Source organism: Umezawaea sp., assembly GCF_036375055.1.
Lineage (GTDB): Bacteria > Actinomycetota > Actinomycetes > Mycobacteriales > Pseudonocardiaceae > Umezawaea.
This window is the reverse complement of sequence record NZ_DASUSQ010000076.1, coordinates 1-57,095: the sequence shown is the minus strand read 5'-3', so window position 1 is coordinate 57,095 and position 57,095 is coordinate 1. Positions and strand designations below refer to the sequence as shown.

At 72.9% G+C, this 57,095-nt stretch carries 51 protein-coding genes (1 of these 51 running past the window's edge); 30 read left to right on the top strand and 21 right to left on the bottom strand.

The features are described 5' to 3' along the window. The 9 genes from VFZ92_RS21210 to VFZ92_RS21170 all read left to right on the top strand — a co-directional run. Positions 1–595: the 3' portion of a LacI family DNA-binding transcriptional regulator gene (locus tag VFZ92_RS21210; RefSeq protein ID WP_330877739.1), read on the top strand. 392 nt of this gene lie to the left of the window's left edge; only the last 595 of its 987 coding nucleotides appear in the window; its start codon lies off the left edge, out of view; its stop codon occupies positions 593–595. Positions 596–679: 84 nt separating this feature from the next. Further along, entirely contained in the window at positions 680–2,104 is a 1,425-nt protein-coding gene (locus VFZ92_RS21205; protein ID WP_330877738.1) for an alpha/beta fold hydrolase, read from the top strand. A 223-nt stretch (positions 2,105–2,327) separates the two neighbouring features. Next, positions 2,328–2,615 (top strand): WhiB family transcriptional regulator, encoded by a 288-nt coding sequence (locus VFZ92_RS21200; RefSeq protein ID WP_330877737.1) that lies wholly within the window; start codon positions 2,328–2,330, stop codon positions 2,613–2,615. Continuing rightward, entirely contained in the window at positions 2,612–2,908 is a 297-nt protein-coding gene (locus tag VFZ92_RS21195) for a hypothetical protein (protein WP_330877736.1), read from the top strand. Before VFZ92_RS21200 ends, VFZ92_RS21195 begins: the two co-directional genes overlap by 4 nt. Next, positions 2,905–3,834, top strand: coding sequence for a MerR family transcriptional regulator (locus tag VFZ92_RS21190; protein ID WP_330877735.1), 930 nt, complete (start codon positions 2,905–2,907; stop codon positions 3,832–3,834). The genes VFZ92_RS21195 and VFZ92_RS21190 overlap by 4 nt, the downstream gene beginning before the upstream one ends. Positions 3,835–3,995: 161 nt before the next feature. Then, positions 3,996–4,394, top strand: a complete 399-nt coding sequence (locus VFZ92_RS21185) for an SsgA family sporulation/cell division regulator (RefSeq protein ID WP_330877734.1) — start codon at positions 3,996–3,998, stop codon at positions 4,392–4,394. 181 nt (positions 4,395–4,575) lie between these two features. Continuing rightward, positions 4,576–5,574, top strand: coding sequence for an ArsR/SmtB family transcription factor (locus tag VFZ92_RS21180; RefSeq protein ID WP_330877733.1), 999 nt, complete (start codon positions 4,576–4,578; stop codon positions 5,572–5,574). A gap of 129 nt (positions 5,575–5,703) precedes the next feature. Next, complete coding sequence (locus VFZ92_RS21175) at positions 5,704–6,129, top strand: peptidase inhibitor family I36 protein (protein WP_330877732.1); 426 nt, start codon at positions 5,704–5,706, stop codon at positions 6,127–6,129. Positions 6,130–6,182: 53 nt separating this feature from the next. Further along, positions 6,183–6,584: a hypothetical protein gene (locus tag VFZ92_RS21170; protein ID WP_330877731.1), complete on the top strand. Its 402-nt coding sequence runs from the start codon at positions 6,183–6,185 to the stop codon at positions 6,582–6,584. Between the two features lie 56 nt (positions 6,585–6,640). On the opposite strand, the gene VFZ92_RS21165 is transcribed toward VFZ92_RS21170, so the two are convergent. Both VFZ92_RS21165 and VFZ92_RS21160 read right to left on the bottom strand, forming a co-directional pair. After that, complete coding sequence (locus VFZ92_RS21165; RefSeq protein WP_330877729.1) at positions 6,641–8,335, bottom strand: hypothetical protein; 1,695 nt, start codon at positions 8,333–8,335, stop codon at positions 6,641–6,643. Positions 8,336–8,350: 15 nt separating this feature from the next. Further along, entirely contained in the window at positions 8,351–9,097 is a 747-nt protein-coding gene (locus VFZ92_RS21160; RefSeq protein WP_330877728.1) for a hypothetical protein, read from the bottom strand. 36 nt (positions 9,098–9,133) lie between these two features. Between VFZ92_RS21160 and VFZ92_RS21155 the strand changes: the two genes are divergently transcribed. Then, entirely contained in the window at positions 9,134–9,640 is a 507-nt protein-coding gene (locus VFZ92_RS21155) for a hypothetical protein (protein ID WP_330877727.1), read from the top strand. Positions 9,641–9,980: 340 nt separating this feature from the next. Continuing rightward, the gene (locus VFZ92_RS21150) at positions 9,981–10,292 is read left to right on the top strand and encodes a hypothetical protein (protein ID WP_330877726.1); all 312 of its coding nucleotides are present in this window, start codon (positions 9,981–9,983) and stop codon (positions 10,290–10,292) included. A gap of 34 nt (positions 10,293–10,326) precedes the next feature. Here VFZ92_RS21150 and VFZ92_RS21145 read toward each other — a convergent pair whose 3' ends face one another. From VFZ92_RS21145 to VFZ92_RS21125, 5 genes are read right to left on the bottom strand one after another with little or no spacing between them, the layout of a single operon-like run. Next, entirely contained in the window at positions 10,327–10,845 is a 519-nt protein-coding gene (locus VFZ92_RS21145; protein ID WP_330877725.1) for a hypothetical protein, read from the bottom strand. Positions 10,846–10,869: 24 nt separating this feature from the next. Continuing rightward, positions 10,870–11,481 (bottom strand): hypothetical protein, encoded by a 612-nt coding sequence (locus VFZ92_RS21140; RefSeq protein ID WP_330877724.1) that lies wholly within the window; start codon positions 11,479–11,481, stop codon positions 10,870–10,872. A 7-nt stretch (positions 11,482–11,488) separates the two neighbouring features. Then, on the bottom strand, positions 11,489–12,190 hold the full coding sequence (locus VFZ92_RS21135) for a WXG100 family type VII secretion target (protein ID WP_330877723.1): 702 nt from the start codon (positions 12,188–12,190) through the stop codon (positions 11,489–11,491). Next, complete coding sequence (locus VFZ92_RS21130; RefSeq protein ID WP_330877722.1) at positions 12,187–12,501, bottom strand: type VII secretion target; 315 nt, start codon at positions 12,499–12,501, stop codon at positions 12,187–12,189. Before VFZ92_RS21130 ends, VFZ92_RS21135 begins: the two co-directional genes overlap by 4 nt. Positions 12,502–12,504: 3 nt before the next feature. Next, positions 12,505–12,975, bottom strand: a complete 471-nt coding sequence (locus VFZ92_RS21125; RefSeq protein WP_330877721.1) for a YbaB/EbfC family nucleoid-associated protein — start codon at positions 12,973–12,975, stop codon at positions 12,505–12,507. Between the two features lie 372 nt (positions 12,976–13,347). On the opposite strand from VFZ92_RS21125, the gene VFZ92_RS21120 reads away from it, so the two are divergent. Continuing rightward, complete coding sequence (locus VFZ92_RS21120) at positions 13,348–15,618, top strand: hypothetical protein (protein WP_330877720.1); 2,271 nt, start codon at positions 13,348–13,350, stop codon at positions 15,616–15,618. A 54-nt stretch (positions 15,619–15,672) separates the two neighbouring features. Here VFZ92_RS21120 and VFZ92_RS21115 read toward each other — a convergent pair whose 3' ends face one another. After that, entirely contained in the window at positions 15,673–16,692 is a 1,020-nt protein-coding gene (locus tag VFZ92_RS21115) for an NAD(P)-dependent alcohol dehydrogenase (protein ID WP_330877719.1), read from the bottom strand. A 127-nt stretch (positions 16,693–16,819) separates the two neighbouring features. Here VFZ92_RS21115 and VFZ92_RS21110 point away from each other — a divergent pair, with 127 nt between their 5' ends. Continuing rightward, entirely contained in the window at positions 16,820–17,419 is a 600-nt protein-coding gene (locus VFZ92_RS21110; RefSeq protein ID WP_330877718.1) for a TetR/AcrR family transcriptional regulator, read from the top strand. A gap of 5 nt (positions 17,420–17,424) precedes the next feature. After that, positions 17,425–18,051 (top strand): TetR/AcrR family transcriptional regulator, encoded by a 627-nt coding sequence (locus VFZ92_RS21105; RefSeq protein ID WP_330877717.1) that lies wholly within the window; start codon positions 17,425–17,427, stop codon positions 18,049–18,051. Between the two features lie 33 nt (positions 18,052–18,084). Here VFZ92_RS21105 and VFZ92_RS21100 read toward each other — a convergent pair whose 3' ends face one another. Next, positions 18,085–18,339: a hypothetical protein gene (locus tag VFZ92_RS21100; protein WP_330877716.1), complete on the bottom strand. Its 255-nt coding sequence runs from the start codon at positions 18,337–18,339 to the stop codon at positions 18,085–18,087. Positions 18,340–18,443: 104 nt separating this feature from the next. Next, complete coding sequence (locus tag VFZ92_RS21095; protein ID WP_330877715.1) at positions 18,444–18,620, bottom strand: hypothetical protein; 177 nt, start codon at positions 18,618–18,620, stop codon at positions 18,444–18,446. 33 nt (positions 18,621–18,653) lie between these two features. Here VFZ92_RS21095 and VFZ92_RS21090 point away from each other — a divergent pair, with 33 nt between their 5' ends. From VFZ92_RS21090 to VFZ92_RS21050, 9 genes are all read left to right on the top strand, one after another. After that, positions 18,654–19,172: a tannase/feruloyl esterase family alpha/beta hydrolase gene (locus VFZ92_RS21090; protein ID WP_330877714.1), complete on the top strand. Its 519-nt coding sequence runs from the start codon at positions 18,654–18,656 to the stop codon at positions 19,170–19,172. 436 nt (positions 19,173–19,608) lie between these two features. After that, positions 19,609–21,861: a VWA domain-containing protein gene (locus VFZ92_RS21085; protein WP_330877713.1), complete on the top strand. Its 2,253-nt coding sequence runs from the start codon at positions 19,609–19,611 to the stop codon at positions 21,859–21,861. A gap of 18 nt (positions 21,862–21,879) precedes the next feature. Beyond that, positions 21,880–22,899 (top strand): DUF4407 domain-containing protein, encoded by a 1,020-nt coding sequence (locus tag VFZ92_RS21080; protein ID WP_330877712.1) that lies wholly within the window; start codon positions 21,880–21,882, stop codon positions 22,897–22,899. A gap of 3 nt (positions 22,900–22,902) precedes the next feature. Then, the gene (locus tag VFZ92_RS21075) at positions 22,903–23,937 is read left to right on the top strand and encodes a hypothetical protein (protein ID WP_330877711.1); all 1,035 of its coding nucleotides are present in this window, start codon (positions 22,903–22,905) and stop codon (positions 23,935–23,937) included. A 43-nt stretch (positions 23,938–23,980) separates the two neighbouring features. Beyond that, a complete protein-coding gene (locus VFZ92_RS21070) occupies positions 23,981–27,130 on the top strand; it encodes a tubulin-like doman-containing protein (protein WP_330877710.1) in 3,150 nt (1,049 codons plus the stop codon). Then, the gene (locus VFZ92_RS21065) at positions 27,127–29,334 is read left to right on the top strand and encodes a hypothetical protein (protein WP_330877709.1); all 2,208 of its coding nucleotides are present in this window, start codon (positions 27,127–27,129) and stop codon (positions 29,332–29,334) included. The genes VFZ92_RS21070 and VFZ92_RS21065 overlap by 4 nt, the downstream gene beginning before the upstream one ends. Continuing rightward, positions 29,335–30,318: a hypothetical protein gene (locus VFZ92_RS21060; RefSeq protein ID WP_330877708.1), complete on the top strand. Its 984-nt coding sequence runs from the start codon at positions 29,335–29,337 to the stop codon at positions 30,316–30,318. Continuing rightward, positions 30,315–31,391, top strand: a complete 1,077-nt coding sequence (locus VFZ92_RS21055; protein ID WP_330877707.1) for a hypothetical protein — start codon at positions 30,315–30,317, stop codon at positions 31,389–31,391. The genes VFZ92_RS21060 and VFZ92_RS21055 overlap by 4 nt, the downstream gene beginning before the upstream one ends. Further along, complete coding sequence (locus tag VFZ92_RS21050) at positions 31,388–33,175, top strand: hypothetical protein (protein WP_330877706.1); 1,788 nt, start codon at positions 31,388–31,390, stop codon at positions 33,173–33,175. Before VFZ92_RS21055 ends, VFZ92_RS21050 begins: the two co-directional genes overlap by 4 nt. A gap of 50 nt (positions 33,176–33,225) precedes the next feature. On the opposite strand, the gene katG is transcribed toward VFZ92_RS21050, so the two are convergent. From katG to VFZ92_RS21035, 3 genes are all read right to left on the bottom strand, one after another. Continuing rightward, on the bottom strand, positions 33,226–35,460 hold the full coding sequence (katG, locus tag VFZ92_RS21045; protein WP_330877705.1) for a catalase/peroxidase HPI: 2,235 nt from the start codon (positions 35,458–35,460) through the stop codon (positions 33,226–33,228). A 24-nt stretch (positions 35,461–35,484) separates the two neighbouring features. Then, a complete protein-coding gene (locus VFZ92_RS21040; protein ID WP_330877704.1) occupies positions 35,485–35,913 on the bottom strand; it encodes a Fur family transcriptional regulator in 429 nt (142 codons plus the stop codon). 94 nt (positions 35,914–36,007) lie between these two features. Beyond that, positions 36,008–37,531, bottom strand: a complete 1,524-nt coding sequence (locus tag VFZ92_RS21035) for an alkaline phosphatase D family protein (RefSeq protein WP_330877703.1) — start codon at positions 37,529–37,531, stop codon at positions 36,008–36,010. A 130-nt stretch (positions 37,532–37,661) separates the two neighbouring features. On the opposite strand from VFZ92_RS21035, the gene VFZ92_RS21030 reads away from it, so the two are divergent. Genes VFZ92_RS21030 through VFZ92_RS21005 form a run of 6 tightly spaced genes read left to right on the top strand, consistent with a single transcriptional unit; the run spans position 37,662 to position 41,782 of the window. Then, a complete protein-coding gene (locus tag VFZ92_RS21030) occupies positions 37,662–38,111 on the top strand; it encodes a YbaB/EbfC family nucleoid-associated protein (protein WP_330877702.1) in 450 nt (149 codons plus the stop codon). Positions 38,112–38,121: 10 nt separating this feature from the next. After that, positions 38,122–38,436, top strand: a complete 315-nt coding sequence (locus VFZ92_RS21025; RefSeq protein WP_330877701.1) for a hypothetical protein — start codon at positions 38,122–38,124, stop codon at positions 38,434–38,436. Continuing rightward, positions 38,433–39,572 (top strand): hypothetical protein, encoded by a 1,140-nt coding sequence (locus tag VFZ92_RS21020; RefSeq protein ID WP_330877700.1) that lies wholly within the window; start codon positions 38,433–38,435, stop codon positions 39,570–39,572. The genes VFZ92_RS21025 and VFZ92_RS21020 overlap by 4 nt, the downstream gene beginning before the upstream one ends. Continuing rightward, positions 39,569–40,237, top strand: coding sequence for a hypothetical protein (locus VFZ92_RS21015; protein ID WP_330877699.1), 669 nt, complete (start codon positions 39,569–39,571; stop codon positions 40,235–40,237). Before VFZ92_RS21020 ends, VFZ92_RS21015 begins: the two co-directional genes overlap by 4 nt. A gap of 7 nt (positions 40,238–40,244) precedes the next feature. Then, positions 40,245–40,850, top strand: a complete 606-nt coding sequence (locus VFZ92_RS21010; RefSeq protein ID WP_330877698.1) for a hypothetical protein — start codon at positions 40,245–40,247, stop codon at positions 40,848–40,850. Positions 40,851–40,879: 29 nt separating this feature from the next. After that, positions 40,880–41,782: an aminoglycoside phosphotransferase family protein gene (locus VFZ92_RS21005; RefSeq protein WP_330877697.1), complete on the top strand. Its 903-nt coding sequence runs from the start codon at positions 40,880–40,882 to the stop codon at positions 41,780–41,782. Here VFZ92_RS21005 and VFZ92_RS21000 read toward each other — a convergent pair. From VFZ92_RS21000 to dnaE, 6 genes are all read right to left on the bottom strand, one after another. Then, complete coding sequence (locus tag VFZ92_RS21000; RefSeq protein ID WP_330877696.1) at positions 41,779–42,681, bottom strand: DUF4231 domain-containing protein; 903 nt, start codon at positions 42,679–42,681, stop codon at positions 41,779–41,781. The two genes, VFZ92_RS21005 and VFZ92_RS21000, sit on opposite strands and share 4 nt — an antisense overlap. 46 nt (positions 42,682–42,727) lie before the next feature. Beyond that, on the bottom strand, positions 42,728–43,387 hold the full coding sequence (locus tag VFZ92_RS20995; protein ID WP_330877695.1) for an NUDIX hydrolase: 660 nt from the start codon (positions 43,385–43,387) through the stop codon (positions 42,728–42,730). Positions 43,388–43,406: 19 nt separating this feature from the next. Continuing rightward, the gene (locus tag VFZ92_RS20990; protein ID WP_330877694.1) at positions 43,407–44,669 is read right to left on the bottom strand and encodes an adenylosuccinate synthetase; all 1,263 of its coding nucleotides are present in this window, start codon (positions 44,667–44,669) and stop codon (positions 43,407–43,409) included. 1 nt (position 44,670) lies between these two features. Beyond that, positions 44,671–45,657: a hypothetical protein gene (locus tag VFZ92_RS20985; protein WP_330877692.1), complete on the bottom strand. Its 987-nt coding sequence runs from the start codon at positions 45,655–45,657 to the stop codon at positions 44,671–44,673. Between the two features lie 2 nt (positions 45,658–45,659). Beyond that, positions 45,660–46,670 carry an adenylate cyclase gene (locus VFZ92_RS20980; RefSeq protein WP_330877691.1) on the bottom strand — a complete coding sequence of 337 codons (1,011 nt, stop codon included), beginning with the start codon at positions 46,668–46,670 and terminating at the stop codon, positions 45,660–45,662. A gap of 130 nt (positions 46,671–46,800) precedes the next feature. After that, complete coding sequence (dnaE, locus tag VFZ92_RS20975) at positions 46,801–50,364, bottom strand: DNA polymerase III subunit alpha (protein WP_330877690.1); 3,564 nt, start codon at positions 50,362–50,364, stop codon at positions 46,801–46,803. 308 nt (positions 50,365–50,672) lie between these two features. Here dnaE and VFZ92_RS20970 point away from each other — a divergent pair, with 308 nt between their 5' ends. Beyond that, entirely contained in the window at positions 50,673–51,065 is a 393-nt protein-coding gene (locus VFZ92_RS20970) for a hypothetical protein (protein ID WP_330877689.1), read from the top strand. A gap of 285 nt (positions 51,066–51,350) precedes the next feature. On the opposite strand, the gene VFZ92_RS20965 is transcribed toward VFZ92_RS20970, so the two are convergent. Beyond that, positions 51,351–53,087, bottom strand: a complete 1,737-nt coding sequence (locus VFZ92_RS20965) for a hypothetical protein (RefSeq protein WP_330877688.1) — start codon at positions 53,085–53,087, stop codon at positions 51,351–51,353. Next, positions 53,084–56,533 (bottom strand): vWA domain-containing protein, encoded by a 3,450-nt coding sequence (locus VFZ92_RS20960; RefSeq protein ID WP_330877687.1) that lies wholly within the window; start codon positions 56,531–56,533, stop codon positions 53,084–53,086. The genes VFZ92_RS20965 and VFZ92_RS20960 overlap by 4 nt, the downstream gene beginning before the upstream one ends. Between the last annotated feature and the right edge of the window lie 562 nt (positions 56,534–57,095).

Genomic DNA, 57,095 nt, shown 5'->3' with positions numbered 1-57,095 from the left:
GCTGGCCTCCCGCACCGACACCGTCCCGCTGGTGCTGCTCGGGGAGCACGACGGCACGGCGGGCGTCGACCACGTGGTGATCGACAACGTGGCGGCGGCGCGCGAGGCCACCGAGCACCTGCTGGCGCGCGGCAGGCGGCGGATCGCGGCGGTGGGCGTCCAGCCGGGGTCGCTGAACGCGACCGCGCGCCAGCGGCTCGCCGGGTACCGGAGCGCGCTGGCCGGGGCGGGGCTGCCCGCCGACCCCGACCTGGAGGTGCCCGTGCGGCGCCTGCACCGCGCCGACGGCCACGAGGCGATGCTGCGGCTGCTGGACTCGCCCCGCCCGCCGGACGCGGTCTTCTGCTTCACCGACGAACTGGCGCTGGGCGCGCTGCGGGCGGCGGCTGACCGCGGTGTCGCGGTGCCGGGATCGGTGGCGCTGGTGGGTTTCGACGACGTCGAGGACGGCCGGTTCAGCGTTCCGGCGCTCACGACGGTGTCCCCGGACAAGGACCGGATCGCCGAACTCGCCCTGGACCTCCTGACCTCCGGGTCGACGTCCCCGCGCAGCGTCATCGCCCCGCACCGGCTGGTGGTGCGCGAGACGGGCTGACGGCGTCCCGTCCTCCCGAGGTCGTAGTCGGTCCGCGACCAGGGGAGGACGCACGGGGACGGGATCGCTCGCGATCATCGGGGAATGAGCCGTCGAACACTCGTCACGTCGCTGCTGGTCGCCGTATCGGTGGTACCGCTCGTGGCCGCCCCGGCGTCGGCAGGGGGGACCCGGCTGACCTGGAGGCCGTGCGCCGACGTCGCGAAGGACTGGGACCAGGCCGACCGCCGGTCGGAGTGCACGACGGTCGCGGTGCCCCTGGACCACGCGGATCCCGGTGGTCGGACGATCGACATCGCGGTGAGCCGGATCCGGGCCGTCGGTCGGAGCGAGGGCGTCGTGGTGTTCAACCCCGGAGGGCCGGGGCACCCCGGCACGACGATGCCCGCCGACATCGCCGAGAGCCGGGCGGCCGGGATCGGGGAGCGGCACGACCTGGTCGGCTTCGACCCGCGCGGCGTCGGGTACAGCACCACCGTCGACTGCCCGGACGAGGAGGTCGAGCCCGGACTGCCCGACGAGGAACGCGCCCGGCGCACCGCCGAGCACAACCGGGCGTGCTTCGACCGGGACCCCGCGCTCGCCGCGTCGCTCACGACCACGAACGTCGCCCGCGACCTGGACCGGGTCCGGCAGGCGCTGGGCGTCCGGACGATCGGGTTCTACGGGGTGTCGTGGGGGACGGCGCTGGGCGCCGCGTACCGGACGCTGTTCGACCGCCACGTCGACGGGATGCTGCTCGACTCCGTCCTGACGCCGACGATGAGCACGACCGCGATGGACGACGGGCAGGCCGCCGCGGGCCAGGAGACGTTCCGGCTGTTCTCCGAGTGGATCGCGGCCCGCCACGGGGTGTACGGGCTCGGCGCGTCGACCGACGCGGTGTCCCGGCGGCTGCTGGACCTGCGGGCGGAGCTGACCGAACACCCGAGGACCGCGCCGGACGGCACCGTCGTCGACGGGACGACGGTGAGCATGATGCTGGCCAACCCCCGCCGGGAGTGGGCCGATCTCGCGGCACGCCTGACCGTGCTCGCCGAGGGCGGCACGACCGCCGTGCGGGCCGGTGCGAACGGCGGGTTCGGGTGGGACGTGGACCGGTACCGGTCGTGGGTGTTCGCGCAGACGGCGTTGCTGTGCAACACCTCCGACAGCCCGCGCGACTTCGCCTCGGTGGCGCGGCACCGCGCCGAACGCGTGGCCCGCTACCCCGTGGCGGGCGGGTACCCGGCCTACGAGCGCCGCTGCGTCGGCTGGCCGAGGGACGCGGAGGCGGTGCGGTTCGGTCGCGGCGCGAGTCCGCTGCAACTCGTCGGGCACCGGTACGAGCCGGTGACGCCGTACCCGTGGACGCACGAGGTGCGGGCGCTCGTCGGCGGTGACGTGCTGACCGTCGAGGACGACGCCCACGGGTCGCTGTCCAGCCTGCCGTGCGCCGAGTCGGCGGTCACCTTCTTCGACACCGGCAGGACCGGCACCGGGACGTGCGCCGGAGCGCCGGTCCCGTAGCTCCCCGTCGTCGGCGCGCCTCCACCACCGGGTACGTCGTCGTCGAGCACGCCGAGCGCGGCGCCGAGTCGCTGGACGACGCGGTGCGGGGAACTGTCCGGCACCACGACCGGGGGCCCGCGGGCGGTCGATTCACCCGATGGTGCTGGCTCAAGTTGAAACGGTTCTGAAACGGTTGTAGGGTCTGATCACCGTGACCCCGCAGCCGAGGAACGTGGGACCTATGCCCGAATTGTCGCGTTTGCCCAAGCCGGTCGCCGAGTCGTGGGACTGGCAGCTCTCCGGTCTGTGTCGAGGCGTGGACAGCGCCCTGTTCTTCCACACCCCCAACGAACGGGGTTCGGCTCGGGAGCGGCGCGAGTCGCGGGCCAAGGAGCTGTGCGCCCGGTGCCCGGTCATGGTCGAGTGCCGCGCGCACGCGCTGACGATCGAGGAGACCTACGGGATCTGGGGTGGTCTGGGCGAGAGCGAGCTGCGCGCGATCATCTCGGAGCGGCACAGGCGGACATGACCGGTCTGGAGGACCGGATGATCCGCCTGGTGTGGCACGTCGTGGTGACGTGCGCGCCACGCCGTCGCGCGGAGGCCACGGCGTGGCGCCTCCTGCGGGAGAACTTCGTCCCCGCCGAAGCGGGGGACCTGTACGGTCGTGCCGTGCGTGCCAGGCTGGTGCAGGCCCTTCGGGCGGAGTTCGGGGAACGAGCCGAACTGCCGGTCGCCAGGGCGCGGGTGCGCGACGAACTGGCGATCCGGCGGTCGTGGTCCGGCCACGACGCGGGGCGTTCCCTCGAGCAGCACCGATGACCGCGGAGAGCGTTCCACCCTCCGAGGGGGTCGAGCTCCGGGCGTTGTGGACGCCCGGCGCGGTGGCCGCCATGCTCGGCATCTCCCCGAACACCCTGCGCACCTGGAGCCACCGGTACGACCTGGGGCCGACCGCCCGCACGCCGGGTGGGCACAGCCGCTACACCGACGACGACGTGGACCGCGTGCGGCGGATGCTCGCGCTCACGGCGTCGGGCATCGCGTCCGCCGCCGCGGCGGCGATGGCCAAGAAGGGCACCGCGGTCGTCGAGGACGCCGGGGAGCCCGCGGAGGTGCCGTCGTGGCGGATGGCGCGCGGTGGTCTGCGCCGTGCGGCGAACCGCCTGGACGCGTTCCTGGTCCGGGAGATCGCCGCGCGACTGATCGCCGAGCACGGGGTCGTGCTCGCGTGGGAGCGCGTCTTCACGCCGATGCTCGTCGACCTGGGTGAGTGGATCACCGCCGAGGGCAAGGGGGTGGAGGTCGAGCACGTCGCCAGTTCGGCGATCCTCCAGGCCCTGCGCGAGATCCCGCCTCCGGCCCGGCAGGGGACGCTGGTGGCGCTGCTGGCGTGCGCTCCCGAGGAGCTGCACACGCTGCCGCTGGAGGTGCTCGGCGCCGCGTTGTCCGAGCGCGGCCAGACGTGGCTGAACCTCGGTGCGCGCGTGCCCGCCGAGGCGCTGCGGGAGGCGATCGGCAAGCTCGCGCCCGCGGCCGTCGTGGTGTGGGCGCACCGGGCCGACCTGGCCGAGCGGGTGCCGGTCGCGGAACTGGCCGAGCACCCCGATCTGGTGGTCGTGCTCGCGGGGAGCGGCTGGTCCGAGGTTCGGGTGCCCGAGTCGGCGCGACGCCCGACGTCGCTGCCCGAGGCCGTGCGGCTGGTGCTCGACGCCGTGCACGCGAGCCCGGTGCTGCCGGGTCGGTAACGCCCGATCGGCGGCGGTCGACACGTCTTCCCGTGGTGCGGGTCACCCGTCGCGGCGGGCGTCCCCACGATCTCCCCTTGTGGTTCGGCGCGGCATCGGGGAGTCTGGTGAAACGGTTTTGAATCGAATTTCGGCACCGCCCCCGACCCCCAGGGACTGGTATGGCCTTCAACATCTCGGTGACGTCCACGGTGGCCGCCGGACTGGCGCTGTCCGGCGGCGAGGCGTCCATCGGCTTCGTCACCTTCGCCTACGACACCGAGGACCCGCTGGCCGTGACCGTGTCCACCACGACGGACCTCGGTTCGCGGTCGTGGACCGTGGAACGCGACCGCCTGGACGACGGCCTGCTCGTCGGCTGCGAGACCACCGCCATGAGCATCGCCCGCGGCGACGCCGACCACTTCGCCCTGGGGCTGCGCGCGGGTGGGGAGCCCGAGGTCACCGCGGTGATCGCGACGGCCGAGGTGGTCGACTTCCTGAACCTCAGCTACGACATCGTCGCCCTCGGGCAGGAGATGCGCTGGGTCGACGTCGACCGGGAACTGCTGGAGACCTGAGCGCGTGCCGGTCCTGGTCCCCGCCCGGCGGCTCCTGCGCGCTAGGCCGACCAGGTGCGCCCCCTGGTTGCTCCTATCGGATGGTCCTGCCGGGAACCCGCGCACCGGCAGGTCGGGAATCCGGTAGCCAGGGCGTGCGGTCGGGGGGCGACCGCGCGTTCAGCGGGTCCGGGGGGACGACGTGCCGCAACTGCGCATCCACTTCACCGACGCGGACATCGCGCGGACGCGGTTGAAGCTGGAGGTCGACCTCCTGTGGGAGGTCGTCAGCAGCGTCCAGGCCCTCCAGCACGCGGGTGGCGGGCTGTCCGTCGACTCCTGGCGCCGTCGGGTGCGGGAGAGCGCGAGCCGGAACGGCGAGCTGCGGGCGGCCGTGCGGACCCTGGTGGCGGTGGCGCCGCACGCGAGCTACTTCCCGGACTTCCTCACGCCCACGGCCGACGTGCCCGACTTCGACGGGTGCGTCGACGCGGTTCTGTCGACACCGCCGCGCCGCCTGCGCGCGGAGGTCGGCAGCCTCCACCCGACCGGAGGTCCGACGTCGGGGTGGCTGGCCGACCTCGCCCGCGGGAAGTCGGCGGCGCTGCGACACCTGGGGCGGTCCCTGCACGTGTACTTCGGAGCGCTGGTCGAACCACACCTGCGGGTGGTCGACGACGGGCTGCGCACCGAGTGCGCGGCCGGGATCCAGCGGTACCTGCGGGCGGGCCCGGAGGGGCTGCTGGGCTGGCTCGGGCCGCCCGCGAACTGGCGGCCGCCGGTCCTCGCGGTCGACTACCCGGTCGACCGCGACCTGCACCTCGACGGCCGCGGCCTGCTGCTGATCCCCTCCTACTTCTGCGTCCACCACCCCGTGGCCCTCGCGGACCCGCTGCTGCCCCCGGTCCTGGTGTTCCCGATCCGGCCCGAGTCCCGCCTCCTGGCCGGTGGACACGGCGGCGGCGACCACGTGACCGCGCTGCTGGGCACCACGAGGGCCACGATCCTGCGCTCGGTCGTCACCGGCACGAGCACCACCGGCCTGGCGCGGCGGGTCGGCGTCGCCCCGGCCACCGTCAGCCACCACACGAGCGTCCTGCGCGGTGCCGGGCTCATCACGACCGACCGGCACGACAACGTCGCGACGCACCTCATCACGCCGTTGGGACTGCGGCTCCTCACCTCCGTTCCCGTCGGCTGACCGCGGTCGCGACCGGTCGGACCGCACGGCGTTTAGACCCTGTTCGAAGCACCCGTTCCACCCGGTGCCCGTGTGGGAGGGTCGCCTCCGCGCCGCGCGAACTCGAAGGGTGACACGGAGGAGGGAACCATGCGCAACCCCGTCCCGTTCGTCGGAGCCGTCGCGGCCGTGGTGGCGGCGACCCTGGTCGTGCCGACGTCACAGGCCTGGGCCGGGCCGAACTGCTCCACCGGCTACCACTGCGGCTGGGACATCGGGTTCGGCACCGGCAAGATCAGCTTCTTCACCAGCGACCCCGACTTCCGCGACAACACGTTCAACACCGGCGTGGTGGCGGACAACAACATCAGAACCGTCAGCAATTCCACGAGCACGGACTACGCGAGTTTCTGGTACGCCGACGTGAACTACGGCGGGTTCCTGTTCTGCGTGAACCCGAACAGCTCCGTGCAGAACCTGTCCGATGACGGCCAACCCGGCAACGGCGTGGGGCTGGGCAACGAAGCCAGTTCCGTGTGGCTGATCGCCGGTGGTCCGTGGGACGGCTGCTACTGACCCGACGCGGTCGCGCCGGCTGCCACCAGTACCCGACCGAGGAGGAGAGAACCATGGAGGAGAACGGCCGATCGAAGGACACCGGTGCCGTGCGCCCCGCGCGTGGGTGGCGCTCAGGACGGGTGGGTGGTGGCCTCCTCAAGGGGGCCCTCGTCGCACTGCTGAGCCTCGGCGCGGCGTCGACGGCGTTGACGGGGACGGCGCACGCGGCGTCCTCCACGATTCCCGGATCGAACGCCTCCGTCCACCCGTCCGTCGGGTCGGCGTGCGCCGGGTCGGGGTCGACCACTCGCGTGCACTACGCCTACGCCGTGGTGACCGGCCAGGAGATGGGAGGCAGCTACACCACCCCGCGGGGCGGCTGCGGGACCTTCTACCCGCCGCGGGGCACTTTCCGGCACTTCCACATCTGCAACCTCGCCACCGGGTTCTGCGGCCCGGAGGTCACCGTGTGACGAGCGGCGTGCCCCCGCCGTTCGCGCGGAGACGGCGGGGGCGGCTGGCGTGCTGGTCAGCCGGTGATGTCCACGTCGCCGTTCAGCGATCCCGTCTGGAGGACGGAGCCGGTCACGGTGCCGCCCTCGGCGACGGTGACCGTGTTGACGGTGGTGTTGACGACCGACTGGACCTGCTGGTCGAAGGACGCCGTGTGGTAGCCGGCCGTGCGCAGGATCTCCGAGACGGCGAGGGTGACGCGGGTGCGCAGGAGGTGGGTGTACCGCTCCACGTCGGCCTGCTGGAAGTAGCTGCGGAGCTCCACGTCCGCGGCCATCTCGCGCAGGGTCAGCAGGGAGCCGTAGCGGTCCGGGTTCACCCGGCCGCGGTCCGGGCGGAGCGCGCGCGGGCGGACGACCAGGCGCAGGGCGCGGGACAGCGCGCTCGCGGGCAGCAGCACGAGGTCCTTGACGGCGCGGCCCACCGGCACCCACGCGGACGTGGGCTCGGCGTCGACGGCCATCAGCTCGGCGTTGACGGGGCGCAGGACGCAGGGCGTCCACTCCAGGTAGAGGGTCGACTCGTCCATCGCCACGTGCACGAAGACGGAGACCACGAGGTCGTGCTCCCAGGTCACCAGTGAGAAGCGGCGGTAGAAGCGGGACCACTCGAGCGGACTGTCGCGCAGGTCGTGCGCGTGCGACCGGGGGACGTGGGTGTACGGCTGGACGCCGGGGTCCTTGAGGTAGTGCGCGGACGGAGCCTTGGACAGGTTGTCCACCAGGCCCTGCGCGTCCACCACGACGTAGTCGTCCACGCCGAGGGCGTCCAGCCTGGAGCTGGGGGCGAGCAGCGGCGCGGCGCGCAGGTCGGTGACCTTGCTCGTGATGCCCTCCAGCAGCGTCGCGGTGTCGAGGGGGGTGGTGGTGGCCGGGGCGTCGCTCCGGCGTTCCAGCGGCACGGCGATGGTCCACGGGTCGTGGATGTCGCCCGCGCCCACGAACGGCTTGTAGCCCCGGTGCACCAGGAGCGGGACCAGATCGTCCTTTTCGGACACCCCGGTGCGCAGGCGCCTGCCCGTGCCGTGGTGCTCCTCGACGCGCGCGGCCAGCGTGGGGGACAGGCGGAGCAGGGCGCGGTCGACGGGCCGCGAGGGCCGGTGGTTCAGCGGGCCGAAGCGGTCGGTCACGTGGTGGGCGATGACCAGCCGGTTGGCCAGCAGCACCACCAGGGCCACCGCGAGCAGCACGTAGCCGGTCACGTCCTGGAACGCGGCCTCGGTGAGGTCGTCAGCGCCCGCGCCCGTACCTACCGAGTCGGCCACCGACCCGAGCGAGGCCGTGACGGTGAGGACGATCAGCCCCGTGCGGACGGGCCGCACCGGACCGGCGGTCGCCCGGCGGGCCCGCGCGTCGCGCCACACCCGGATGATCTTCGGCAGGCTCAGCACCAGCGCCACGAGGACCCACAGCACCGCCAACGGGAAGACGAGGTAGAACGCCAGGCCCAGCAGCACCAGCACGAGCACGTCGACGACGTCCGTGCGCAGCCGGGCGGCCAGCGCCTCGGTGAGCACGGCCGCGGAGTCGACGCCCGGCGCGGGCGCGGCGGGCCTGGTCGGCTCCACCAGCAGCTCCCGCAGGGCCGCGTCCGCGAAGTCGCGGCTGAGGTGGGCCGCCGCGCACAGGTGGCGCGTGGCCTCGTGGCGGTCGGGGTCGTGGTGATCGGGCTGCGGGGCGAACCGAGCCCGCCACGTGTCGGCCAGGACCATCGTCGGTGTCGCTCCTCAGGGGGTGTCGCTGTGGTCGGTCATCGTCGCGAGGATCCTCGCGGCCTCGGGGAAGCGGTCCGGCGGCGCCGCGACGAGCAGGACGTACTCGACGCCGCCCACCCGCCAGTAGTGCGCGCGGGTCTGCCGGAGGGCGCCGCTCGCGGTGGGCTTCACGAACTCCCACTCGACGGCGTCGAGGTTCCCGTGGGTGGTGTTCGTCAGCTCCACCCGCGTGTAGCCGGGTTTGCCCGCCTCGGCGTCCGCTGCCGCGGTGATCGTCTCCAGGAGGCCCGCGGGCCCCTGGTCGTCACCGCCGAAGCGCACCTCCACCTCGGGGTCCGCCGGGTCCTTCGCCACCTGGGTCCCCCTGGCCTGGCCGCTGCCCGCCACGAACGAGTTCGGCAGCACGGTGACGAGACCCTGCGGCCCGGTGTGGCGGTAGAAGCCGGCGGGCGGTCCACTCGGGACGGTGGAGGTCGTGGTCGTGGTCGTGGTGGGGTAGTCGTAGCCGGGGTACGGCGACGTGGTCGACGTGCCGGGCGGCGGCGGAGCGGTGCCCGCGGCGGCGGGCCACAGCCTGGGGACGTAGATCGTCCCCAGACCGGAGCCCAGGCTCACCACGAGGCCGACGGCCGCCACCGCGGCGGCGAACCGGAGCGACCCCGGCAGCGCCGACCGGCGGCCCCGCTCGCGGTCCGGTGTGCGCGGGCGGCGGTCGCGGCCGTCGTCGTCCGCTATGTTCGCGTCGGGCGGATCGCTCATGGAACCCTTCTCCTGGAACGGGAATCGGAGGCAGAAGTGCGGAATCGGATCGAGTGGACCCTCGCGGAGACCTGGGCCGAGGTGGCCAGGGCCGAGGCGGAACCCGTGGACCAGGACCGGCTCGCGGCCGCCCTGCTCGCGGTCGCGGACGTCTCCAGGTCGGTCACCCGCGACGGCGATCCGGAGATCGCCAACGGCGCCCAGTTCGTCGAGTGCGCGAAGGTGTCCGACCGCCTGGCCGAGCTGAGCCCCTCGGACCGGGACGTCGTCCGGCGCTCGCGGGAACTGGTCGACCAGGTCGAGCGCGGGCGGGAGTTCCGCTGGGACGAGCCGGTGCGCACGGCGGCGCTGTGCGCGGCGGGCGTGGGCGTCGCCGTCGGCGGAGCGGTGCTGGGCGGTGTCAACGAGAGCGTGCCGCTGGTCGTCGTGACCGCGGTGCTGGGCAACCTGCTGCTGTTCGCCACCGTCCTCACGGCTCGGCGTCCTCTGTGGAGGGTGCGGGCCGAGCTGATGGCCCCGATGATCCGCGAGCACGGGATCTGAGCGCCGCCGGGCAGCCGGGAGCGCGGCCGTCGATCGTCGACCCGCATTCCCGAACCGTCCACTTCCCACGGAGCCCACTGTTCGACGCGAGAGTGGCACGCCGTCCCGGCTACCACTCCGCACAAATTCGGACAACGCTCGGAAAACCGGGTGAACCACGGCCTCCCCGACCGGCTCGGGGGTGGGACCTGCCCCTGCGAGGAGCGTGAGCAGGGGGTTCAACGCGGATCAGGCGCACGGTGAACCCGGCTCCGCGACGGTGGGTGTTCGACGGCGGAGGTCGTGGACCGGCCGCCACCCGAGGATCCACCGCTCGACGTGCCCGAGGAGAAGGAGCGCCATGAGGAACTCGATGACCAGGACCGCCCTGTCGTTCGCCGTCGCGAGCGCGGGCCTGCTCGGATTCGCCGGTGTCGCCGACGCGGCTCCCAGCGCCTGCACCACCTCGAACCAGGGGGCGGGCGGCAGCGCGTACTGCGCGGGCGGCGACGGCCTCTTCCGGGTCACCATCACGTGCAGGCGCCCCAACGGCGCCTACTACTTCCGCGAGGGCGTGTGGCGGGCCCCCGGCCTCCAGTCGCACAGCACCGCGTGGTGCGACGGCGACAACAGCCGCGTCACCTACATCGGCGTGCAGAAGCGGAACCTGTGAGCGGCCACCGCCCCGCGCGGAGCGGGGGAGCCGATCACGGGACGCGGTCGGTCACCGGCTGGTCGCGTTCGAAGCGGGCGATCGAGCGGTAGTCGCCGAACGGGGGCACCGGCTCCCAGTTGGTGTCGACCGGCACGTCGGTGTACTCGACGGTCTCCTGGACGTGCTCCACCTTGTTCCTCACGACCCGCTTGACGTACCCGTCCTCGCGGTAGTGGACGGTCTCGTGCACCGACGCGTCGGAGAGCCGCAGGCCCGCCTGGTCGTTCGGGTAGGTCCACAGGTGGGCGCGGACCAGGAAGAGGCTCTCGTCGGTCTTCTTCATGAACGTGTACTCGGTCGCCTTGCGGCCGGGGTCGTCGAGGAAGGTCACCACGACGACCCCGGTCTTCCACACCGGGGTGACCAGGGTCGGCGACGCCGCGCCCGGCCTGGGCGGCATGACCGCCGTGTACTCCTCGCCCGCACCGTCCTTGACCCGCGCCTCGGCCTCGGTCAGCGGTTCGCCGGGGGCGTTGTCCGCGTGGTTCCACTTGAAGCAGTAGTTGACCATGTCTCCGTGCCTGCGGTCTCGGGATCAGTAGGTGCGACCGTTCTCGTCCCTGATAATGATACCCAGGCGCCGTGCCTCGGCGAGAACAGCAGGGGGAACGCCGTTCTGCTGCACGGGGACCTCCAGGATCATGTCCCCGGACATCGGCAGTCCGATCGCGTCGTCGCCGAGGTCCCTGCGGTTGCTCGGGGTGTCCGCGACCACGGTTCCGGGACCGTAGGTGTTCGCGAGCTCGCGGAGGTAGCCGACCGCGGTGCTCTCCTGCACGTCCGCAAGCTGGGTGTGCTTGCGGCTGACGATCTCCTCGTCCGGCACGTAGGAGTCGACCCGCGGGTACTGGCCCTTCTCCGACCGCGGTTCGACGTGCACCTCGTTCGCGCCGCCCCGCTCCTCGTAGTAGGGCTCGCGCTGCCGGTTGAACTCGTTGCCCGCCTCGATCTGCCGCCGCAGCCACTCGGGCCTGCTCGACTCCTCACGGGAACCGGGTTGCCCCGGCTGGTTCGGCTGGTTCGGCCCGCCGCCCGTCGCGCCGCCGGGCCTGCCCGCCTGCGCGACGCCCTCGGTGTTCCGCTGGGCGCCGGAGATGCTCGACGGCGTGCCGCCGCCGCCCCCGGGACGCCGTGATCGTGGTGTCATGTCCGGCCTACTCGTCCAGCAGCAGGGTGAGGTTGGTGATGCTCTGGATCAGCGAGCTGCTGTAGTTGAGGATCCGCCCCGCCCACTTCACCACCGCGGCGACGATCTGGGCCGCGATCACCGGGATGGTCACGACCAGCAGCGCCTCGGCCGCCCACACGATCACCCTGGCCACCAGGTCGGCGATCAGGTCGCGGACGATCTCGCGGGTCATCTCGACCAGCCCGCCCGCTCCCTCGGTGGCCGCGGCCAGGCCGGTGGAGATCGCGGCCAGCCCGCCGATCGCGTCCACGTTGTTGACCATCAGGGCGCGGTAGGCGTCGGCGGCGCCGCCCGTCCACTCCGACAGGTCGTTCTCCAGGTGCCTGCCGAGGTCCTGGGACATGGCGGTCAGCTCGGTCGCCATCCCGGTCCACGTCGCCGCGTGCGAGCGGACGACGTCGGGCAGGCCGGTCAGCTCGTCCAGCGCCTCCCGCAGCGGCTCGAAGTACTCCATGGCCCAGCCCAGCCCGTTGGCGAGCAGCGTGCTGAACGGGTCCACCGCCACGGCGCCCGCCTCCAGCGCCAGCCCCGCGCCTGCGAGCGCGCCCGCCACCCAGTTCTCGCTCTTGATCGCGGTGACCAGGTCCTCGATGCCGTCGGCGAGGCTGGACCCGGTCCACGGGTCGCGGGTCGACTCCACCGGGGCGATCAGGGAACCGTCCGTCACGGCTGCTCCACCACCCCGACCTTGGTGAGCCGGTCGGCCTCGTCGTTGTCCAGGGTGTCGTAGGCGTCCGCGCTCAGCTCCAGTTCGCGGGACACGATGTCGAGGCTCTCGGCGACGTAGGCGATCAGCTCGTCCTGCTTCTGGTGCCTGCCCTCCAGCACCCCGGCGATCCACCCGCACAGGAACCCGTACGCCTGGTCGTTCCGCGCGATGTGCGCGCTCGCCGCCTGCACGGCGTCGAAGCGCTGCCGGACCGCCTGCACGTTCTGCGCGTGGGTCCGCAACTGCTGGATGTCGACCTTGAACCCCACCGGTCACCGCCCGGTGTCGTAGATCGAGCCGTGGCCGTCGTCGTCGGCCACGTCGGCGCGTGCGCGGCGCACCGGCGGTTCGGCGGGCGCCGCGGCGAAGTCGCGCCGGAGGTGGCGGTCGACGCTGCTCGCTATCGCCCGCGCCGCCGCGGACTCCGTGCCGACGGTCTCGGCGATGACCTCCTTGGACCGGTCGGCCAGGGTGTTCCGCGCCGCGCCGAGCGTCGCCATGATCGTCCGCGCGACGACGTCCGGCGCCACCCGGTTGATCCGGTCGGTGAGCCGCAGGTCGACCAGCGCGCCGGTCGAGTCGACCGACACCTCCGCGAGCCCGTTCGGGTCCTTGGCGGTCACCCGCAGGTCCTCCAGCCTGCTGCGCATCGCCTCGGTGTCCCTGGCCATCCGGTCGATCCGACCCTGCCACGCGGCCAGGTGCTCGCGCGCCCCGTCCGGGTCGAGAATTGTCCCGTCCATGAACCAGCACACTAGGTGAGCGGCCGTGGTCCGCGGTGCGGAAGGCGAGGACCGGCGGCTGGTGGCCGGGAAAATTCCCCCGGATGCCGGACAGGGCGGCGGGACACCGCGAACCCGTGCGAAAAGCCCCGGTCGGCCCTGGGCGCGGTGTCGTCCGGAGCAGCGGGCCGCCGGTGGCGCCCACCGGCGGTGGTACCCGGTTCGGCCGGAGGTGGGAAACGCCCGCGGGAAGCGGATGACTGTGGACGGTCGTCCTCCGAACGGTCGCGGTCGCGATCCCGGGCGCTGGTAACGGAGTGGGCGGTGGCCCGACTCATCCCCTGCGAACTGGGCAGATTGTCCGGTTCGACCGGAGATCGGAATGGAGCCGTCATGAGACGAACCCCCCGCCGCCGAGCGAGATCGACCCCGGGAGCACTGGCCGCGGCGACCTCGCTCGCCCTGCTCGCCGCGTTGCCCGTTCCCGCGTCCGCCGCCCCGGTGGTGGGCACGGACGTCCTCTACACCACCGACGCCGACTTCGACGGCGGCGTCCTCCAGGACGTGGACCACGACGCGCCCGACAACGACCAGTTGCAGCTCACCAGGTCGACGGTCTTCTTCCCCTACGTCAACGTGGCGGCGTCCGCGCGCGGCACGATGCTCCGCATCGACGTGAACACCGGCGCCATCGTGGGGGAGTGGGCGTCCGCACCGGACGGCCGTGGGCGCAACCCGTCCCGCACGACGGTGGACAAGTTCGGCTCCACCTGGCTGTCCAACCGCAACGAGGGCGCGGGCGGCAAGGGGTCCGTCACGCGCGTCGCGGTGATCCAGGGCGGGACGCGGGTGAACGCCGACGGGTCGCCGAACCCGGTCGGCGACTTCCTCAAGGGCCCGTTCGCCTACAACAGGTGCGAGGACCGGAACCAGGACGGGCTGATCGCCACCAGCCGTGGGCTGGGCGACGTGCGGCCGTGGACGAACGCGGGCGGCGCGGACGACGACGGCGGCGTCACCACCGCGGCCGACGAGTGCGTCATCAACTACACCAGGGTCACGGCCAGCAACACCCGCACGGTCGCCGTCGACTCCCAGAACCGGTTGTGGACCGGGGGCCAGGACCTCGACCACGAGCTGCTCAACGCCGACGGCCAGCCCAGCGGCACCCAGTTCAACGTCGGGTGCGGCGGGTACGGCGGTCTGATCGACCTCGCGGGCACGCTGTGGTCGGCGCGCAACAACGGCCTCCTGCGGTACGACCCCGTGACGGCCACCGGCGCCTGCCTCGGCCCCGCCCACGGCGACTACGGACTGGGCATGGACTCGACCACCGGCGAGATCTGGAGCACGAACTTCTCGGGCAACCGGGTCGCGAAGCTGGCCCCGGACGGCACCGTGCTCGGCGCGTTCCAGCACGGCAGCCAGAACGCGCAGGGCGTCGCGGTCGACCGCGACGGCAACGTGTGGGTCGCGCACTCCCTCAACGGCGCGACCACCGTCGGGCACCTGCGCACCGACGGCACCTACGTCGGCACTGTCCCGCTGCCGGGCGGCGTCGGTCCGACGGGGGTCGCGGTCGACACCAACGGCAAGGTCTGGGTCACCAACATCAGCACCGACAACGCCCAGCGGATCGACCCGGCGGCGGGGCCGATCGGCGGCGGCGGGTACCCGGTGGGGGCCGTCGACCTCACGGTGGACCTCGGCGCGGGAGCCGGGCCGTACAACTACAGCGACATGACCGGGTCGGTGCTCGGCGAGATCACCGCGCCGCAGGGCAGCTGGTCGGTCGTCCAGGACGGCGGGCAGGCCGACCAGACCTGGGGCACGGTCACCTGGAACACCGAGGCGCAGGGCAGCGTGCCCGCGGGCACGGCCATCGCGGTGGAGGCGCGCACCGCCAACACCGAGGCGGGCCTGGCCGGTGAGGCCTTCACCCCGGTGTCCAACGGGGTGGCGTTCGCCAGGACCGGCCGGTACGTCGAGGTCCGGGCGACCCTGACGGCGAACGCGGCGGGTGACAGCCCCGTGCTGTCCGACCTGCGGATCGCGACCTCGGAGCGCACGGGCGTCTTCTCCTGCCAGGCCACCGCGCTGAACCTCGCGGGCATCGTCTCGACGCGGGCCAACCCGCCGGACGTGCCGTGCGTCGACGACCACGAGACGCTCGCGACCGCGCAGCTGTCGGCGGGCATCCTGACCGTCCGCACCGAGGTGCTCGACGCGCGCACGGACCAGACGCCCGACGACCTGACCGGGTCGCCGCCCGCCACCACCGACGGGGCGACGGCGTCCGCGCGCGTCGACTCGACGCGCGTCAGCACCCTGCTGGTGACGATCGAGCTGGGCGTGATCCAGTCCTCCGCCTCCGCCACCTGCGTTGCGGGCCCCGGCGGTGGTCTGGTGCCCCGGTTCGCCGGGTCGTCGAGCATCGCGAGCCTGAAGGTGAACGGTGTCGCGGTGACGGTGGGCAGCGCGCCGCTGACCATCCCGCTGGTGATCGGCTCGTTGAAGCTCAACAGCACCACGACGACCGGGACCAGCGTCGTCCAGCGGGCGGTCGTGCTCGACACGCCGCTCACCGACCTGGTGATCGGTGAGGCGAAGGCCAACGTGGAGGGCACCGCGGGCAACCCCGGCGGCTCGCCCTGCCAGGTCTGACCCGATCCCCGTGGGCGGCCGACCGGTCGCCCACGGGGATCGCGCGGAACCGGGTCAGGCGAAGGAGACGACCGCCCGGTAGCGCGCCCGACCGCCGCGGACGACCTCGACCGCGCGGTTGATCTCGGCGACCGGGAAGGTCTCCACCTGCGGGCCGATGCCGTGGCGGGCGGCGAAGTCCAGCATGAGCCGGGTCTCGCTCGGCGACGCGGGCACGCCGCCGGAGATCGTCTTCTCCGCGGGGAGCAGGTGCATCGGGTGCACCGAGATCGGCTCGGGCGACACGCCGACGACGCTGAGCACGCCCTGCGGGACCAGCAGGTCGAGGTAGTCGTTCCACGGCAGGTCGGCCGAGACCGTGGACAGGACGAAGTCGAACGACCCGGCCGCCGCCGCGAGCGCGCCCTCCTCGCGCGCCGCGATGAACGACGTGGCGCCGAAGCGGCGCGCGTCGTCCTCCTTGGCCCGCGAGCCGGAGATGGCGGTGACGTCGCAGCCCCACTTGGCGAGGAACCGCAGCGCCAGGTGGCCGAGGCCGCCGATGCCGACGACGGCCACCCGGTCGACGGGGCGGACGCCGTGCCGGATCAGCGGGGCGAAGACGGTGACCCCCGCGCACATCAGCGGCCCCGCCTGCTCCGAGGGGATGGCGTCGGGGATCGGGTAGGCCGTGCGCCAGTCCGAGACGCGCAGCACCTCGGTGAAGGCGCCGCGGTCGCCGCGCATCACGGTGTCGTCGCGCCGCGGGCAGAGGTTGTGCCTGCCGCTCAGGCAGAGGGCGCAGCGGAAGCAGGCCCCCGCGATCGCGCCGACGCCCACCCTGGTGCCGATCGGCAGGAGGTCGGTGTCGACGGCGGCGCCGACGGCCTCGACCACGCCGACGGCCTCGTGCCCGGCGACGCAGGGGAAGCGGGTGATGCCGTACTCGTCGTCGATCTGCGCGACGTCGGTGTGGCAGACCCCGCAGTGCGTCACGCGGACGTCGGCCTCCAGTGCGCCGAGGGGGCCGGTCTCGCGGTCGTGGCGCTGGAGCGGCGCGCCCGCCGAGCGGGCTGCGTAGGAGGTGACGAGCATGGTGTCCCTTCCTGGACGTCTGGGCTCGCCAGGCTACCGTACGAAACGGTTTCGTTTCGACAAAGCCTCTGAGCTGGTCAGATTGAGCAATTGGAGAGGCGGGAAGGCGGCGTCCTATGCTCGTGCGATGAGCGCCACCCGCCCGCTGGATCCCACCCGCGACGCCCGGATCCTCGACGCGATGCTGGAACTCGTCGCCGAGACCGGGTACGTGTCGATGACGATCGACGCCGTGGCCGCCCGCGCCGGGACCTCGAAGGCCACCATCTACCGGCGGTGGCGCAACAAGCACGAGATCGCCGTGGCCGCCATGGCCCGCTACCACGGGAGGCTGACCCCGTGGTCCGTCGACACGGGTGGGTTCCGCGGCGACCTGCTCGCCCACGCCCACCGCTTCGCCGAGGTCCTCGACGGGTTCGACGGCAGGCTCGCGATCGGCCTGGTGCAGGCCCGCGCGTCGGACCCCGAGCTGATCGACGAGCTGGAGACGCGGTTCTCCAGCGGCGCGCGGCTCCCGCCCGAGGTGGTCGAGCGGGCCGTCCGGCGCGGCGAGCTGCCCGGTCCGGTCGACCACCGGGTCTTCGAGGAGGTCGTCGCGTCGGTGATGTTCATGCGCTGGCTGTGGCGGCTGCCGCTGGACGCCGCGTTCCTCGACCACGTGGTCGACGACCTGGCCCTGCCCGCCCTGCTCGCCACCGGGCGGCGCGGGGGCGTCGACCTAGGATGACGACCGTGGGTTCCCGAGGACGGCGCAGGATCGACGAGATCGGCGAGGAGAGCCGCCGCCGCATCCTGGACGCGGCCGAGGAGCTGTTCGCGGAGCGCGGGGCCGAGCGAACGTCCTTCGTGGACATCTCGGAGCGCTCGGGGATCAGCCGGGGCTCCATCCCGTGGCACTTCACGAACAAGGACGGGCTCGTGATCGCCGTCGTCGAGCGCGCGATCGACCGCGCGATGGCGCCGGAGCGCCACCGGTCCCCGCCGCCGCTCGCGGAACTGCTCGACGACTACGCCGCCTGGGTCCGCAGCGACAACTCGGCGCTGCTGTTCATGATCCTGACCGAGGCCATGACCAGCACGGGTGCCGTGCACCAGCGGTACCAGGAGTTCCTCGCCCAGCGGCGCGACGGCCTCGAACTCTGGGTCCGCCTCCAGCGCCCCGAGAACGTCGATCCCGAGACCGCGGCGAGGCAGGAGCACGCCTTCGCGGTGGCGCTCAACGGCGCGCTCATCGGCATCCACCTCCAGGCGCTCATCGAGCCGGACGGCTTCGACCTCGACGACGCCCTGCGGTCGACCGCGACCCTGTTCGGGAGGGGCCTCGCCGACGTGTGGGAGACCCCGCCCGCCCCTCGGTGATCGGGCCTCGACCTCGTCGGCGACCGGCGTGGACTACGGCTTGTTCTCCCTGATCTGGTAGATCCGGGCGCGGGTCAGGCCCGTGACCTTGCACAGCTCGACGACGGGGACGTTGCGGTCCAGTTCGGCGTGGATCAGGGCGTCGCGGTGGGCGTGCGCGTCGTGGCGGGCCGCCCTGGCACGGGACAGCGCCTGGAGCTGCTCCGTCAGGTTCCGCTCCGCCTCAGCCAGCGCCGTGACGGCGGTCAGCAGGTCGGGGGTGACGGTCGTGGCGCTGTCTCGGGGCATGGTCTCTCCGCAGGGGGTGTCGGGCACGTCCGCCCAGCATTTCGCACATCGCCCGGCATGTCTAGCGATGTCGATTCTCTAGACGGACGTGTCCCGTCGCGGCCTCAGAGGCGGTCGGCGTCGACGATGGCCCGCGCGAACGGCTTCGGCGCCTCCTGGGGGACGTTGCGCCCGATGCCCGCGAAGATCCGGTGGTCGTACTTCCCGGTGAACTCGGCCCGGCAGGCCCTCCCGTCCGCGGCGGCCCCGTCGAAGTCGCTGCCGATCGTGATGGCGGGCACGGAGATCACCGGACCGGTGGCCGGCTTCCGCTCGTGCGCGTCGTACCGCGGCTCACCGGGGGCCCGTCGTTCGACGCCACGACGCTGGACCAGCGGACCTTCGAGCAGGTCTTCCGCGCGTCGCACCGCGAGTTCGCCGACGTCATCGGGGCGGACGACCCGAACCCGTCGAGGTTCGCGAAGGCGGGCGGCGAGCTGCTGAGCTGGCACGGCCAGACCGACCAGCTCGTGCCGACCCCGGGCACGGTCGACCACCGGCAGCGGGTCGAACGCGCGCTCGGCGGCGCCGGGAGGGTCGACGACTTCTACCGGCTGTTCCTGCTGCCCGGTGTCGACCACTGCGTGCCCGGCGGCGCGGGCCCGTTCCCGACCGACGACCTCGGCGCGCTGGTCGACCGGGTGGAGAAGGGCAGGGCGTCCGCCACGCTCGCCGCCTCGGTGACCGGCGCCGACGGCCGGACCGTCACCCGCGACGTCTGCCGCTGCCCGATGGTGGCCCGCTGCACCGGCCACGGCGACCCGGCGTCGGCCGCGAACTTCCGCTGCTCCTGACCGCTCCGATCCGACGAGGCGACCCGACTCCGGTCGGGCCGCCTCGTCGCGCGATCGTGACCACTCCTCACTTGTCGCTCGATGGGGTGAACAATCCGTTCGCTGATGTCCCGGCCGCGACCGGCGAAGTGGACAATTGCTGGTCAAAATGACGTCGCATTCTGGTCATTTATTGTCCACGGAACTATTCGGCGGCGGTTCGTGTCCTGCCTGTTCTACGTTGGCTGTGAAAGGTGGTCCGCTTTGGTGTAACAGCTGTCGACCACGCGGCGATCTGGAATGTATCCGGCGCTGAGCCGTTGTGGAAAGCACTAGTATGGATTGGTTGATCCGCATGGGATATGGCGGGAACAACACGTTTGGTCGGATGCTGTCGACGGTGGCGCTCGGCATCGGAATCGCGATTTCACCCTCTGCCGCATTTGCCGGGAACGCTGTGCAGGACCAGCAGGCCACGCTGCCCGCGCTCCAGGTCGTCGTGCTCGTCGACCAGTCGGGCAGTCTCGACGACGCCGACGTCACCGCTGAGAAAGAGGCTGCTAGAACGATCGCGGCCAGCGTGTTGGCACCGGGTTCGGTGGTGTCGGTGGTCGGGTTCGGCAGCTCCGAGCGGCCCGGTCAGAGCGCGGTCGACGTCGTGTGCCAGCCGACGAAGCTGGATTCCGCGCAACAGCGCGACCAGCTCGCCAAATGCATTGGTGATCTGCGCAAGCGCAACGACGGTGAAGGCGACGGAACCGACCACGCCACCGCGCTGCAACAGGCCCTCGCATTCGTCGGGGGCGCGGTGCCCGAGAAGAAGGTCGTCTTCCTGCTCACCGACGGCAAGCTCGACGTCTCCGAGAGCCCGGCCTGGGGCGACACACCGGAACGGCGCAATGGCGCGGCTGCCGCGAAAGTGCGGGAAGTGCTGGGTGAACTGGACGGCGTGGGCGCCCAGGTGTGGCCGCTCGGATTCGGCGACGTGGACACGAATGCCCTCAGCGGCTTCGCGAAGGGCGTGAGCTGCACGCCCGCCGCGCCCAATCCGCGGGAACGGGTGGTGCCGGGGGCGGCCGAGTTGAGGACGGCCGTCGTGGAGGCGCTCAGCTCCGCGAGCTGCGTCAAGATCAACCCGCTGGTGAACGAGGTCCTGCCCCCCGGCGGCTCGGTGGAACTCGTGGTCGACATCCCGGCCATCGCGAGCGACGCGTCCATCCTCGTCTTCAAGCGGGACGCGCGGGTGCAGGTCGAGTACCGCGCGCCGGGCGCGAGCGAACCCGCGCCCAGGGCGGGCGGGTCGGACTTCGAGTTCGCCGGGCAGTCGACGGAGACGGAGTCGCTGCGCGTCACCGACCCCGAACCGGGGCGGTGGACGGTCCGGCTGTCCTCGTCGGACATCCCGGCGCAGGAGGTGGCCGCGACCGTCGTCTACCAGGCCGCCGTCAAGGCGAACCTGACCGCCACCCCGCCGCGGCCCGCCGCGGGCGAGGAGGTCGAGGTCGACATGCAGGTGTGGGCGCGCGGCCGGGCCGTCGTCGACCCCGAGATGCTGAAGGGCCTCACGTTCACCACCGCCATGACCGGCGGCTCGGGCTTCCCCGAGCAGAAGGTCACGCTCGCCGACGGCGACGGCGACGGCACGTTCTCCGGGCGGTTCACGGTGCCCGACGACGCGTCCGGCGACCTCACGTTCACCGGGGAGGTCACCGGGATCGGGGTCGGCGGCGACACCAGGGTCCTGTCGACGAAGGTGCTGGAGGACGCGGCCCAGGTGCAGGCGCAGATCCTCTTCGACAGCAACCGCGCGACCGTCGTGCCGGGCGGCACGGTCTCCGGCACCGTGTCGATCACCAACAACTCCGGGAAGCCCGCCCGGCTGAAGCTCGTGATCGACAGCCCGTCGGCCGGGACGACGCTGACCGTCGACCCGGCGACCGTGGAAGCCGCCCCCGGCAAGACCGAGGTCCAGTACGCGCTGCGGTTCGGCGCGGACACCGCGATCGGCCCCAGCGGGGCGGCGCTGCGCCTCGTCGACGACGCGAACACCCCGGTGGCCGAACGCCTGCTGGCCGTCGAGGTCGCGCCGGAACCGGGGCTGCTGGAGAAGTACCTCTGGCTGTGGATCCCGCTCGGGGTGCTGCTGCTGGCCGGGGCGCTGTGGGCGCTGCTGGGGCTGCGGTCCCGCAGCGAGGCGGGCAAGGCGCGGGGGCTGCTGGCGCAGCTGTGGCAGGGCGGGTTCCCCGCGTCGGAGCTGACGCCGCGCGACGCGAACGCCAAGGTGTTCCGGTTCGTCGTGCAGAACGACTTCACCGGCCCCCAGCTCCAGCACGCGGGCGACGGCGACCCGACCGTCTACGAGGTCCGGCGCGTCAGCGGCGGCGTCAGCCTCACCGCGCCGGGCGAGCAGCCGGTGGTGCTGGCGATCGGGGAGCGCCACGACATCGGCGACGACACCGCCGTCGCCTTCGTCGACGAGTTCGGCGCGGTCGGCGTCACCGCGGGCCCGCCGGCCACCCCGTTCGCGACACCGGACCCGTTCGCCACCGGGTCGGCCCCGGCGGGGGACCCGTTCGCGGCCTCGTTCCCGTCGGGGAGCTCCTACTCGTCGGCGGACCCGTTCGACGTCGGCACGTCCGGCGGCACGAGGCACGCGGGTCCCGCGCCGGACGCGGGCACCGCCGTCGACCCGAACAACCCGTTCGCGTGATGAGGGGATGGGGCGATCATGGCAGGCAGGCGGAGACGCGGTCAGCGGCAGGCCAGGGGGCACCACGCCCGGCTCAGGCAGCTGAACCGGTGGGCGCGGCTGCTCTCGTTCGTCTCGACGGCCGTGGTGGGTCTGTCGATCTTCGTCGGGGCGTGGGCGCCGACGTGGGTCTCGGTCGTGGCGACCGTCGCGGTGTTCCTGCTGCTCTGGTCGGTGAACGGCGCCACGGTGACGCGGGTGCTCGGCGAGGTGCGCCCGCCGCGGATCCCGCTGTGGCGCCACGCCCTCGGCCTGTGCGCGGCGTTCTTCGTGGCGTTCTCGGCGGTCTTCTGGGTGTTCGGCGACGAGGTGGAGACGGCTCGCGGGGAGCGGGCCGTCGTGGACTGGGACCGGGAGGCGGGCCTGCTGCGGCACGCCCAGGACCTCGTGAACGAGGTCGTGGAGCGCGAGGTGCCCCCGGTGGACCTGGACCCGGCGGTCCACGCGCTCGGGAAGCGGCTCGCCGACCTGGAGGCCGAACTCGCCAGGGCGACCGACAACGAGCTGTGCGAACTGGACGGCGGGTGCGGGACGCAGGAGCCCGGCAAGGGTGACGCGTACTTCGAGAAGAAGGAGCGCAGGCACCGGGTCGAGCGGGACGTCGACGACCTGAAGCGCGAGATGGGCACGGTCCGCGCCGCCGCCGAGACCCGGTTCGCCGACCTCACCCGTCAGCGGGAGGACGCTCGGACGCGCGCGGGTGAGCTGGCGGGTGCGGTGGCGGCGCTCGGGCCGCGTCCGGACACCCGCACCAGGTTCGGCGCCCTGTCCTCGGTCGAGTCGGGCAAGCGGCTCCCGCTGCTGTGGTTCGGGGTGCTCACGGCCTACTTCGCCGTGGACGTGCTGGCCCTCCAGTGGGTCGCCCGGCGGGTGTGCCGCCCTCCTGGCAGGTGGACCGGCAACTGGAAGGGGCTGATCGGCCGGAAGGCCGTGCGGGCGGAGGACTCCAGGGTCGCGACCCCCGCCGCGGAGTTCCTCAAGCGGGAAGGTGGTGAGTAGCCGATGGCGCGACCGGGTGACCCCGCGGGCAGGACCCTCGGTGAGGCGGCGGAGGCCGTCGACCGGCTGGACGCCCGGATCCGGGACGACTGGAACGCGGTGCCGGACAGGCGCGTGCAGATGGCCTGCGGGGACGTGGGACTGGTCGCCGAGTTCGTCTACCGGTCCCTGGCCGGACCCGAGGTGGACGAGACGATCCGCGACGCGGTGCTGGGGGACCGGACCTACGTCGAGGCCGTCGCGGGCATCCACTCCACCATCGACGACTTCGGCGCGTGCATGGTCGCCATCGACGGCGGTGCCCTGCCGGAGGAGGGGACGAGCGGGCCCGGCGGCCACCTCGTCGACCGGCTGACCGGTCTGGCGGCCGGGCTGAGGCAGGACCTGGAGAAGGCGGTCGACGCCTTCGTCTCGGTGGTCGAGCGGACGACCGACGACCCGGACGCGCGAGCCGGGGCGCTGCTCGTCGCGAAGGACGCGTCGCGCCAGCTCAAGGCGCGCAGGCTCGTGCAGCAGACCGAGCGGGCGCTGGCCAAGCGGCTGCGCGCCGACCGGAAGGCCCTGGGCGACACCAAGATCAAGGAACTCGGCGAGTACTACGCGGAGCACGCGGAGAAGGAGAGCAAGCGGGCGGACCTGCTGCGCAACGTCGTCGCCCTCCTGCTCGTGCTGATCGCCTGCGGCGCCGTCCTGATCAACGTCGGGATGGAGCCCGCCTCGCTGACCGCCGAACTGCTGCGGCTGTCCGCGACCGTCCCGATCGCGCTGCTCGCCGGGTACCTGACGAAGGAGTCGTCCAAGCACCGGCAGTCCGCGAAGTGGGCGCGCGAGCTCGCCATCGAGATGCGCTCGCTGCCCGACTACGCCGACTCGCTCGGCGAGACCGGGGCGGACCTGCGCCGCGCGTTCGGGATGCGGGTGTTCGGCGCGGGTGCCGAACGCCCTGAACAGTCCACTGAGGACGGATTGTTCCACGAGGTCGGCGAATCCGTCCGCCGCCTGCTGGAACTCATCGAGAGCCGGGGGAAGAACCAGTGAGCACGACACATGTCCGGCCTGCGACCGTGAGGACGATGCCGTTATGAGGATCTACCAGCCGATGATGTTCGTCGGACTCGGCGGGACCGGGTGCAAGGTCGGCGCCGAGTTGGAGAAACGCCTGAGGGAGGAGCTGTGCGGGCCGGACGGGACGCGGTTGCTGGGGGACGTCCAGAACCCGAACTTCCTTCCCTACCAGCTCCCGTCGTGCCTCCAGTTCGTGTACGCCGACCTCAGCGCGAACGAGTTGCAGCGGGTCCGGCGGGAGGTGGTGCCCGGCCGCGAGCACGAACAGGCGGCGCAGAAGACCATGCACCAGATCGCCGACCTGGTGCCCGCGCGGCTGTCGAACTCCGCCGACGTGGCCCAGAGCCTGCGCATCAACACCGACGAGGAGACGATCCACTGGTTGCCCTCCAAGGAGAGCGACCCGAGGATCGGTCCGCTGGTGCGCGGCGCGGGCCAGCTGCCCACCGTGGGGCGGGGGGTGCTGTTCGAGACGATCCGGCGCAACCCGGACACCGCGCTGCTCGGGATCAAGAAGGCCATGGAGGACATCAACGAGTCCGCCGGTGACCTGTACGTCGTGAGCGGCAAGCGCACGCAGCGCGTCGACACGGTGATCGTGTTCGTGGTGTTCTCCGTCGCGGGCGGCACCGGCAGCGGCATCTTCTACGACTACCTGCACCTGATCGGCCACCTGATGCAGCGCGGCGGCAAGCAGGCCGAGATCTACCCGCTGGTGCTGATGCCGTCGGCGTTCGACGACGGGCAGGGCGGCGGCCGTCCGGCCGACCTCAACGCGGGCTCCTCGCTGGTCGACCTGTTCCGGCTGATCGACGACCAGAACGCGCAGGGCTCGCCGGACGCGTTGGACCACAAGGGGACGCACGGCGCGGTGTCCGTCCGCTACCCGCGGCTCGACCAGGTGCAGCTCCTGCCGAACACCGTGCAGACGGCGTTCCTGTTCGGCCGTCCGGTGGGCGGGGTGCGGCGCGACGACCTCAACCGGTCGATGGTGTCGCTGATGACGTCGCTGATCGGGGCGGGCCCCACGGAGCAGGACGACCAGGAGGAGGGGGCCAACCGCCCCTACCAGTCCTTCGCGGACGGCTTCATCAACAGCAAGGTCGACCGGCACGCCACCGCGGACACCGGCGTCGGCCGCCGGGGCGTGACCACGAGCGCGGTCGCCGCGCTGACCACGCCGCTGCTGGAGCTGACCGACGTGGTCAGCTCCCACCTGCTCGCCAACGCGGTCAACGAGCTGCTGGTGCCGCCGGGCGCGGCCGAGACCAACAAGGCGCACATCCGGCAGTTCATCAGCGGCGCGGGCCTGGACCGGCTGCTGGAGGCGACGCCCTCCCGGATCCCGCCGCAGGGCAACCCCGTCGGCTACGGGGCGGTCATCGCGGCGCTGACCGAGCGGGCCAACGCGATGGCCGCCGCCATCGACCGGGACAAGGACCGGCTCGGCGGGCCGGTCGCGACGCTGGCGCAGGAGTTCAACCCGTCGGCGGCGGCCTCGCTGCTGCTGCGGGAGATCGACCTGTTCCGCCTGCACCGCACCGTTTTCGGCAACCGCGACCTCGCCGACGCGCTGGACAAGGGCGGGTTCCGCTCGATGCTGGAGACCTGGCGGGTGCCCCCGGCGGCGGCTCCGGGCCTCAACGCCGCCGTGCCCCCGCTGCCGAGCAACCTCCAGAAGAGGTTCATGCAGCGGCTGCGGATCGCCGACGAACCGGTCCAGGCGGTCATGCGGCAGCAGGACGCCTGGTACGCCTGGCAGTCGCGGCGCATCTGGAACGCGGCCTGGAACGACAGCCACCGGCTGTGGGACCGGCCGTGGCAGGCGTTCGTCGAGGAGTTCCGCGCCGTGCACGACGCGTTCGTCACGCACGCCCGCAACGACCCGACGCAGTTCGACCAGCGGTCGAAGGACCTCTACAAGTCGCGCGTCGGCGTGACCTACCTGCTGCCGCCGGAGAACCACGGCCTGGAGGGCTTCTACCAGTCGGTGCTGCTGCGGCTGAAGGAGGACCTGTCCCAGCACCTCAAGGCGAACGCGCGCGAGGGGCACGTGCTGAACCTGCTGCTCGGGCAGGACGGCTGGGCCGAGGCGATGACCGCGGGGCACCAGGACCCGGAGGCCGCGGTCGCCCACGTCCGCCAGCGGATCAAGGAGGCGGTGGCCGAGTGCATCCGCCCCGGCGACCGCGCGCGGCCCGCGCTGGTGCCGCGGATGGAGGACCTGCTGGCGAACGCCGTGCAGCGGCGGGACAACACGGTCACCGAGTCCGACCTGAACAGGTTCCGGCAGAAGCTGGCCGAACTCGTGCCCGGCGGGTTCGCCCCGGACGGGAACGCGGCCCTCAAGGTGCTGTTCACCTACCCCGCCGCGCAGGAGAACGACGACGTGGAGCGGTTCCTGCGGCGCGAGGTCTCGCTGCCCGTGGACATGGTCGGCGAGCCGGAGTTCCGCGCGGTGCAGGCCGACGCCATGATCGTCGTGCTCAACCGCAGCTCGATGGGCGTCACCGAGGTGCCGGAGCTGCGCCGGGTGATCAAACTCTGGGCCGAGGCGCAGCGCGAGCCGCAGCCGCAGGACAGCCTGGCCTGGCGGCGCAGGCTGAGCCAGAACAGCGACTACCTGCTGATGGGCGAGCACGACCGCAGGCACGTGCTGCACCGGCTGCTCTGCGCGGCGTGGGACGGCAAGGTCCTGATCGCGGGCGACCCCGCCAGCCCCGAGCACATCACCGTGGAACTCGGCAGCAGGGAGGCCGTGTCGATGAAGCTGGAGCTGACGCCGATCGGCGCGCTGTCGTCGTGGGCGAGCGTGCTCCAGGCCTACGAGCGCTGGGTGCTCACCGACGACAACCAGACCCGCCGCAGCCTCGCGGCCCGGCTCATGTCGACCGTCCCGGCCCACGCAGACCGGTCGCCGCGACCACCGGCACCGGAGTTCGCCGCGCTCGTGGACCTCTCGGGGTCGGAGCTGCTCAAGGTCAAGGAGGCCGAGCAGAACCGGGTGCTCGGCCAGGACCCGCAGCTCGCCGTCTTCCGCGAGTTCTGGTCGCACACCCTGCCGGACGCGCTGGACCAGCACGTCGGCGCCACGGCGAAGAGCCTGCTGGACCTCAGGGAACAGGTGGACTTCGCCCGCGGTCTCGGTGGTGGGGCGTCGGCATGAGCACGTCGAGGATCGTCCTGGTCGACCTGCGCGACCCGGAGGCCGAGCCACCGGACGCGCTGGAGGGCGGGGTCGTGGTCGTCGACCGCGCCGACGCCCTCCTGGAGCACGCGGAGACCTACCTGGCGCTGCTGGCCGAGAAGATGGTGACGGCGGTGGTGTGCGTCGCGGTCGGCGAGGTGGGCACGGACAACCCGCTGGACGGGGTGGTCCTGGACATCCCACCGGCGCTGCGGCACGCCACCGTCCTGTGGGTCGGTGATCCCCGCGGCGTGGACTGGGCGCCGGAGCGGTCGGCCCCGCGCCGGTCCGAGTCGTCGGAGGACGCGCTGGACAGCCTGGTGGCCGCGCTGCGCGTGCCCGCGCTGTTCGACCGGGTCGTCGCGACGGCCGAGGGCCTGCCCAGCGCGGCGGTCAACCCCGGCGTCCGGCTGGTGTCCAGCGCCGCGGACCCGGTCGAGCTGGCCGAGGCGCGGGCCGCGGCCGTCCGGTCGCTGTGCGCGGCCGAGCACGCGACGCCGCACGACCTCGGCGAGTCGATCCGCCGCTCCTACCTGCCGAGCGGCCGGGACGGCGCCGTGCTGTCCGGGCCGGTGCAGACCTCGCGCACGGAGGCGCTGCGGCGGCTGGACCACGTCGCCGAACTGGCCAGGACGCTCGGGACGGCCAAGGCGCTGCTGTACTCGCCCCGGACGACGGAACGCCTGGGCAGCCAGGTCGTGTGGGCGGGCCAGGCGGTGGAGAACTACCGCCGCGCGGTCGCGGAGCTGCTCACCCGCATGGACGGCCAGCTCCAGGTCGGACGTCCGTCCGTGGAGGACGTCGTCGCGCTCGGCGTGCCACGGCCCCGCGAGGCCGACGGCGACGAGATCGCGGCGGACCTGCGGCAGGCGGTGGAGGCCAGGCTCGACGACGGCGCCGCGCTGTCGCCGCTGGCGCGGGACCTGCGCCTGGTGGCCGCGAACAGCGGTCCGCAGGGGTGCGCGACGGCCGTGGAGGAGGTGCGCAAGCGCGGTCCGCTGAGCCTGGCGATGCCGGAGTTCCGCACCTGGCCGCTCCCGCTGGCGGCACTGCCGGTGGTCTTCCCGGCCTGCGCGCTGGTGGCCCTGCTGTGCGGGCCGGGCTGGCTGGGCTGGGTGGCGGGCTGCCTGCTCGCGGTGGCGTGGTTCGGGTCCGGCTGGCTGCTGCTGGCCCGTCGACCCGGCCCGGAGGCCGAACGCGGTCTGGAGGACGCGCTCGTCCCGTCGGTGGCCACCTACGGTGTCTCCGGGGTGCTGGGAGCGGTGGCCGGAGCCGGTGCGGGAGAGCTGTTCGCGGTCCGGGTGGCCCGGTTCCTGGTGGACGTCCCGCGGTGGGCGCTCCCCGGTTCGGCGGTGCTCGTGGCCGTGCTCAGCGCCGTGGTCGTGGTGGTGAGCTGGCGGTCGGCGGTGCGGGAGTGGCGCGACGAGCTGGGGGTGGCGCGACTGCGGGCGACGGTCGGCGACCTGACGCAGATCGCCGAGGACGTGACCGCGCGCGAGTGGCTGCCGATGCTGCGCAGGCGGGTGCTCGCGGCGGCGGCGGCCGAGGTCGCGGCGGGCCTCGGGGAGATCGCCACGACGCTCGGCGGCTCGGGTGACGCCCTGTTCGTCGCGCCGGAGCCGTCGCCCGGAGGCCAGACCCGGATGGTGCGGCCGGTTCCGCAGGAGCTGTACGCCGTCGTCCGCGGCGACCTGGTCGACGTCTGCCGCACCGCGCTGGAGATCGCCTGGCCCGCCGCGGCGGCCGACGTGACCACACCGCAGGGCGTGTACACCCAGCGCCTGGAGCGGCTGCTCGACGAGTACGGCGCGGACGTCCGGCGCAACGGCCTGATGACCGCCACGCGGTTCGGCACCGCGCGCGGGCCCCGCGACGCGCTGATGGCCCGCGTCTGGGCCGAGTCGCCCGCGGCGCTGGCCGCGCTGCGCGCCGACGGGGCCGACGACATGACGCAGCTGTGCCGCAGCGGCCAGCTCGGCTACCTCAGCACCGGCGCCACGTCGGGGCTGGTCCGGGTCGCGCCCGCACGGCTGCGGCAGGTGCTCGAACGCGACGGCGCGCACGCGGCGCTCGTCGCGGACCCCGGCGTCGCCTGGAGCGAGGGCGGGGAGTTCGTCGGTGCCGTGCGGCTGCTGCCGCTGCGGCCCGAGTCGGTGCGTCAGGTGTCGGGTGGTGTGCGGTAGATGGCGGAACTGGTGCGCTGCCGGTACGTGACCGGTGTGCTGGCCGAGATCGAGGTCGAGGAGCTGAACGAGTTCGTCACGCCGGGAGCCGCGCTGGAGCAGCGGCTGGTCAAGGTGAACGGACGGCTGTACCTGCGCAAGTACGTCTCGCGCGCGGCGGGCAGGCGCAACCCGAGGCTGTACGACCTGCTGCGCAACGAGATCCGCGCGGGCGCGCGGCTCGGCCAGGTCTTCCCCGACCGGTACCCGGCCGAGCTGCCGCGGCTCGTGGCGTACAACATCGACGCCGAGGAGCCGTTCGCGCTGCTGCGCGAGTACGCGGGATCGCCCGCCGCCGAGCACGTCGCGCGGTTCGACGACGTCCAGCGCAGGCGGTTCGAGAGCGGGCTGCTCCGCGCGCTGCACCTGACCGCGCAGGCGGGCGTCGTGCACGGCGCGGTGAGCATGGACTCGGTGCGCTGGGACGACGGCACCGTGCACCTCGTCGACTTCGAGTCGTCCGAACGCGTCGGTGAACCGCGGCGCGCCTGCCGGTCGGCGGTCCGCTCGCCGGAGCAGACCGCGGGCACCGGTGTCGTGGACGAGCGCGACGACCTGTGGGGCGCGGCTCTGCTGATCAGGCGGCTGCACATCGGCGACGCGCGGCAGGAGCGCGGCCGGGACCCGCAGCGGCTGCGGGAACTCCTCGATCCCGTCTTCGACAACCCGGTGGACCGGCGACCGCTCGTCGCGGACCTGCTCGGCCGCCTGCACACCGACGCCCACCTGCCGCCGCACGTCGACCCGGAGGCCCAGCTCGCGGCGGGCCGCGCGCTGTTCGACCGCGCCTGCGCCCGCAAGCGCGCACCGGCGGCCCCTCCCACCCGCGAGCCGGTCCGGAGCCCGGTCGTGCCTGCCGACGGGCACGGGAAGCGGGTCTTCCACTACGTCGCCGCGGCGGTCCTGCTGTGCGCGCTGATCATCGGAGCGGTGGTGCTGATATGAGTGCTCCCCCCCAGGGACGGCCTCCCAGGGTGATGCGCTGCCCCGTCTGCGCCGACGAGTTCGTCTGGCCCGACGACCCCTACATCTCGCTCCACGACGAGCGCAACGACCGCTTCGAGCTGGTCGACGTCTCGTCGCTGTCCCCGACCAAGCGGGACAACCTGGTGCGCAAGGGGTACCGGCAGTGCCCGAACCCGGCGGGCGACACACCGGAGCACTACCTGCCCGCCACCTACGCCGACCACGGCGACCCGCTGGTGATCGGGCTCGTGGGCGCGCCGATCTCGGGCAAGACGCACCTGCTGACCGCCATGATCCGGCAGGCGTACCTCAACGGGCTCGCGACGCACGGCGTCACCGTCACCGCGCTGGACGTCCGCAGGCACAAGGCGTTCCGCGAGTACTTCATCCTGCCGTTCGAGCGGGGCGACCTGCTCGCGGGCACCGGCAACGGCATCGTCGAGGCCGCCGACATCCTGCTGGTGCGCGGGCCGGGCGGCCAGCGCCCGGTGACGTTCTTCGACGTCGCGGGGGAGGACCTGGAGAGCACCGACCCGAGGGCCAACAGGTTCCTGATGGCCACGAACGCCGTGATCTTCGTCCACGCCTCGGAGGACCCGCTGGAGACCGGGAGGTCGTCCGGGCGGAGCGAGAACGCGTCGTTCGAGCAGGCCGTCGCGCAGTTGCCGGGGGACCGGCTGCCCGCGGTGATCGCGGTGACCAAGGCCGACCGGCTGAGGTACGTGCCGCCCGCCGAGCGCTGGCTGCACCGGGGGGACGAGACCGAGCTGAAGGCCGACCGCGTGCGCGCCGAGTCCAGGGACGTCTACGCCTACCTGCACCAGGCCGGGGCACTGGCCTCGCTGCGCCCGTTCGACGAGTTCGCCCGGTGCACGCTGCACTTCGTCTCGGCGAGCGGCGGCGACGCCGTCCCCGTCGACGCGGCGGACCCCGGCAAGAAGCACTTCCCGCACGGGTTCCACCCGACCAGGGTGCTCGAACCGCTGGTGTCGATCCTCGCCATGACCGGGATCATCACCGGACCCGAAGCCGACAGGGTGGGCAGACCATGACCGAGCCGAAACCGGACGAGGAGGTCCACCAGGCCTTCTTCGGGGTGTCCGAAATGGACAGCGGACACCACATGATCACCTGCTCGCTCTACGAGAACGACATGAAGAAGTGGCGGGCGCGGCTCCAGGAGCACACCCGGCTCGAACCGGTGCAGGGCGGGAAGCTGCCCGCGAGCGCCCTGTCGTACCTCCGGTTCGACGACGGGTCGGCCGCGGTCGTGCGCCGGGTCGAACGCGGGTTCTCCCAGGGGCGCGGGAACGCGCACGTGCTGATCGGATCGGCGTCGGTGCTGGACGTGTCGCTCTCCCTCGCCCTGGCCCAGTGGGGCGGGTGGAGGGACGAGGCGCCACCGGGCAGGCCCGCACCGATCAGGGCGCGCGCCCTCGCCGCGGTGGCGGCCGCGTCGCGGTGGTCGCCGACGTCCGTGCGGCACCTGGAGGACCAGCTCGCCGTGGTCCTCTCCCGCCTGCTCGACGCCCCCGGCGAGCCGTTGAGCATCATCGGCTGCCCGGACGAGGACCGGCTGGCGGTGGTGTGGGGCCTCCGCGAGGCCGCCGACGAACACCTGAGGCGGACGGGGTGCGGGCGGACGTGGTCGTACTCGACCTACGCGAACCGCCACGACCTCGGTGTCCGCGACCTGCCGGAGATCGTGTTCCTGCCGGAGATCCCGAACGGGGGGGTCGCGCGCCGCACGGTCGTCGACCTCCGCGGCCGTCCGGAGGACAGCAGGTCGAGGCCGCTCGCCTGCGACCTGCTCGACGCCCTGCTGCGGGGAGCCTCGGCACCTCCGCCGACCGTCGACGTCGTGGCCGGACGTCAACCCCGGCGGGGTGACAGCGCGCCCCCGCACCAGGCGGTGCGGGTGGACGACTCGCGGAGCGGACACCGGATGCCGAACCTCGGCAAGCAGTGGGACGCGCGGCTGCGCGACGTCTCGTCCATCGACGAGCTGCGGAAGGCGTTGCGGGCGCTGGGGAACCAGGGGCGCGAGTTCCGGTCCATGGTCCGCAAGGACGTCGACGTGCGGGTGGTGGACGACGTCGCCGACCGGGTCGAGGCCGCCACCGGGGACGGCCTGCGGGACCTGGCGCACGCGTTGTACGGGCTGGAGCTGGAGGACCTCCGCGACGACGAGGACGCGCGCGAGCACGCGCGGAAGCTCATCCGGAGGGGCAGGTCCGGGCAGTTCGCCCGCGTCCTCGGGCTGGCCGCGTCGAGCGTCGAGCGCCAGGACATCGCCGTCGTGGCGCTCGAACGGTGGGACGCGGGCTACCCCAGGCCGAGGCGGCTCAAGCCGCAGCGCGCCAGGAGGCCGCTGGGAGCGGTGGCGGTGAACAGGCCGCTGCTGGCCGTGGCCTTCGCGGTGGTGCTCGCGGTGCTGGTCGCGGTGTTCGCGCTCGGCTACGCGACGGGCAGGCCCGAGGCGGCCACGCCGGTCCCGGACGTGAGCGACGTCGTGCCCACCTCGGAGCCGCAGCCCTCGACGTCGGCGCGGCCCGCCGGACGGGCCGTCCGGGTGACCGCGGTGGACACCGGCCGCGTGCTCTACGCGTTCGCCAGGCTCGGCGAGCAGTTCTACCCGCAGCAGCCGTGCGTGCGGGAGGAGGACGGCACCGGTGCGCTGTGGAGCTGTGCGCCCACCGGTACCCAGCCCGAGAAGTCGGAGCTGGTGGCGATCGAGGTGCCGTCGGCGGACGTGCCCAGGCTGGACGGCTTCGCCGAGGGCAAGCGGAAGATCACCCCGGAGAACGGCTGGGGGACGCCCGTGGTCGTGCCCTGAGCACACGTCCGGGCCCGCCGCCGCGGCGACGGGCCCGGACGCGCTCGGGATCAGACCAGGTCGAAGCGGTCGAGGTTCATGACCTTCGTCCAGGCCGCCACGAAGTCGCGGACGAACTTCTCCTTCGAGTCGTCGCTCGCGTAGACCTCGGCGACGGCGCGGAGCTCGGAGTTCGAGCCGAACACGAGGTCGGCGCGGCTACCGGTCCACCGGACCTCGCCGGTGGTGCGGTCGCGGCCCTCGAAGGTCTCCGCGTCCTCCGACGTCGCCTTCCACTCGACGTCCATGTCGAGCAGGTTGGCGAAGAAGTCGTTGGTCAGCGACCCCGGCGTCGTGGTGAGGACACCCAGCTGGGACTGCTGGTGGTTCGCGTTCAGGACGCGCAGGCCACCGATGAGGACCGTCAGCTCGGGCGCGGTCAGCGTGAGCAGGTTCGCGCGGTCGATGAGCAGGTACTCCGACGGGAGCCGGTGGCCCTTGCCGCGGTAGTTGCGGAACCCGTCGACGGTCGGCTCCAGGGGCGCGAACGACTCGGCGTCGGTCTGCTCCTGCGTGGCGTCGGTGCGGCCGGGCGTGAAGGGCACCTGGACCTCGTGGCCCGCGATCTTCGCCGCCCGCTCCACGGCGGCGGTGCCGCCGAGCACGATGAGGTCGGCCAGCGAGACCTTCTTGCCACCGGTCTGGGCGCTGTTGAACGACTCCTGGACGCTCTCCAGGGTGCGCAGCACCTGGGCGAGCGCGTCGGGCTCGTTGACCTCCCAGTTCCGCTGCGGCTCCAGGCGGATGCGGGCGCCGTTCGCGCCGCCGCGCTTGTCGCTGCCGCGGAACGTCGAGGCCGACGCCCACGCGGTCGAGACGAGCTGCGAGGTCGTCAGGCCGGAGTCGAGGATCTTCGCCTTGAGGGCGGCGATGTCGTCCGCGTCGACGAGCTGGTGGTCCACGGCCGGAACCGGGTCCTGCCAGATGAGCGTCTCCTGCGGGACCAGCGGGCCGAGGTAGCGCTGGATCGGGCCCATGTCGCGGTGCGTCAGCTTGAACCAGGCCCTGGCGAACGCGTCCGCGAACTGGTCGGGGTTCTGGTGGAAGCGGCGCGAGATCTGCTCGTAGACCGGGTCGACCCGCAGCGCGAGGTCGGTCGTCAGCATCGTCGGCGGCCTGTTCAGCGAGCCGTCCTCGGGGTCGGGGATCGTGTTCGCCCCGGCACCGTCCTTCGCCACCCACTGGTGGGCACCCGCGGGGCTCTTGGACAGCTCCCACTCGTAGCCGAACAGGTTGTCGAAGAAGCCGTTGCCCCACCGGGTCGGCGTCGCGGTCCAGGTGACCTCCAGACCGCTGGTGATGGCGTCCCGGCCCTTGCCGCTGCCGAACGTGTTCTTCCAGCCCAGGCCCTGCTCCTCGATGGAGGCGCCCTCGGGCTCGGGGCCCACGTACTGGTCCGGGTCGGCCGCGCCGTGCGTCTTGCCGAACGTGTGGCCGCCCGCGATCAGCGCGACGGTCTCCTCGTCGTTCATCGCCATGCGCCCGAAGGTCTCGCGGATGTCGCGGGCCGAGGCCAGCGGGTCCGGGTTCGCGTTGGGGCCCTCGGGGTTGACGTAGATGAGTCCCATCTGGACCGCGGCCAGCGGGCGCTCCAGCTCCCGGTCACCGGTGTAGCGCTCGTCGCCGAGCCAGGTGCGCTCCGGGCCCCAGTACACGTCCTCGTCGGGCTCCCACACGTCCGCGCGGCCACCGGCGAAGCCGAAGGTCTTGAAGCCCATCGTCTCCAGGGCGCGGTTGCCCGTGAAGATCATCAGGTCGGCCCACGAGATCGTGCGGCCGTACTTCTTCTTCACCGGCCACAGCAGCCTGCGCGCCTTGTCCAGGTTGCCGTTGTCCGGCCAGCTGTTCAGCGGCGCGAAGCGCTGCATGCCCGCACCGGCGCCACCGCGCCCGTCCTCGACGCGGTAGGTGCCCGCGCTGTGCCACGCCATCCGGATCATGAACGGCCCGTAGTGGCCGAAGTCGGCGGGCCACCACTCCTTCGACGACGTCAGCACCTCGTCGACGTCGCGCGCCAGGGCGTCGAGGTCGAGCGTGGCGAACGCGGCGGCGTAGTCGAAGTCCCCACCCATGGGGTCGGACGCGGCCGAGTGCTTGCGGAGGATGGACAGGTTGAGCTGGTTGGGCCACCAGCTCCGGTTGCTCCCACCCTCGGTGGGGTGGTTGAGACGACCCACGGAGACCGGGCACCCACCCGCGCTCTCCTCGTTCATCTCTCCAACGACGGCGTCAGGACTGTCAGACACGGGAATCTCCAAGATCAAAAGTAACTATCCGGCAGTGGTGGTGCACACGGGGCACAGGCCCCAGTAGACGACCTCGGCCTCCTCGACCAGGAAGCCGTGGTCGTCGGAAGCGGTCAGGCAGGGAGCCTCGCCGACCGCGCAGTCGACGTCGGCGATGGCACCGCACGACCGGCACACGACGTGGTGGTGGTTGTCCCCGACCCGCGCCTCGTAACGCGCCACGGAGCCCTGCGGCTCGATCCGCCGCACCAGCCCCGCAGTGGTCAAGGCTCGCAAAACGTCGTAAACAGCCTGGTGGGACACCCCGCCGAGTCCTTCACGAACGATACCGATGATCGTTTCCGTGTCGGCGTGCGGGTGCGAGTGCACAGCCGACAACACCGCGACCCGAGGCCGGGTGACGCGCAGGGAGACCCCTCGCAGCGCGCGTTCGAGGTCGGATGGCGGTGGCACGCCAGCAGTGTGCACTGCTTTCTGGAATCAATCAAGAATGACCACTCACGGCGACTCGCGCCACCACGAGGGTGCCACGGGGAGAAGGCCGACCTCACACCCGGTTCAACCCGGCCCGCCCGTCCTCGATGAGGAACGACCCCTTGGTGCTGACCCCGGCCCCCGGGGAGGACACGAAACCCACCCCCCGAAAATCCACCCGAAACCCGTCCACCCCAACCCGCCCGACCACGTACCCCCGCCGGTTGTTGAAGAACTTCACGTGGGGGTTCTCCGCCAGCCACTCCGGCGTCTCCGGGTAGTCCTCGGACCCGTCCCCGCCCGACGTGATCGAACTGCCGGCGATCTCGGTCGCCACCGTCCGAGACCCAGGATCATCCCACCGCTCCTTGACGTCCACCCCCCAGGAGGCGTGGACGTCCCCCGTCAGCACCACCGCGTTCCGCACGGCCGAGAACCCGGCCACCACCCGGTCCCGATCAGCCGCGTACCCGTCCCAGGCGTCCAGGTTCGTCTCCCGCACCGGCCCGCTCGCGTGGTCGTACTGCGAGAAGAACACCTGCTGCCCCACCACGTCCCACCGCGCCGAGGACCCCCGGAACCCGTCCAACAGCCAGGCCTCCTGCTCGGCCCCCAGCATCGACCGGCCCACGTCCAACCGCTCGTCGCACGGCTTGATCCCGTCCCCGCAGGCCTGGTCGTCCCGGTACTGCCGGGTGTCGAGCATGTGGAACGTCGCCAACCGCCCCCACACCACCCGCCGGTACAGCCGCAGGTCCGCCCCGCGGGGCGCCGTCCGGATCGGCATGTTCTCGTAGTACGCCTGAGAAGCCGCCCGCCGCCGAGCCGGGAAGTCCGGCTGCGGCTTCTCCGGCTTGGAGTGCACCTCCCCGGCCCAGTTGTCGTCGACCTCGTGGTCGTCCCACACGACCGACCACGGCGCGACCGCGTGCGCGGCCTGGAGGTCCGCGTCCGACTTGTACTGCGCGTAGCGCTGCCGGTAGTTGGCCAGCGTCACCGTCCGCGGCCCCTCCACCCCCCGGACGTTGCCGTTGGGCGCCACGTGCACCCCGGACTCGTACTCGTACTGGTAGTCGCCCAGGTGCAGCACCAGGTCCGGCTCGTCCTCGGCCAGCCGCCGGTAGGCGGTGAAGTACCCGTGCTCGTACTGCGCGCAGGACGCGAACGCCATGGTCAGCGGTGTGGTCAACGTCCCCGGTGCCGGCGTGGTCCTGGTCCGCCCGGTCCGGGACAGGTGACCGTCGGCGGCGAAGCGGTAGAAGTACTCCCGACCGGCCTCCAGCCCGCCGACGTCCACGTGGACGCTGTGCCCCAGCTCCGGCCTGGCCCACTCGACCCCGCGCCGCACGACCCGGCGGAACCGCTCGTCGTGCGCCAGCTCCCACGCGACCTCCACCGGCCGCGACGGCATCCCGCCCAGACCGTTCTCGGCCAGCGGCACGGGGGCCAGGCGGGTCCACAGGAGCACGCTGTCGTGCGTCGGGTCGCCCGAGGCGACGCCCAGCGTGAACGGGTCCACCAGGCGCGCCGACCCGGCGCCGAACGCGGTCAGGGCCAGTCCGCCTGCCAGCAGGGTGCGCCGCGTCACGGGGGTCATGCACTCAATACGGCTCAACCGGCTCGGCGGTTCGGTCGGGGCGGTGTGAACTGAACCGCCACGGGCGACCGCGGCCTCGTTGTACGGTGTGCGACCACCGAACAGCGTCGATCTTCTTGGGGTGAGTTGCGTGGTCGACCGGCAGGAGCGGTTGCAGGGCATGATGAAGTCCTTCCAGGAGCAGGCGGCCAAGGCCGCCGAGCTCCAGCAGGTCATGAAGGACCTGCGGGGGACCGGGAGGAACCGGGACGGATCGGTCACCGTGACCACCGCCCCGTCGGGCGCGGTGCTGGGGCTCCAGCTGCTGCCCGGCGCGATGGACCGGTCGCACGTGGCGTTGCAGCAGGAGATCCTCGACGCGATCCGGACGGCCACGCAGAACGCCGCGCAGCAGCTCGACGCGGCCGTCTCGCCGATCCTGGGCGACCGGCTCGCGGAGTTCAAGCAGGGCATGGCCGCGTCCGGGGTGGAGCCGATGATGCCGTCGGCCGCCCCCGCCGCGCCCGCGCCGTCGCAGGGGAACCGTCCGCCGAGGACGGACGTCGGAGACGAGGAACCACCGAACTCGTTCTTGCGCTAGGGGGATGTGCGTGACTTTCCAGGTGATGCCGGAGGCGTTGACGGCCTTCGCGAGGGGCAGCGACAGCCTGGCCGAGAAGTTCGGCGCGCTCGCGGGCCTGCTGGAGCAGGCCAGGGTGGACGACCAGTGCTTCGGGCCCATCGGTGACGCGGTAGGCCTGAGCAGCGGGTACTTCTCCAGCCTCGACGAGTGCCGCACGCTCGCCGAGGACGCGAAGGACTTCCTCAAGCAGACCGGCGAGCAGCTCGACGCCAGCTTCGAGGTCTACCGCGGGATCGACGTCGGCGTGTCGCAGGCGTTCGGCCGGATCGGCGGGACGCGGTGAGCGCCCCCGGCACGTTCGCCGACCTCAACGGCGGCGACCAGAAGAACTGGTTCGAGCAGGCCGCGGGCCGCGGCAGCTCCGGCGTCGGCGCGTTGCAGGACCTCGCCGACGCCACGAGCGCGCCGCAGATGACCGCGGCGGCGGTCTCGGGCCGGATGGAGCTGCTCCAGACGCTCGCCAGCCCCGGACAGGCCCTGATGGACAACGGGCTCGGCTTCCTGGTGTCGATCGTGATGAGCCCGCTGATCGAACTCGCGGAGTGGGCGATCGGCGACCCCGAGCAGATGCGCGCGACCGGTCAGGGCTGGGAGGAGGTCGCCCAGTGGCTCGACGGGGTCGCGGAGTCCGAGGCCAAGCGCGGAGAGGCCACGGCCGGGCTGTGGGTCGGCGCGGCGGGTGACGCGTTCCGCAACCAGGTCAGCGAGTTCAGCGGCGGCGTGTCCGCGCTGGCCGAGGACGTCCGGGGCCTGAAGCAGACCCTCGACATGATCGCCGAGCTGTTCGACGTGTTCGTCGAGTTCGTGATCCAGATCCTCACCGAGCTGATCATCGGCCTGATCGTGCAGTGGCTCGCGGCGCTGGCCGCGTCGTGGATCACGGCGGGCGGCTCGGTCGCCGCGGCGGGCGCGACGACGACGGTGCAGGTCGGCAGCACGGGCATGCGGATCACCATGCGGGTGAGCAAGCTCCAGATGGAGCTGTTCAAGCTGGTGCAGAAGCTGGAGAAGCTGCTGGAGCGCGTCGTCCGAGGCCCGCTGCGCCAGGTCATCCAGCGGATGAACACCCTGCGCGGCGGCAACATGGCGCAGCAGTTCGCGGGCAGGCAGCTCGGCGCGAACCCGCTGGTCAACATCGTGACCAGGGCGGACGGCACCACGCTCGCCTCGACCACCGCGAACCGGTTCATGCAGGGCGTGACGGGGGAGGGCGCGCTCGCGGGCAACATCGCCCAGACCGTCCTGACCGGCGCGCTCGGCGGGCAGACCAGGGTCGGTGGCGCGGTCTTCAGCGCGGGCGTCGACACCGCCGTGGACGGCGGGATCAAGTTCGGTGCGCAGGCGGCGGACCACGCCGCGCGCAACGCACCGTCCGAAGAGGAGCGCCGAGCGGCGCAGGATCGCGGGTTCGACTGGTGACGCCCAAGCTCGACGGTGTCCTCGCGCTGCGGACGTCCTGGTGCCGACCGGACGAGGACGTGCTGCTGTGCGCGCCGAGCAGCCGCGCGGGCATCGGCTTCGACGTCGCGGGCCTGGACTGGTGGGGGCGTCCGGAACGCGGACTCGGCGGCAGGGCGCTGAGGGCACTGGGAACGGCGACCGCGGCGGTGGCGGCGGGCGGTCCCCGCGACCAGGGGCAGTCACCGCCGTCGCTCGTCGTGTTCGGCTCCGCGCCTGCGTTCGCGGACCTCCCCGACACCGCGGCGCTGTGGTGCGTGCTGACCCCGAGGCGGCTGGGCTGGGTGCGCACCGTCGAGGAGCCGGTCGAACCCGAGGCGGAGGTTTCGTTCCTCGCCCAGGTGAGGGGTTTCGCCAAGAACGCGCGGGACTCGTTGGCGGGCAAGAGCCCGTACCCGGCGCACCGTCCGATCGAGACGGTCGACGTCGCGCCGGTCGCGGAGGTGCCGCGCGGGATGATCGCGTCGGTCACGACCGCGGAGCGCACCCTCCCGTACGACTGCGCGACGCGGACCGTGCACGTCCTGCGCGTCGCCCTGGCCGACGGGTCGGGTGTGGAGTTCGTCGGCGGGCCCGCACCGGAGCACGCGCGGCGGTTGCTCGACATGGCCACCGGGCAGAGGTGAGGGGCACGTGCCGAAGAGCAGGACCAAGCTGGCCGAGATCGCCCAGAAGCACTGGTGCGCCACCGGTGAGCAGATCGTCTGGGCCGTCAACGCCGGGGGGCACGTCGGGTCCGCCGCCGGTGTCCCGCACCGGCCTGCCGGCCAGGTGCCCGCCGCCGCGGTGCCCGAACCGGACTGGCCGCTGCCGACGGAGGCCGTGAGCACCGGCCGGTTCCGCCGGGACGAGTGGGTGCACGACCCCGCGGTGTGGGGCTGGGCCACGGGTCCCGCGACCGCCGCCGCCTGGGCCGATCTCTTCGCGGTCGGCCGCGACGAGTGCTGGCTCCTGCTGAGCAACCGACGCCTGGCGCTGGTCGTCGAGGGAACGCTCACCGCGCCCGCGCCGACCGGCGGACTGCTGGGCCGCGTGCGAACCCTCGGCCAGGACCGCGACGCGCCCCCGCTCGTCACGTGGTGGGAGTCCCCGGTGACCGCGCGGTTCCGCGCCGTGCCGCTGGGCAGGCGGGTCGAGCCGGAGTGGTTCGTGCGCGTGGAGTTCACCGACGGCTCGACCTTCGACTTCCGCGACGCCAACGCCGAGCAGTCGGTCGTCACGGCCTACGCCAATCTCTGACACCGCGGACGGGAACGGGGAGGGCACCGATGACGGTGGAGACCGAGACCACGATCAGGAGGGTCTTGGAACGGGCGTGCCCCGAGGTGCGCGTCGAGGTGGTGCGCCCGCTCGACGCGGGGTACACGAGCGACCAGTGGGTCGCCGACACGGACCAGGGGAGGCTGCTGGTCAAGGTGCCGTTGCGGAACCGCGACCCCGAGCACTTCCGGCGGCTGGTCGCCACCACGCGGGTCGCCGCCGAGCACGGCGTCCCCGTGGTGCGGTACCGGCGGCTGGTGGAGCACGACCCGGCCGTCGGCGGACCCGTGCTCGTCCAGGAGTTCCAGGAGGGTGACGCGGCGGGGGACGTGTGGGAGTCGCTCGACGAGGAGCGGCGGAAGGTGCTGTGCCGGGACCTCGGTGACGTCGTCGGGCGGGTGCACCGCATCGAGGGGTCGACGTTCGGCGAGAGCGGGGCGGCGACGTTGCGGGAGGCGGTCGAGGCCGAGGTGGAGTCGCTGCTCGGCGGGACCGACGCGTTCGGCGACGGCAGGGCCGTGCGGACCGCGACAGCGGCGGCGGTGGCACGGCTGGACAGCACGGCGAGCGTTCCGTCGCTGGTGCACGGCGACCTGTGGCTGCCGAACATCCTGGTGCGCGACGGGCGGATCACCTGCGTCCTCGACTTCGAGCACGCCGGGTACGCGGACCGGTTCCGCGACTTCGGCAAGCTCGACGAGCACCTCTTCGACGCGTTCCCGGCGGGCCGAGGGGTCTTCCTCGACGCCTACGCCGCCGCGTGCCCGCTACCGGACGACTGGGATCGGCGCGTCGACCTCGCCCACGTGCTGCACGCGCTGTCCATGCACGTCTACTTCCTGCGCTGGACCCCGAGGTGGGCGCCGCAGTACGCCGAGCAGGTCGAGGCCTGGCTCACCCGCAACGGCTAGTCCGACGCCCGTGAGCGGGACGCGCGCCACATGGTGTGCTCCCGGCTCACCACCTGCTCCGCGTCGGCGACCTCCGCCGACCACTCCGCCTCCTCCTCGACGCCGTCGAGGCGGGCGCGGGTGATGGCCAGTTCCGCGGCGGCGAACGAGTAGGCGCGGGCGAGCGTGGAGTGCTGCTTGAGGTTCGTCCACGCCAGCCCGGCCGCGACGACCGTCGCGACGACGCCCGCGAGGGTCAGGTCGACGAGCCCGAACGCCTTCGCCAGCGCCGCGGCGATGCCCAGCACCTCGACGACGACCAGCGCGATCCGGTACCGGCTCGCGCGCCCGTCGTTGAACGCGGCCTTGCCCGAGTACCACCGCTGCTGGTCGGCGATCCGGGACTCCAGGTAGACGGCCTTGCGGGTGGCCAGGTCGCTCGCCCTGATCGCCGACATCCGCTCGGTGACCACCGGCCGGTCCGACGCGGGCACGGCCGTCGTCGGGGCGTCGTCGAGCAGGCGCGACACCTGGTCGGTGAACCGCCGTTCGACGGCGGCCTCGTCGGTGCCCTTCGGGAACGGCGCGGCGCCGACGCTGAAGCGCCACGCGAGGCTCTTGGCGGACTCCGCGAGCGCCCGCCCGTCGTACCAGCGGTCCTCCGGCCTGCTGGAGCCCACCGCGAGTTGGAGCAGCAGGAGGGCGGCCAGGGCGACGGCGGTGCCGATCGCGGCCAGGTCCACGCCCGCGGTGCCGACCTCCCAGGAGGAGATCCCGGTGGCCGCGGCGACGACCGCGAGGACGAGGCTGAGCCTGACGGTGCGCCCGTACTCCTCCTGCCCCCGCAGCGACGTCCTGTCGGCCGAGTCGAACAACCCCGGCAGGTGGGCGTCTTCCAGGCCTTCGACCGGTGTGGCCATGCGCGCGCCTTCCTGACGGGACGTCGCTGGGAACTCGGTCGGGATCCTAACGGGCCGGATCTTGACCGGGCCGCGCGTTCCACCGCCACACCAGCGGCGGACGGCCGCCCTTCGGCAGGGCGGCGGCGTGCTGGGTGGTGCGTTCCAGACCGGGGACGCGGTCCATCGTGCGGCCGAGGTTGGCGGGGTAGGGGCGGTCGCCGGTGAGGGACTCGGTGACGTCGAGCGCCTGCGCGGTGGTGAACTCGGGCCCGAGCAGACCGGCGGTGAACGCCGTGTCGCGCCACAGCTTGTCGGCCAGCAGGGGACGGCAGTCGGCGATGATCCGGTTGTGGTCGAACGCCAGCGGCGGCACGGAGTCCAGCGGCGTCCAGGTGGCGGTGCCCACGTCGAGGCGGGCGGGGTCGACCGCGGCCCACAGGGCGATCGACAGGGTCGGCCCGCGGGGGTCGCGGGACGGTTCGTCGAACATGGCGAGCTGGCCCGTCGCCGTGACGGCCCGGTCGGGTACGCCCAGCTTGCCGGTGACGGCCCGTCTGGACGCGTCGCGCAAGCGTTCGCCCTTGCCCAGCAGCACACCCGGCAGCGCCAGGTCCCCCGCGAACGGGGCCAGCGCGCGCGGTGCTACCCCCAGCAGCACCGCGCGCGCATCCGGGTCGAAGCGCAGCACGACCACGTCCACCGAGACCAGCGTCGACTCGATCATGGTGGGATTCTCCCGCACCTCAGCGGCGGGCCGGGGCCCGCACGGCGTAGTCCGCCCGGTCGGCGCCCGAGCCGGTGACGAGCACCGGCACCCCGAGCAGGTCCCCCAGGAACCCCACCGGATCGGCCAGCGGCTCCAGGACCGGCTCGCAGCCCGCCACGAACCCCGTCAGGTCCGGGCGGGGCAGCAGCTCCGTGACGCTGCCCGCGCCGGTCCGGTAGGAGGTGGCGGCCAGCAGGTCCCGCGCGTCCAGGTGCGTCACGGCCAGGCCGTCGACGCCGCCGCACGCGGCCACGGCGTACCGCAGCAGCACGGCGTCCAGGTGCCCGGCCCGCCACGCGCCCTGGTACTCGCCGGCGCCGTTGTGGCGCTCGGTGAAGCGGTCCAGGACACCGCGGTCCTCGGTCGGCAGCGGACCCGCGCCGTGCCGCGTCTGGTAGGTCCGCGTCACGCCCAGCACCCGCGCGTCCCGGCCGCCGAGCAGCGCGCGGGCGTTGCGCGGCGTGACGGTGGACCACGTCGTGTGCGGGTGGAAGCCGTGCGTCTCGTCGAGGAGCACCCCCTGCGCCCCCTCGAAGACCAGCCGTCCGGCGTCGGCGAGCCGACCCGCCTCGTCACCGGTCGTGATCCGCACGGCCTCCGCGAACGCCCGGTAGAGCGCCACCAGGTCGTCCACCCGGATGCCGTCCCCGACCAGCGGCTCGTAGCACCGGGCGAGCACGTCGAGCTTGCGCCGCAGCGCCACCGGGTTCGCGCAGTCGCCGACCGTCGGTGCCGGGCCGGGCACGCCCGGCACCTCCTGGCCCTCCACCACGTCGCCCGGCCCGGCCCCCCGCTCGGCGAGCAGCGCGTACCACGCCGTCTCGCCGATGCCCTTGCCGCACGACCCGTGCCGGTCCGCGCCCCTGGCGTCCTCCCTCGCCCGGTTCGCGGCCACGTGGAACGGGGTCGTGAGCAGGGCGCAGGCATCGACCGACACCAGCCCCAGCGGGTCGGCGACGCCGAGCGCCGCCAGCTCCCGCGACTCCGCCGCCAGCGCGATCGGCTCCACCAGCACGTGGCGGGACAGCCAGGTCGGCACACCCGCGAGCGTGCCGGACCCGAACTGGCTGAACGTGTGGTGCCGGTCGCCGACGACGACGTTGTGCGCCGCCTGCGCGCCCCCGTTGAACCGCACCACCGCCGACACCGAGCCGTCCGCGCACAGCGCGTCGACCACCGCTCCCTTGCCCTCGTCGCCGAACCCCAACCCGACGACGACCACGTGCTCCCCGGTGCTCACGTCAGCTCAGAGCCACGTCGTCGGGGCCGTCGATGCCCAGCGGGGCCGCCGACCTCGTCAGCGACCTCGCGTTCGCGCCGACCGCGACCAGCGCCTTGCCGACCGCCTGGCTCTCGGCGACCGAGCCGATCTCGGCCAGGTCCACCAGCGCCTGGTCCAGGTCGACCACGCGCTCCTCCACGCCGATCGTCGCCGCGATCAGCTCGCACACCGCGCCGGGGTCGTCCAGCTTGAGGAAGTTCTGGCCGAGGATCTGGCGCCAGTGCTCGCCGATGGCGTCGTCGTTGTAGTACGACGACTGGTTGGGCAGGATGAAGTACACGTTCCACTTGCGGGCCAGCTCCCGGTACACCGACACGGGGTCGATGTCCTGGGCGATGTCGTCGCCGATGATCCGGCGGATGTGGCGGGCCTCCAGCCGGGGCTTGTTCAGCTCGTCGCCGATGAGGAACAGGTAGCCCTTGCGTCCGCGCTTCTGCCACGCGTCGGTCACCACGTGCCGGGCCACGAAGTACGCGGCCAGCTCGTAGGACTCGCTCTTCTGCCCGCCGCCGTTGCCCTCCAGGAAGATGTCGCGGAGCTGCTCGTCCATCCGGTTGTCCGACTCGAACTGGCCGACCTGGAGCGGCACGCGGTCGCTGTCGGCGTCACCGATCCCGCCGAACATCAGCTGCGGGTCGGCGAGGTAGCCCTTGCGCTGCAACAGGCCGTGGAGCTTGCCGAGCTTGCCCTGCATGATCTTCGGCACGCTGCCCATCGAGCCGGTCACGTCGAACAGCACCGCGATCGGCGTCGAGTCGGCGTGGTCGGGTGAGTCGCGGCACTCGCGGGCCACCACGCCCAGCGGGTCCATCGAGGGGGCGGCCTTCCAGCTCGACGAGGGCTTGCCCTTCGTCGCCGCGGTGTAGCCGAAGTCGGCGATCCCCTTCGCCGCGCGGAAGGTCTTGGCCGCCGCGTAGGCGTTGTCGTCCCACCTGCCGTGTCCCATGGTCATGCTCCTGTCGTGTCGGGGAGGGCGAACGGGCGGAAGACCCGCTCGCCGTAGAGGTCGTCGAGCAGCTCGTCGTACTCGTCCAGCAGGTCGACGGCGTCCGGCCGTCGGGACGGGAGGTCCTGGGTGCACCCGCGGGCGAAGGTGATCTGCCGCTTCTCGTTCGGTGCCAGCAGGTCCAGCATCAGCGTGTGTGCCATGTGGACGTCGGTGGCGGTCGTGACCGGTTCGTTCGCGAGAACTTCCGGCGGGTAGGAGATGGTCTTGCTGGTCGCGAGGAGCCGCTGGCCGCTCTCGACGGCGAACGACCACCCGGCCAGCACGATCCCGTGCTTCTCGGGGTGCACCAGCACGTTCTCGGCGGTCACGGCCCCGTGCACCAGGCCGATCCGGTGCGCGCCCGCCAACGCCCTGAGCAGCCTGCGGTGCATCCACGCGTAGTCGCGCCCGTCCAGGCCGCGAGGGAACGCGCGTCGCACGTCGGCGAGCGTCACGAACCCGTCGACGAGCGGGTCGAGCACCGTGAAGGCCCGCTCGCCCCGGCCGACGTCGCCGGAGGTGTCGAGCAGCCGCGGGTAGTAGGGCTGGAGCCAGCGGTGCCGGTTGGTGAACCGCTCCAACGCCCGCAGCGCGTCCCACTCGCCGTGCAGCAGCGGGTTCAGCGCCGGGTTGCGCACCACCTTGACCACGTGCGGGCCGTCGGTCTCGTAGACGTTGGCCACGCTGCCGACGGCGAACGGTTCGCCGATCCGGTAGGTGCCCGTCGCGGTGCGCAGTTCGACGGTCGTGCCGTGCGTCCACTCGTGGTGCATCCTGGTCAGTTCCGCGGAGGCCGCGTGCGCCCGCGCGTCCCCCGCGCCGGTCACGTCCGGGTGCAGGACGGAGGCCAGCGCCCGGTACAGCCGCTTGGCCTCCCCGCGCCGCGCCGGATCGGTGGTGGGAGGCCCGAAGAGGTCGGCCGCTGATCCGGCCCGCTCCACTCGGTCTAGTGCCTCTGCCCTGGTGAACATAGTTTGAGTCTATGTAACTCAAACCGGGGGCGCAACTGTTTTCGGTCGATGTGACCCACGCCGCTGATCGTCCGAGAACGACGAAGGCGCCCTACCCGGAGCGGGTGGGGCGCCTTCGGACGGTCGGGACCTAGCGTTCGATCAGGACACCCGGCAGCGTCTTGAGGTCACCGAAGAAGGACGGCGTGGTGGCCACGCGGAAGTTGTCCACCACGTACAGCTCCTTCGTCCTGTCCCGACGCTGCACGTTGAGGTGCACCGGCACGTCGCCCGTGTGCGAGGCGAGCGTCTGCTTCAGCTCCTCGACCAGTTCCGGCGTCAGGGTCTTGGTGCTCAGGCCCAGGACGATCGGCGGGGCCACGCCGGGGTTGTTCTCGGCGTCGGAGATGTCCAGCGGCACGACGTCGCTGCCGAAGATGGACATCTTGTCCTCGCGCCAGTTGACGCGGCCCTTCACGCACACCGCCGAGTCGAGTTCCAGGTCGCCGTAGAGGACCGAGTACGACTTCGGGAAGAACAGGACCTCCACGGCCGCGTCGAGGTCCTCGATGGTGACGATCGCCCACGGCTCGCCGTTCTTGTTGACCCGGCGCTCCATCGCGGAGATCATCCCGGAGACGATCAGCTCGCCCTCCTTGGGCGGGTCGTCCAGCACGACGGCGATCGGGCGCGGCGCGTACTTGCGCAGGATCCGCTCGGTGCCGTCCAGCGGGTGGGCCGAGACGTACAGGCCCAGCATCTCCTTCTCCAGGGAGAGCATCTGCTTGCGCGGCCACTCCTCGGTGCCGATCTTCAGGTGCGCCAGCGCCGAGCTGTCGTCGTCCTTCTCGCCGTCGTCGTCACCACCGCCGAAGAGGTCGAACTGGCCGTCCGCCTCCTTGCGCTTGATCGGGACGACGATGTCGACCGCGTCCTCGTGCACCTGGATCAGCGACAGGCGCGTGTGGTCGAACGAGTCGAACGCGCCCGCCTTGATCAGCGACTCGATGACCCTCTTGTTGCACACCACCAGTTCGGACTTGTCCATGAAGTCCGTGAACGACGTGTAGGAGCCGCGCTTCTGCCTCGTGGCGACGATCGAGTCGACCACGTTCGCGCCGACGTTGCGGATGGCGCCCAGGCCGAAGCGGATGTCCGTGCCGACCGCACCGAAGCGCAGCGCGGACTCGTTGACGTCCGGCGGCAGCACCTGGATGCCCAGGCGACGGCACTCGGCGAGGTAGACGGCCGACTTGTCCTTGTTGTCCGCCACCGAGGTGAGCAGCGCGGCCATGTACTCCGCGCGGAAGTTCGCCTTGAGGTAGGCGGTCCAGTACGAGATCAGGCCGTACGCGGCGGCGTGCGACTTGTTGAACGCGTAGCCCGCGAACGGGAGGATCGTGTCCCACAGGGCCTTGATGGCCTCGTCGGAGAACTTCAGCTCGTGGTTCCGCATGCCGTCGCGGAAGCCCTCGAACTCCTTGGCCAGCACCTCGGCCTTCTTCTTGCCCATCGCCTTGCGGAGCACGTCCGCGCGGCCCATCGAGTAGTTCGCGACCTTCTGGGCGATGAACATGATCTGTTCCTGGTAGACGATCAGACCGTAGGTCTCGCCCAGGATGTCCTTCAGGGGCTCCGCCAGCTCCGGGTGGATCGGCGTCACCTCCTGCCGCCCGTTCTTGCGGTCCGCGTAGTCGTTGTGCGCGTTCATGCCCATCGGACCGGGGCGGTACAGCGCGCCGACCGCGACGATGTCCTCGAACGACGTCGGCTGCATCCGGCGCAGCAGGTCGCGCATGGGCCCGCCGTCCAGCTGGAACACGCCGAGCGTGTCACCGCGGCTGAGCAGCGCGTAGGTCTCGGGGTCGTCCAGCGGCAGGTTGTCGAAGTCCGGGATCGTCTCCTTGCCGCGGTTCGCCTCGATGTTGTCGATGGCGTCGCCCATGACCGTCAGGTTGCGCAGGCCGAGGAAGTCCATCTTCAACAGGCCGATGTTCTCGCAGGACGGGTAGTCCCAGCCCGTGATGATCGAGCCGTCGTCGCGCATCCACAGCGGCACGGAGTCCGACAGCGGGTCGCGCGACATGATCACCGCGCAGGCGTGGACGCCCGCGTTGCGGATCAGGCCCTCCAGGCCGCGAGCCGTGTCGAAGATCGTCTTGACCTGCTCGTCGGTCTCGACCAGCGCCCTGACCTCGGCGGCCTCCCCGTAGCGGGGGTGGCTCTTGTCGACGATGCCGTAGAGCGGGATGTCCTTCGCCATGATCGGCGGCGGCAGCGCCTTGGAGATGCGGTCGGCGATGCCGAAGCCCGGCTGGCCGAAGTGCACGCGCGCCGAGTCCTTGAGCGCCGCCTTCGTCTTGATGGTGCCGAAGGTGATCACCTGGGCGACCCGGTCGTTGCCGTACTTGTCGGAGGCGTACCTGATCATCTCGCCCCGACGGCGGTCGTCGAAGTCGATGTCGATGTCGGGCATGGCCGTGCGCTCGGGGTTCAGGAACCGCTCGAACAGCAGACCGTGGGGGATCGGGTCGATGTTCGTGATGCCCATCGCGTACGCGACCAGCGCGCCCGCGGCGGAGCCACGGCCGGGACCGACGCGGATGCCGATGTCACGGGCGTGGCGGATGAGGTCGCCGACGATCAGGAAGTACGCCGGGAAGCCCTTGTCGATGATGACCTTGAGCTCGAACTCCGCGCGCTCGACGTAGCCGTCCGGGATGCCGTTCGGGAAGCGGCGGTGCAGCCCCTGCATGACCTCGTGGCGGAACCACGACTCCTGCGTCTCGCCCTCGGGGACGTCGAAGTTCGGGATGCGGTCGTGGTGGGCCCAGACGTCCTCGTACGACTCGACGCGCTCGGCGATGACCAGGGTCGAGTCCGTCGCGCCCGGCACCTCGGCGTCCCAGAGCTCGCGCATGTCCTGGGCCGACTTCAGGTAGTAGCCGTCGCCGTCGAACTTGAACCGCGCCGGGTCGGACAGCATCTTGCCGGACTGCACGCAGAGCAGCGCCTCGTGCGTGCTCGCCTGCTCCTTGGTCACGTAGTGGCTGTCGTTGGTCGCGAGCGGCGGGATGCCGAGCTTCTTGCCGATCATGAGCAGGCCCTCGCGGACCCGGCGCTCGATGCTCAGGCCGTGGTCCATGAGTTCGAGGTAGAAGTTCTCGGCGCCGAAGATGTCGCGGTAGTCGGAGGCCGCCTGGATCGCCTCGGCCTCGTGACCGAGCCGCAGCCGGGTCTGGACCTCGCCGGACGGGCAGCCGGTCGTCGCGATGATGCCCTCGGCGTGCTCGGCGATCAGCTCGCGGTCCATCCGGGGCTTGCGGTAGTAGCCCTCCATGCTGGCCCGCGTGTGCAGCTTGAACAGGTTCCGCAGGCCCGTCGCGTTGCCCGCGAGCATCGTCATGTGGGTGTACGCGCCCGCACCGGCGAGGTCGTCGCTGCGCTGGCCGGGGTCGCCCCAGAACACCGGCTTCTTGTGCAGGCGGTTGTGCGGCGCCACGTAGGCCTCGATGCCGATGATCGGCTTGATCCCGAACTTCGTGGCGGTCTGGTAGAACTCGTCGGCCCCGTACATGTTGCCGTGGTCCGTCATGCCCACCGCGGGCATGCCCAGCCGCTGAGCCTCCTCGAACAGCGGGGCCACCTTCGCCGCGCCGTCGAGCATCGAGTACTCGGTGTGGACGTGCAGGTGGACGAACGAATCGCCGGACACGGTGAGGGCCTCCCGAGTTTCTTGGTCGTCCAGTGCGCGGGCTCAGCACGGACCCGGACCACCCTAGTCACCGGGGAGCCGTGCGCTCCAGGCGGTTGGATCGTCTCGCGGAGCACGATCCACAGCGGGTAGACATGCCGGTGGAACGCCGATCCGCCGGGATCGTGCGCGCACCGTGACAGCCGTCTCGCCCACGGTGGCGAACGGTCCGACCGGCCGACCTTCGCGGAGTACCGGGCTCCCGCCGGGCCGCCGTGAGATGCTTTCGCCCACGTGAGGACCGGTCAGGGCGAGAGGCGACAAACACGGTGACCACCTGGACCGAAGTGATCAACTTTGTGCGGCTGCGGTACGAGGTCCTGGAGGAGACGGACAGCTGGTTGCGCTTCCGCCTCGACCTGGACGGCGACCGCGACCAGCAGGTGTCGGTGCACCACGTGCCCGACGCCGACGGCGCGGCCTGGCTGGAGATCTCCTCGCCGGTGGGCCGGGCCGACAAGATCGACCTGCGGCGGCTGCTGGACCTGGCGGGCGAGGCGCTCGTCGGCGGGGCCGCGGTGGTCGACGGCGTGGCGCTGCTCAAGCACACCGTGCCCCTGGAGGACCTGAGCGTCCTGGAGGAGTTCGACCGACCGCTCCAGCTCGTGGTGGCGAAGGCGGACGCGTTCGAGCGCGAGCTGACCGAGGCCGACCACTTCTGACCTGACCTGGTCGGTCGGTTCCGCCGCGTTCGGGACCGGCCGGCTGGTGGTCGGCGAGGGCGGACGTGAGCCGGCCGGGCCGGTCACTTCTGACCTGGTCGGCTGGTTCCGCCGCGTTCGGGGACCAGGCGGCTGGTGGTCGGCGGGGTGCGGCGACGGCGGACGTGAGCCGACCGGGGCCGGTCACCACTGACCCGGCCCGCCGGTCCCGATCGCGCGCGCCGGGTGCTCGGCCGGGCGCGTGAGCAGGGACAACGGCTGTTCGCCCTGCTCACGTGCCCTGGATCAGCCCGAGCCGACCACCTCCAGCCAGGCGTGGTGGGCGGCGGCTCGGGTGAACTCGCGGACGTGGACCCCCGCGCGCAGCCAGCAGTAGGGGAAGGTGTCGCCCGCGTCGCGGACGACGCGGCCGAACGTATCGCGTTCCCGGTCCCGGGACGCGTCCGCGAGGTCGGCCAGCAGGCCCGCCGTGGTGGTCAGGCCGGTGCGGGTCAGGGCCGCCACGTCGCGGTTCGCCGACGTGATGGCGGCGACGGCCCGGCCGCCGAGGGCGACCCGGTGCAGCACGTTCTCCAGCGGCCGGACCGGCTGCGGGACCCGGCCGGTCGGGGCCGGTCGCGGGGGCAGTTCCCTGGTGCCGTCGCCCGCCACGTGCGAGCGCTGGATCCGGTCAAGGCCAAGGTCGACGTGGTGGCCCAGCTCCGAGGGGAGTGCCAGGTCCTCGCCCGAGACCGCCAGCGCGACGGCCGTGCCCGGCCGGTCGGGGAGGAGCCGGGCGACGACCCGCAGCCGCAGACCGCCCGCGCCCGCGAGCACCCGCAGGTTCTCCCGCGCCCTGCCGCCCTCGCCGACGAGGTCGAGGTGGGCACCCCCGGCCGCCACCCGCAGCGCGCCACCGGCCGCACCCTGCACGGTGCCGTCGAGGAACACCAGGTCGGCGCCCGCGGGCCGGTGGGTCGCGGGTCTGGTGTCGGCGTGGAACGCGCGGGCCACCTGCTCGACCAGCGGCTGCGCCCACAGCCCCGCCAGCGGCGGGCTCGTCCACGGCGCGCCGGACGCGGCCACCGCCCGCACGGCCTTCCCCGCGCCCAGCCTGCGGTCCGGTGACGCCGTGCCGCCGGACAGCAGGAGACCCCCTCTGCCCAGGTCGCGCTGGGTGAGACCGGACTCGCCGATCGCCACGGCCCCGCTCGCGGCCGCGGCGATCCGCTCCGACCCGCCCGGCATGATCGCCGGGACGGTCCACAGCACCCCCGACTCGTCCACGAGGTGCGTGACGACCCCGCTGTAGCCGGAGGTGGTCAGGACCGTCTCGGTGCACAGGCCGTACAGGCGCAGCGCGCCCACCGGCGAGTACTCGCGGCGGGCGGTTCCGCGCAGCTCGGCCGGGGCGGCCGTGCCCGTGCCCGCGCGCAGGTCGTGGCACAGCAGCAGGAGGTCGACCAGTTCGGCGGTGAGCACCTCGCGGTCGAACGACGAGTCGCCCGCGCGGGCCGCGGCGAGCGCGGCGGCGATGCGCAGACCGCCCGCCGACGCGCGGTGCAGACCCGCCACGCGGGCGGTGTGCACCGCGCGCAGGAGTTCGGCCCGCACGACCGCGCCGCTGCCGGTCGCGCCGCCGCGCAGCACCGTCGAGCACGCCTGCCACAGCGCGGTCGCGGCCACGCGCTCGTCCTCGCGCACCTCCACCGCCGCCTCGGTGACGACGGCCTCGGCGACGGGGGCCGCGGGCGCCTCCTCGACCGCGTCGGAGACCTCGGCCGCCGCGACGGCGATGCCGCGGTGCAGGCACTTCGGCGCGAGCAGGCAGCTGCACGCCAGGTCGGCCGCCGACGTGAGGACACCACCGTGCAGGGTCCAGGTGAGCGTCGTGTCGGCGTCCAGCACGGCGGTGGCCGTGTCGCCGTCGACGGCGACCTCCCACCCCGCCGCGCGGTCCAGCGCCGTGTCGACCCGTTTGCGCAGGCGGGGCGGGAGCGCGTCGAGCACGTCCGCCACGACCGCGGGAGCGACGGGGATCATCCGCGCACCTTCTCGCCCACCCAGCGGGCCAGCGCCTGCGGGCTGAGCGCCGCCACCGGCATCCCGGCCGCGACCAGCGAGCCCGCGACCGACGTCGAGTAGCGGGCGTTGCCCGCGTCGTCCAGGCTCGCGCAGCCCAGCACCGTCACGCCCGAGGTCACCAGCTCCCGCACCTGCGCGACGAGCGGCGCCAGCGGACCGCCCTCCTCGAAGTCGCTGACCAGCACCACCATCGTCCTTTCCGGAACGGTCACGAGGGACCGGGCGTGCCGCAGCGCGCCCGCGATGTGCGTGCCACCGCCGACCCGCACCTCCAGCAGCAGCGACAGCGGGTCGGACACCCGGTCGGTCAGGTCGACGACCTCGGTGGAGAACGCCAGGAAGTGCGTCGACAGCGACGGCACCCCGGCGAACACCGCCGCGGTGAGCGCCGACCACACCGTGGACGCCTCCATCGAGCCGGACACGTCCACCACCAGCACCAGCCGCCAGTCGCTCGACTTGCGGCCCCGCGTGCGGAACACCGGCTTCTCCGGCACCACCACGACCCGGCCGTCGGCGCCGCGGCGGGCCGTGGCGAGGTTGGCCCGCAGGGTGCGCGGGAGGTCCAGCTTCCCTCCCGGTCTGCGGGTCGGGGTCGGCAGCTGCATCCCGGTCAGCGCCGGACGCACGCGGTTGGCGAGCTGCGCGGTCAGCTCCCGGACGAGCCTGGCCACCAGCGGTCGCAGTCGGGCCAGCGACGCCTCGGACAGGCCACCCGCCAGCGACAGGACGCTGCGGAGGAGTTCGACGGACGGGCGCACCGAGGCGGGGTCGATCTCCAGCGCCGCCTCCAGCCTGCCGCCCTCCGCCGCGGCGGCCAGGACCTCCTCGCGGACGTGGTCGCCGAACAGCTCGCGCAGTTCCTCGGACCACTCCCGCACGTCGGGGAACGGATCGGAGCGGTCGGCACCCGCGTCGCCGCGCAGCGCGCCCTCGCCCCGGTCCTGGCCGTACAGCTCGTCCAGGGCCGCCGCGTACCGGGCACCGCCCTTCGGCCGGTCGCCCCGCGCGCCCAGCACCAGCTGCCAGCGGATGGCGACCGGGAGCGTCCCCGGCTCGGCTTCGTCCACGGTGGAGTGCGCCGTGGGCGCGGGCGTTCCCGCCACCGGAGCGGTCCTTTCCGGACGGTCCAGCCCGTGCTCGCGCAGTGAGACCAGGGCGGCGTGCTCGGCGTTCAGCCACATCGCCAGCAGCTCGGGGTCGGGGGTGTTCGCCGCCTCGACCCTGCCGCCCGTGCGCTCCTCGACCACCGCGAGGACACGGGCCCGCGCGGTGGGGCCGATGGAGGTGAAGGCGCCGCGCAGCGCGGGCAGCCGGTCGAGGAAGTCGCGGTCGCCCAGGTGTTCCACGCGGTCCAGCAGCGGGGCCAGGGTCTCCGGGGTCTCCAGGAGCGGGGCCGCGGCCGCCAGCACGCCCGTCAGGCCGTGGCGCAGGACGCCGCGGCGCTCGGGCGTGGTGGCGCTGTCGATCCACGACGCCACGCGTTCGCCCAGCACCTCCGGCGGGACGAGGTCGAGCAGGACGCGCGCGGCGCCCGCCGCTCCCGCGATCAGCGGCGAGGCGTCGTCGGCCAGCCGCTTCAGGGTCGCCGCCAGGCGCAGACCGGTGCCGTGCTGGTCGTGGCGCTGGCCCAGCTCGACCAGGGCGTGCGCGTCCGCGACGTCCTCGGAGCCCGCCAGGCCGTCGAGCTGGCCGACCGCCGCGGTCTCCAGTTCCTGGGCCAGCAGGGGGTGCGCGTCCAGGACGGTGCCGGGCGTGCCGGGCAGGTGGCCCGCGCGCAGGCGGTCGAGCAGGTCGAGCGCGGCCAGCAGGTCCGGCAGGGTGCCGGAGGCGGGCAGGACCGTCGCGGCGTCGGCGAGCAGGTCGTCGACCAGCTCCGGCAGCCCGCACGCGCCCGCCGCCGCGAGATCGGTCAGCACGTCCTCCGGTGTGTGGCCGCCCTTGCGCTCCCGTTCGGCCCGGCGCGCCCGCAGCCTGCCGTACGCGGCCAGCGGCAGGGTCGCGCCCCAGAGGCCCGCGACCGGCAGGGTGGCGGCGGTCGACGGCGTCCAGGCGGCGGTCCAGCGGGTGGTGAGCGCGTCACCGCCGCCGACACCCGTGGTCGCGGTCGACTCGGCGTACGTCACACCGAGGACGGACAGCCGGCGCAGCGCGACTTCCCGGCGTGCGTCCAAAGCGGACCGCAGCGGGTCGAGTCGGAGCACCGCCGGTTCGCGGCTGCCCGGACCGGGCAGCCGGAGATCGGCCAGCAGCGACTCCACGGCGGGCGCCAGACCCGAGCGCGGGGTGCCGGGCGCCAGCACGCCGGTCCGGTGCCCCACCAGGACGTCACCCGCCGCACGGGCCACCACCCGGCCGCGGCCCAGCGGTTCGGCGTGGGTCAGCACGGTCTGGACCGCCTCCACGACCTCGCCCCGGCCGGGAGCGGGCAGCCCGCGCAGCCGCGCGAGGTCGATGGCCAGCCGCAGCGTCTCGCGCGCCTCACCGGGCCCCGCCGGGTGGCCCAGTTCCCTGACCCGCGAACAGATCCGCACGATCGCCGCCGCGGCGGCGGCCTCCACGGCCGCCGGGTCGCCGTCGGCCTCGAACACCGCCTGCTGCCACTCGGGGTCGCGGATGCCCGCCGGGTAGCCGGACCGCTCGTCCAGCAGTTCGAACCCGTACGGCACCAGCGAGGTGACCACGCCGTCGCCCGACGGCACCTCCTCCCGCGGGTCGCCGCCCGGACCGTCCAGCAGCGCGGCGGCGTGGAACGACCCGACCACCGCGGTGCACCGCCGCCCCGCCGCGAGCGCGACCGCGTGCCGCATCCAGGCCTCGCGGCGCAGGTCGAACGGGTCGACGGCCGTGCTCGCCGCGTCGCTGCGCAGGGCCCAGCCGACCAGCAGCGCCGCGCGCCGCACGGCCTCGGCGGTCTGACCGGGCGCGGCGGCCTCCACGAGCCGGTCCCACAGGTCCTCGCCGTCGCGGCCGGTGATGGTGCGGCGCAGCGCGTCCGTCAACGGCGCCGGGCCCGCCTCACCCCTGCCGTGGCCCTCGCCGCGCAACGCCAGGGGCAGGTCGCAGGGGCGGACCTCGACACCGTTGCGCTGGGCCCAGCGCACCGCCGCCAGTTCGGGGGAGAAGTCGGCGAACGGGTAGAACGCCAGGCCGCCACCGTCGCGGGCCGCGCCGGACAGCGCCACCGGCGCCGTGAGGCCGGGGTCGGCCAGGTGGGGCAGCCAGGTGCCCAGCTCCTCCGGGAGTTCGACCAGCAGCACCTCGGGGTCCGCGGCCTCCAGCATGGCGGGCATCAGGGCGGCCAGGGTCGGGGAGTGGTGGCGGACGCCGATCAGGTGCGGGGTGCGGTGGTCGGCGAGCCGGTCGACCACCGCGGGATCGGTGGCGAGCGGGGTGGAGGTCACGTGAGCACCTCGGGGTGGGTGGGGAGCGGTTCGGACACGGGACCACGCCGGGATCGGTCGGACGGCAGGGCGCGCACGGTCAAGAGGACGCACACGGTCGACAGGGCGGCCCGAGAACGGTGGTGTGGTGGGGACTTCGGCGCTGCGGTGCCGCACCGGTGGCCGGGTGTCGGGGATGTGCGGTGGCGTGAGGGGGAGGCCCGGATGGTCGGGTCGGCGGCGCTGGCTCGGGGTGGGGCGGGTGTCGTGTGTCGCGCGGGGGGTGGGGTGTGGTGACGGGGTGTCGGGGAAGAGGTCCGGGTGTTCGGGTGGGTGGCGGCGGGTCGGGACGCGGCCGGTGTCGTGTGTGGTGCGGGAGGCGGGGTGTGGTGGCTGGGTGTTGGGGAGGTGTTGCGGTGTGGGGAAGAAGCCAGGGTGTTCGAGTCGGCTGCGCTGGATCGGGGCGGGGCCGGTGGGGTGTGGTGAGCTGGAGCGAGCGGGTAGGGCATGTGGGGACCTCGGGCGCGCTGGGGGATGGGGTGGGGCCCGTGGTGGGCGGGCGCGGGGGCGCCCACCCCCCCCG

Bases quoted from the DNA above. Each gene is read 5' to 3' on its own strand.
- VFZ92_RS21205 (WP_330877738.1), top strand. From the start codon at position 680: ATGAGCCGTCGAACACTCGTCACGTCGCTGCTGGTCGCCGTATCGGTG.
- VFZ92_RS21200 (WP_330877737.1), top strand. From the start codon at position 2,328: ATGCCCGAATTGTCGCGTTTGCCCAAGCCGGTCGCCGAGTCGTGGGAC.
- VFZ92_RS21195 (WP_330877736.1), top strand. From the start codon at position 2,612: ATGACCGGTCTGGAGGACCGGATGATCCGCCTGGTGTGGCACGTCGTG.
- VFZ92_RS21190 (WP_330877735.1), top strand. From the start codon at position 2,905: ATGACCGCGGAGAGCGTTCCACCCTCCGAGGGGGTCGAGCTCCGGGCG.
- VFZ92_RS21185 (WP_330877734.1), top strand. From the start codon at position 3,996: ATGGCCTTCAACATCTCGGTGACGTCCACGGTGGCCGCCGGACTGGCG.
- VFZ92_RS21175 (WP_330877732.1), top strand. From the start codon at position 5,704: ATGCGCAACCCCGTCCCGTTCGTCGGAGCCGTCGCGGCCGTGGTGGCG.
- VFZ92_RS21170 (WP_330877731.1), top strand. From the start codon at position 6,183: ATGGAGGAGAACGGCCGATCGAAGGACACCGGTGCCGTGCGCCCCGCG.
- VFZ92_RS21165 (WP_330877729.1), bottom strand. From the start codon at position 8,335: ATGGTCCTGGCCGACACGTGGCGGGCTCGGTTCGCCCCGCAGCCCGAT.
- VFZ92_RS21160 (WP_330877728.1), bottom strand. From the start codon at position 9,097: ATGAGCGATCCGCCCGACGCGAACATAGCGGACGACGACGGCCGCGAC.
- VFZ92_RS21150 (WP_330877726.1), top strand. From the start codon at position 9,981: ATGAGGAACTCGATGACCAGGACCGCCCTGTCGTTCGCCGTCGCGAGC.
- VFZ92_RS21145 (WP_330877725.1), bottom strand. From the start codon at position 10,845: ATGGTCAACTACTGCTTCAAGTGGAACCACGCGGACAACGCCCCCGGC.
- VFZ92_RS21140 (WP_330877724.1), bottom strand. From the start codon at position 11,481: ATGACACCACGATCACGGCGTCCCGGGGGCGGCGGCGGCACGCCGTCG.
- VFZ92_RS21125 (WP_330877721.1), bottom strand. From the start codon at position 12,975: ATGGACGGGACAATTCTCGACCCGGACGGGGCGCGCGAGCACCTGGCC.
- VFZ92_RS21120 (WP_330877720.1), top strand. From the start codon at position 13,348: ATGAGACGAACCCCCCGCCGCCGAGCGAGATCGACCCCGGGAGCACTG.
- VFZ92_RS21115 (WP_330877719.1), bottom strand. From the start codon at position 16,692: ATGCTCGTCACCTCCTACGCAGCCCGCTCGGCGGGCGCGCCGCTCCAG.
- VFZ92_RS21110 (WP_330877718.1), top strand. From the start codon at position 16,820: ATGAGCGCCACCCGCCCGCTGGATCCCACCCGCGACGCCCGGATCCTC.
- VFZ92_RS21100 (WP_330877716.1), bottom strand. From the start codon at position 18,339: ATGCCCCGAGACAGCGCCACGACCGTCACCCCCGACCTGCTGACCGCC.
- VFZ92_RS21080 (WP_330877712.1), top strand. From the start codon at position 21,880: ATGGCAGGCAGGCGGAGACGCGGTCAGCGGCAGGCCAGGGGGCACCAC.
- VFZ92_RS21075 (WP_330877711.1), top strand. From the start codon at position 22,903: ATGGCGCGACCGGGTGACCCCGCGGGCAGGACCCTCGGTGAGGCGGCG.
- VFZ92_RS21070 (WP_330877710.1), top strand. From the start codon at position 23,981: ATGAGGATCTACCAGCCGATGATGTTCGTCGGACTCGGCGGGACCGGG.
- VFZ92_RS21065 (WP_330877709.1), top strand. From the start codon at position 27,127: ATGAGCACGTCGAGGATCGTCCTGGTCGACCTGCGCGACCCGGAGGCC.
- VFZ92_RS21060 (WP_330877708.1), top strand. From the start codon at position 29,335: ATGGCGGAACTGGTGCGCTGCCGGTACGTGACCGGTGTGCTGGCCGAG.
- VFZ92_RS21055 (WP_330877707.1), top strand. From the start codon at position 30,315: ATGAGTGCTCCCCCCCAGGGACGGCCTCCCAGGGTGATGCGCTGCCCC.
- VFZ92_RS21050 (WP_330877706.1), top strand. From the start codon at position 31,388: ATGACCGAGCCGAAACCGGACGAGGAGGTCCACCAGGCCTTCTTCGGG.
- VFZ92_RS21035 (WP_330877703.1), bottom strand. From the start codon at position 37,531: ATGACCCCCGTGACGCGGCGCACCCTGCTGGCAGGCGGACTGGCCCTG.
- VFZ92_RS21005 (WP_330877697.1), top strand. From the start codon at position 40,880: ATGACGGTGGAGACCGAGACCACGATCAGGAGGGTCTTGGAACGGGCG.
- VFZ92_RS21000 (WP_330877696.1), bottom strand. From the start codon at position 42,681: ATGGCCACACCGGTCGAAGGCCTGGAAGACGCCCACCTGCCGGGGTTG.
- VFZ92_RS20995 (WP_330877695.1), bottom strand. From the start codon at position 43,387: ATGATCGAGTCGACGCTGGTCTCGGTGGACGTGGTCGTGCTGCGCTTC.
- VFZ92_RS20985 (WP_330877692.1), bottom strand. From the start codon at position 45,657: ATGGGACACGGCAGGTGGGACGACAACGCCTACGCGGCGGCCAAGACC.
- VFZ92_RS20980 (WP_330877691.1), bottom strand. From the start codon at position 46,670: ATGTTCACCAGGGCAGAGGCACTAGACCGAGTGGAGCGGGCCGGATCA.
- VFZ92_RS20965 (WP_330877688.1), bottom strand. From the start codon at position 53,087: ATGATCCCCGTCGCTCCCGCGGTCGTGGCGGACGTGCTCGACGCGCTC.